Here is a 57,671-nt window from a genome sequence, read left to right as displayed (position 1 = left end):
GAAGTCGATACCTTCGTCGCCGCCTATATCAAGAATCCAGCATCCAGCATCGAGCAACTGGTGGACCGCCTGCTCGCCTCGCCGCACTATGGCGAGCGCTGGGGCCGTCACTGGCTCGACGCGGCTGGCTATGCCGACAGCGAGGGCTTTGGCGAGAAGGATCTGGAGCGCAAGTGGGCGTGGAAGTATCGCGATTACGTCATCGCCTCGCTGAACAAGGACAAGCCCTTTGACCAGTTCGTGCGCGAGCAGCTCGCGGGCGATGAGATGATCCCGAAGCCCTTCAACAAGGAGTCGGCGGACGCGATCGAAAAGCTCACGGCCACCGGCTTTCTGCGCATGTCGCCCAATGGCACCGGCGAATTGGGCGACGACGCCACGAAGAACGCCAATATCGCCGACACGATCAAGATGGTCGGCACCTCGCTTTACGGCCTCACCATTGGCTGCGCCCAGTGCCACGACCATCGCTACGATCCCATCTCGCAGGCCGACTACTACCGCTTGCGTGCCGTGTTTGAGCCCGGATTTGATCCCAAGGCCTGGCGCAACCCCGCGCGCAGCCTCGTCTCACTGCTCACCGATTCGCAGGCCAAGGAAGCCGCGAAGATCGAGGTCGAGGCGAAGAAGATCGACGATGCGCGTCTGAAGAAAACCGAGGAATTCATCACCGAGGTGCTGGAGAAGGAACTCCTGAAGGCTCCCGAGAAGGATCGTGAAGCGCTGCGTGCCGCCTACCGCACGGAATTGAAAAAGCGCAGCAAGGACCAGATCGCTCTGCTGAAAGCCTGGCCGCGCATCAACCAGCTCAGCGCCGGCTCGCTCTACCTCTACGACACCACCTACAAGACCAAGCATGCGGCCGAGCTGAAGGAAATGAGCGACGCGGCGGCCAAGGTGCGCGACACGAAGCCGAAGGAGGAGTTTCTGCACGCCTTTGTCGAAGAACCGAAAGCGAAGCCCGAGCTCGTGCCTGCGACCTTCGTCTTCAACCGTGGCAACCATGACCAGCCGAAGGAAAAAGTCGGCCCCAGCGAGCTCACCGTGCTCGCCGGCCAGCGGAAGGTCGAATTGCCGGAGAAAGACCCGAAAATGGCCACCACCGGCCGCCGCCTTGCTCTCGCGAACGCTTTGACCGACGGCAGGCACCCGCTGCTCGCTCGCGTGATGGTGAACCGCGTGTGGATGCAGCATTTCGGCAAGGGCATCGTCGCCACGCCAGGCGATTTCGGCCAGCTTGGCAGCAAACCCACGCATCCCGAGTTGCTCGACTGGCTGGCGGCCGAGTTCATGCGCGAAGGCTGGAGCTTGAAGCATCTGCATCGTGTCATCATGACCTCGCGCACCTACCGGCAGGCCTCCACGCGTGATGCGACACGCGATCGCATCGATCCGGACAATCTCTACCTCAGCCGCATGAACGTGCGCCGCCTGGAGGCCGAGACGCTGCGCGATTCGCTGCTCGCCATCAGCGGCAAGCTCAATCCGAGGATCGGCGGCGCGCCCGTGCCCGTCATGTTCAATGAGGAAGGCCAGGTCGTGATCGGCATCGACACCACGGACACCGCAGGCCGTCCCACCGGCAAAATCATTCCGCTCAATGGCGACGAGTTCCGCCGCAGCATCTACGTGCAGGCTCGGCGCTCACGACCGCTGGAGATGTTCGCCACCTTCGACGCCCCAGTCATGGAGCCGAGCTGCGACATCCGCTCCGTCACCACCGTCAGCCCGCAGAGCCTGCTGCTCATGAACAGCGCCACCATGCGCGTGCACGCCCAGCAGTTCGCCCAGCGCGTGCAAAACGAAGGCGGCAAGGAGCTGCCCGATCAAATCCGCCTCGCGTGGAAGCTTGTGAACGGCAAAGCGCCCTCCGAGGCCGACGTGCAGGGCAGCATTGAGTTCGTGCAGGCCCAGACCGACTTCTACAAGGCCAACCCCACGCCGCTGGAAGTCCAGCTCGGCGCTCCCGCCAAAACACCCGGTGATCCCGCCTTCCTCGGCCTCACCGCCCTCTGCCACGCGCTCATGAGCAGCAATGCGCTGCTCTATGTGGATTGAGCAAGGATCGTCCTTGCTCTTGAACACCTTGGCGGGCTAACCTGCCCGCATGGCCCAGGCAATCATGAATCCCGAGGAGGTCCGCCGTTTCGCGGCGGAACTGAAGCGCTTCAACACCGACATGCAGCAGCGAGCCTCGTCGCTGCAAAGCCGCTTCTCCGCCCTCGGCGAGACCTGGCAGGACGCGGAGCATGAGAAATTCGCCGCCGAGTTCCTCACCACCATGAAAGCCATCAAGAAATTCATGGAGATGAGCGAGCAGCACACTCCATTCCTGCTGAGGAAGGCGCAGCGCATCGAGGACTACCTCAATCAACGATAAACGCATCGAGATGAACTTGAAACCTTGAACCTGAAACTAAAAAAACTCCCGCATGGCCGACCAAGCCCGCATCTCGAACCTCGACGCCATCGAGGCATTTCGTTCCGCGCTGATCGTCTTCATCAGCAAGACGAGGCAGTCGCTCGAAATGGCGCAGGATGCGGTCAAAAAGACCCGCGCATGGCTGCAGACCGAGCAGCCCGCCTTCTGGTCCGCGCAGATCAAGCAGCGGCAGAAACGCCTCGATCAGGCGAACGCGGAGCTCATGTCCGCGCGCATGTCCGAATTTGTCGAGACACCGAGCGTGCAGCAGATGGCCGTGCGCAAGGCCAAGGCCGCGCTGGAAGAAGCGCAGGCCAAGCTGGAACGCACCAAGGCATGGGCGCGCGACTACGACCGCGCGGTCGCCCCTTTGTCCCGAAAACTCGACGCGCTGCGCGATTACATCGAGAACGATCTCACCCTTGCCACAGCTCACCTTGTCGAAATCCAAAAAATCCTCGATGCTTACAACGAAACTCGCATTGCTGAGGTGAGTCCTGATACAGCGAGCTGAAAAAACAAAAATCAGAACATGAATTTGATCCAGACGGCCCGCGAACTCTCCGAACACTGGCACGCCACGAAAACTTCGTGGCGGGACGCCAAGGCGCTGGAGTTTGAAAAGCGTTACCTGGAGCCGCTGCCCGGACTCGTCACCAAAACAGGCGCGGTGATGAACGAACTCGAAGTCCTCCTCAAAAAGATCCGCAAAGATTGTGAGCAATCCCACTGACCTGCGCGCCTCGCGCATTCTCTCACTTTACACCTCGCTCCGCGACAGCATCGCCGTTTTTGCACAGCGCGGCGAGCAGATCGCCCGGGAAATACGTTCCCGGCGCTACACAGCCGAGCAAAACCACCTCCAGCAACTCGAAGCTTTCGACACTCAGCACAGCGAGTCACTCGCCGAGACTGCTGCGCAGTGGGATCAATACGCGGAGGCCATCCGCGCACGCCATGCCGCCCGCGACGCCGCATTCAAGCGCTACGAAGACCGCATCAAGCGCGACCTTCCGGCCATGACGCAGAAGGAGCGTGAACGCTGGCTCGGCAAACAGCAGATACGCCGTGTGCAGGCCGACGCGGCCCGCAAACGCGGTTTGCAGCAGGCCGACGACGTGGCCACCGCCCTGCTCGACCGGCTTACCACGGCCAAGGACCGTCTGCTGGCCGTTTTGAAGGCGACAGGAGAACGCCTGACCCGCAAAAGCACGCCGCAGGCCGAGGGACTGCTCTCGCTCGCCGAGCTTCCGGCACGTGTGGAGATCGTCGAGGCGCAGGCATTGAGTCTGGAAGAGCAGCTCGCCTCCGGCAAAAGCTCCGGCCTGCTCAAGATGTTCTCCAAACCCAGCGTTGACCTGAAGCAGTTGTCCCAGGCGGTGGCAGATTACGAATGCTGCATCGAAGAGTTGAACCTCGCGCGTGAAAAAGAGGCGGCCCGTCTGCAGGCCGAGTTCGAGGCCACCGACGCGGAGGTCAGCGCCGATTGGGGGAAGGTGGAGGAAGTGGCCGAGAAGTTCCGCGCCGCGATGCTCAAACGGCTCGCCACTCAGATTCCTGCTTGCCTGGCCCGCAACGAACGCCTGCTGGCCCGCAACTTGCAGCGCTTCGACGCGCAGAAAGCCGCAAGCCTGGCCGAATACAGCAGTCCGGTCGCACTGCAGCGCCAGCTACTGATCGAGCAGCATGTCGCCGCGCTGAGCGCGATGCAGTCGGCCGCTGACAAACGCTGGGCCGACCTCGAAACCGAGTGGCAGGCCAAAATCCCCGATTTGCTCGCTCAAATCGACGAAGCAGCCCAAATCACCGCCTCGCCGTGGAGCGCGGATTACACCGCGCCGACGACTTTTCCGCCGCACAGCCGTTTCGCGGAGCTAAAGCTCGATTTGAGCAAGGAGGCCGCCATTTTCGACAAAGACACGCCGCTGAGCCTCGCGGGTCACGAGCACGTTTCGCTGCCGCTGGCACTGACCTTCCCTCAAGAAGCCTCGCTGCTCATCGAAACGGATGACGACGGCGGCAAGTGGGTGCCGGAAGTGATGAACAGCCTCATCTTCCGCATCCTGAAAACCGCACCGCCCGGAAAGGCGCACTTCACCATCATCGACGCCGTCGGTTTGGGGCAAAATTTTGCCGGCTTGATGCATCTGGCCGATTACGAGCCTGCGCTCATCAATCGCCGCATCTGGACGCAGCGCGATCACATCGAAGAACGCCTCCAGGAGCTCAACGAGCACGTTGAGAAGGTCATCCAGATGTACCTTCGCAACGAATACGCGACGATCACCGAGTACAACGAGCAGGCCGGCAGTGTGGCGGAGAAGTATCACTTCCTCGTCATCGCGGGACTGCCCGCAGGCTTCAGCGAAAGCGCCATGTCGCGGCTGAAAAGCATCCTCGCCAGCGGACCGCGCTGCGGTGTCTTCACGCTCGTGCATTGGGATCGCCGTCAGGCGTTGCCGGAAGGCCTCAGCGCCGAAGATTTGCGCAAATTCACCGTCCGTCTCGTCCGCGAAAAAGGCGTGGTGAGCTTTGGCGGCATTTCCACGCTTCAACTCGATCCTTTTGTCAGCGACGAAATCGCGGCGGACCTTGCGCATCAGATCGGACAGGCCAGCATCGATTCGAATCGCGTGCAGGTGCCGTTCTCCGTCGTCGCGCCGAAGGAAATGTGGAGCGAAAGCACCACCAACGAGCTGCGCATCGCCATCGGCCGCACCGGAGCCACAAAGCTGCAAATGCTCGCCATCGGCAAAGGCACGAAACAGCACGCGTTGCTCGCCGGGAAGACTGGCTCCGGCAAATCGACGCTGCTGCACATCATCATCACGAATCTCGCGCTCACGTGCAGCCCGGACGAGATCGAGTTCTACCTCATCGACTTCAAAAAAGGTGTCGAGTTCAAGTGCTATGCCGATGCGAAACTGCCGCACGCCAAAGTCATCGCCATCGAGAGCGATCGCGAATTCGCGCTGAGCGTGCTGCAACGCATCGACGAGGAATTGAAACGCCGAGGCGAGCTTTATCGCAAACTCGGAGCGCAGGATTTGGCCGGATACAAAAAAGCAGGCGGCACGGAGCCGATGCCGCGCAGCATGCTCATCATCGACGAGTTCCAGGAGTTCTTCGTCGAGGACGATTCGGTGGCTCAAGGAGCCGCGCTGCTGCTCGACCGCATCGTGCGTCAGGGTCGTGCGTTCGGCATTCACGTCTTCCTCGGCTCACAAACGCTCGGTGGAGCCTACACGCTCGCCCGCACCACTTTGGGCCAGATGGTCATCCGCATCGCGTTGCAATGCAACGAGACCGATGCCGCGCTCATCATGGATGAAGGCAACGTCGCCGCACGGATGCTCTCGCGGCCCGGTGAAGGCATCTACAACGACGCTGCGGGCGCTTTGGAGGGCAATTCGCCTTTCCAAGTCGTCTGGCTCACGGATGAAGAACGCGACGAAAATCTCGCCAAAGTGGCCGCGCTCGCTCAAACACGCGGATTCGGCAAAAAACGTCCCATCGTCTTCGAAGGCAACATGCCGGCCGATGTTCGCGACAATTTACTGCTGGCCGCCGCGCTCGAAAATCCGCCTGCGAAGGCTCCTGCTGATCCCCGCGTCTGGCTGGGCCTCCCGAACGCCATCAAAGGCCCCACCGATGCGATGTTCCCGCGACAGAGCGGCCGTCACTTGCTGCTCGTGGGCCAGAACGACGAAGCCATCGCCGCTATCATGGGCCTAGCGATGATCGGACTCACCGCGCAGCATCCTCGCGACAAAGCGCCTGCGTTTTATCTGATCCACGGAGCTTTGGCGGAAACGCGAGAGTTCGACTTCCTCGAAGCCGCCGCCAAGAAGGCGCATGCGAAGGTTACGCAAGGTCATGAAGCTCCCGACTTCATCGCCGAGGTCCACGCCGAGATGAAACGCCGGAGCGATGAAGGCAGTGCGGGCGATCCGCCGATCTTCCTGCTCGTCCACGGCCTGCAAAAGTTCCGCAAGCTGCGCTACGAGGAGGATTTCTCCTTCGGTGGCGACGACTCGCCGAAACCCGGCAATCAGCTCAACGAAATCATCAACGAAGGCCCGCCGCTCGGCATCCACCTCATCACCAGCCTCGACACGCTGAACAACATCCAGCGCTGCCTCAGCCGCAAGGCGCTGAGCGAGCTCGGCATGCGCGTCCTCTTCCAAATGAGCGCCAACGACAGCGCCAGCTTGATCGACTCCCCCAAAGCCGGTTCGCTGGGCCTGAATCGCGCGCTGTTTTACTCCGAGCACGAGTCACGGATGGAGACTTTCCGGCCGTTTGCGCTGCCGGGGGGGGATTGGGTGGCGCAGCAAGCACGACCAACGTCAGGATGAACCTGGTTACCGTTCTTGAGCTGATTAGCGCGATTAGAAAATGATGAACAAACCGGGTGTCAGCGCCGGGTGTCGGACGCCTGCGACCCAACGACCATTTCCTTCCCAGAAGAGGTGTTTTCGGTGGCTTTGTTCACTTGGACGACAAACGGAGGGGATTCGCCACCCATCTTGCCGCCCTGGTCGAGGAAGCGGTTGAGGTCGGCCATGGCGGCCTTAAAGCGTGGATCGCCGGCTCGCATGAAGGCGGCGACGCGAAGTGTAAGGGCACGACCATTCCACGGATAAGGCTGGCCGAGGCTTTCGACGGCGGCGAGCTGCTGCGGGACATTCAGGACCATGGCCATCTCGCAGCGTATGCCGAGGCGGACACTGCGCGCGACCTGGACGGGGTAAGGACGGTCAAGCTTCTCGAAGATCCTCATGAAGCGGGGATCCTGCACCACGGCTTGGTTCGTTCTGACGTATTCGCTGAGAAGGTAGAGGGCCCCCTTGACGAGGACGAGGCGGCACCAAGGCACCTTTATGAGATGGTCGAGGCCGTGTTCGATGTGCATGAGCGCCTCGGAGGGCTTGTTCTGCACATGGCAGGTGATGGCGCGGAGGAAATGCGCGTCCACGGCGGAAACCGGCACGATGGCGTCGATGGCCGCGAAGGCGTCGGGATCTCCCGTGCGCGCTTTTGCATGAGCAAGGAGTACGCGGTCGGCCAACACAGGAGAGGCGGGCGCAGGAGCGGCGAGGTGGTCGGAATAGCGCTGCCTCCAGAAGGAGCGCAGATGCTCCACTCGTGCACGAACATCCGCAGGGGCATTCGCAGGCAAAACTTCATCGGAAGCGCTCTCCCACAAGCGGCCTGGCATGTGAAGCCGCTCGGCGAGGTAGCGCTCCGTGTCGATTGGCGCGTCCACTTTCGGCAGATGGCAACCGGCACGAGTGGCCGCACGGGCGAGGTCGAGCGAGCAGTTGGATTGTTTCGCCACACTGCGGGCGAAGCTGAACTCCAGGCGGTTCATGTCGTCGGTGTTCACCGTTCTCGTGTCGGCGGCGATGGCGGCGCAGTAGTCACTGTTCGCCACGCAGCCGGCGAGGAAACCTTCTGCCGTGTCGGTTTTCCAGAAGCGACGCAGCGCCTCGGCCATGGGCTCGATTTTGACGCGCTGGCGGATGGAGTCGAGCGACCAAGGCGTGTCCTCGTTCGAACAGACGAGAAGCATGTCCACGGTCTGTGTGGCCCAGACCTCGACTTTCGGAAAAACTTGGCGCAATGTGGTGATGACGGTGCTGATGGTGGCCGGCTCGACCTCGTAACCTTGCAGCCACTGGCAAAAAATGCCGCCCTTGTTCATGCGCTGGCTGGCATTGGTATAAAATTCACGCGTGTAGAGGTTCGCCACTCCGGCGCGGCAGGGATTCGAGGGCTCGGAGACAATGAGATCGTAGTTTTCGCCCTTGGTGAGCAGGAATTCGCGCGCATCGCCGGTGATGTTGTTCACGCGTGGATGCTTCATCGCGTTGCGGCTCACGGGATCGAAGAACACGGCCACCTTGCGAATTTCCTCCTCAAGTTCGAGCACATCCACACGCTGCATGCCTGGCACGTCGGCCAGCCATCCTGCCGTGGTGCCGGTGCCCAGCCCGACGACGCAGGCGTTCCGCGGATTCGGATGCAAAACGGCCCCAGTGATGCCGAGCATGACCTGCGTGCCAGCGTCGTCCACCGCGGAGCCGTCACTCTTGCCATTCGTCAGAAACGCATACTGCGATCCTTCGACGACGGCGACACTGGTCTCGCGCCCGTCATAAGCCTGCACGAGCGAACGCCGCGCATCGCGCAGCCAGCTTTCCAGCCCCATGGCGGTGCGGTAGTTGTCCTTCACGCGGCCATAGCCGATGGGCGTGTGCATCCATGCGGCTGTCGGCCCCGTGACACCGAACGCAAAGAAGCCGCACACGACCAGCGAAGCGAGCGCGCAGCGTCCACTCCACGAGAATGCGAAGGCATCCCCTGCCCTGCGGCGGATTTGCAGCCACAGCGACGCGGCCGACATCGTGGCGATCAAAACCGCTGCGAGTACCCAGCAGCCGCGCAATCCGAGCAGCGGCACGAGCAGGAAGCCGCCAAGCAGCGACCCGGAAATGGAGCCAAAGGTGTTCCAAAGATAAGCGCGGCCGAGTTGCTGCCCCACGCCGGCATTTCCCCGCCCCAGCAATGACACGAGCAGCGGAAACTGGATGCCGCTGAGAAGCGAAGGGAAGAACGCGAGCGATCCCATCACCACCGCCCAGCCCAGCGCCATTTGAGCGAGGCCCACGCCGCGCAGGCTGTCGTTCAAGATGAGCGCAAGATGCGCAATGCGGTCCCCCAATGCAAACGGCAGCAACACCGCCAGTGCTTGCAGAGCGGAGACGAGCGTGAAACCAGCGATGCTGGGTTCCGCTTTTTTCAAGATGAGCGAGTAAAGCAACCCGCCGATGCCCATGCCTGCAAGCACGACACACAGCACGAGGCCAAAACCATAAACCGAGCCGCCGAGCAGCGGCGTGGAGACGCGATACCAGACGAGCTCCGCGACGAAGAAGGTGAAACCGCTCATGAAGGCCGCCGCCAGCACGAAGGAGGCCGGTGCCTTCGCGGCGACACGCTCTTCGTCGGCTGTCTCGCTCTCAGCAGACGGTTGGCGCGGATCTTTCTCCTGGAACATCGAGATCGCTCCCGCCGCGAGCGCGATTGCCAGATTCGCCAGCACCGCGATGGTCAGCGCTCCCCGGTTTCCCAGCGTCGGCAGCAGCCAGAATGTGCTCAAAACCGCCCCCGTCACCGCCCCGGCGATGTTGATGCCATAAAAGAACGCGGTGATCGAGCGGCGCGGATCGTCATCACGCTGCGCGAACTTCATGGCCGCCGGCAGCGTGCCGCCCATCAGGAAACAAGGCAGTCCGAGCACCAGCACCGTCATGAGCAGTTGCAGGCAGGTCGCCCAACCGAGCCCCATGCCCGCCGTGCCGCCTGTTTTCAGATAAAGCGAACGAGCCAGCCCCAGCATCATCGGCGAAACCGCCGCCGCGAGGGCGATCCCCACCTCCAGCCGCGCATAAAATCGAAACGGCCGCCCCACACGCTCGACCCAGCCGCCAAACAGCTTCCCGCCGAACCCGAGTCCCGCCATGAACACCGCCACCACCGCCGCCGCCGCCGGAGCCGCCCCGCCAAACACGAGCCGAAACTCCCGCAGCCAGACCGTCTGGTAAATCAGCGAGCAGAAGCCCGACAAAAACAGGATCAAAGCCAACGTTAACTGGGTGAGCTGAACACGTGCTGGGGAGGCAACAGGAGTGGTCGAGGTCATAAATAAAGGTTAATTAACGGGTAATTTATATAATAACCATAACTTTACAAATAAATTATGACTCTTGGCCGACTTTCTGACTTCCGCCTATGTCTTGCCGCAGCGCCGGCTATAGGTTCGGATCATGAAGACCCCATTCCTGCTCGCCTGCCTGTTATTGCCAAGTTTGAGCGGCTGCACGCACGACTCTTGGAGGCAAGCCTTCTCGGCCAGGGTGCTCACGGTCTCCTACGACGACCTCGGCACTGAGGCGATGGTCAGCCCCGTTTTGGGACCTCGCGGGACCGACCCGCAAATCGTGGTTCGGCAGGGGGCTACGAACCCGCAAAGCACCCCGCGTTGCCTGAACGCGCACGAGGGCTTGCTCATGCTCCGCCGAAACTCCCGCAACCTTCCACGCACTGCGGAAAACGAACCGCTGCAGCGGCGGATGAAATCCGCCTACGACCGGCTATACCATTACTACAATCAGAGGCGGGACGCGTTTCTCGCAGTGCCTGCCTTCGGTGGACGTGGCTCCATGACCATGATGCCACCCGTGCCGCCATCACTTTAAAAAGCGATCAATTCAGCGCCTCACGTGCCGACTGGAACAGGTAATGCCCCCAGCCGTGCTGCGTGTCGCCGCTCCAGTCCGGGTCGTAATGCTGGCTTTTGAAGATGAAGCGCTCCGGATGCGGCATGAGGCCGAACACACGGCCGGTATCGTCCTGCAAACCCGCGATGGAAGCGGTGGAGCCGTTCACGTTGTTCGTGTAAAGCAGTGCCGCATGGCCGGATTTCACGTATTTCGCGGCGTCTTCTCCTTCCGTGACAAGGCGGCCTTCCGCATGCGCAATAGGCAGCTCAAAGGTTTCCGGCAGCTTCGTGAGGTAGGGGCTCTTTTTGGCCGTGGTCTTCTTCAAACCAACCCACTGGCACATGAAACGGCCGCTGGTGTTGTGGATCAGGCTACCCTTTGGCAGAAGATCGAGCTGCGTGAGGATCTGGAAACCGTTGCAGATGCCGAGAGCATAGCCGCCCTTGTCCACGAAGGACTTCAAGCGGTCGCCCAGCCTTGATTTCGTGATGAGCTGCGCGATGCGGCCGGACATCACATAGTCCCCGTAGCTGAAGCCGCCGGAGAACACGATCATCTGCGCCTTGTCGAGCGCTGAAGGCTCCAGTAGCGCCACCGGCAGCACCTCCGTGCTAAATCCCGCCGCCTCCAGCGCACGGGCGGTTTCAGCGTCACAATTCGTTCCGGGAAATTTCAAAAGCAGGGCGTGGGGCATGGCGGATTCGTCCCCGCATCTAGGCCAAGCCGGTGCCGCATGCAACCGCTTTGCCCGGTTGCGGATGCTGTCTGATGCACTAGCTTTCGCGCATCATGTTCAAAGACCTCTTTTCTCCCACGAACACCTTTATCTACGGCTTCGTGCTGTGCGGCATCTTCCTGGCGCAGTCGTGGTGGGCTCATTTCAAGACCAAGCGCGAGCTGAAGCGCTACAAAGGCATGCTCAGCGACAAGCTAGAACTCGAGTCCAAGCAAAGCCAGGACGTGAAGAAGGAGCAGGCTTCTTTGAAACAGGAAAATGAAAACCTCCGCATGCAGGTCGCCCGCCTCAACGAGCGCCCCGACAACAAGCTCCAGCGTGAGCTCGAAATCCTCGCCCGCGCCGAGAAGCAGATGGTCATCAGCGCGCCCGGCTTCGCCCCGGCTTGGGAAATGGCCAAGTCCGCCGCGCTGAGCCAGCTTGAGGAGGAGGAAAAGGGGAAATCCTTCCCGCAGAAAGTCTTCCGCAAGCTCATCGGCTCCGGCTCCACCCAGAGCAATGTCGCACTGCCGGAGTCTGCCGCCGCCGCGGCGAAAAACGGGACGCCCGCCGCCTCTGCCGCCTAATCCGCCGCGCGAATGACCCGCACGGAGGCATACCTCGCCTTGAACCTGCTCCCGCAGGTCGGCCCTGTGCGGGTGCGCAAGCTGCTGCGGCACTTTGGCAGCCCGGAGCGAATCCTCAGCGCAAAAAGCAGCGAGATCGTGCAGGTCGAAGGCTTTGGCAGCGCCCAGGCCGAGGCCATCGCCGGCTGGGAAAGTCAGATCGATCTCGCTGGCGAGCTGAAAAAGATCCGCGAACGCGAGCTCAGCCTCCTCACGCAGGAGGACGAGCTCTATCCGCCCCTTCTGCGTGAGATCCACGATCCTCCGGTCATCCTCTACCTCTGGGGCCGGCTCACCAAGCGCGACCACAACGCCCTCGGCATCGTCGGCAGCCGTCACGCCACGCATTACGGCCTCAGCGCCACGAAAAAACTGGGCTTCCAGGTCGCCTATGCCGGTTACACCGTCGTCAGCGGGCTCGCTCGCGGCATCGACACCACCGCGCATGAGGCCGCGCTCGCCGCGAAAGGCCGCACCGTCGCCGTCATCGGCTCCGGCATCGGCAAGCTTTATCCGCCCGAAAACATGGCCCTCGCCGAGCGCATCGCGCAAAACGGCGCCGTCATCAGTGAATATCCCGTCGATCGCATCGCCGACAAACAGACCTTTCCCTACCGCAACCGCATCGTCTCCGGCTGGAGCTGCGGCTTGATCGTCGTCGAGGCACCGCTGCGCAGCGGATCGCTCATCACCGCGCAGCAGGCCGCCGACCAGGGCCGCACTGTCTATGCAGTGCCAGGCCCCATCGACAAACCCACCTCCGCGGGCTGCAACCGCCTCATTCAACAAGGAGCCAAGCTCATCATGGACGGCGCGGACGTGCTAGATGATCTCATGACCCTCTTCCCCACCGCGCCCAGCGCCCCGAAAATCGAGGAGTCAAAGCCCGCCGCGCCGCTCAGCCTCGACGAAGAAATCCTCTACAACGCCATCGGCACTGACGAGGCCCACATCAATGACATCGTCACCTCCTCCGGCCTCACCACCGGCACCGTAAACGCAACGTTGATGCGCCTCGAAATGAAACGCCTCATCCGCGCCCTGCCGGGCAGAAGATATGTGCGGTTGGTGTGATTGGGTGATGCTTCTTGAAATGGTAAGAGGCCACTCCGGCCAGCGTTCATGAAAACACATGCGCCTCCTGCCCGTCTTACTTCTCACCTCCCACCTCTCACTCTCCCACGCCGTCGATTTCTCGCACGAGATCGTGCCGATCCTTCGCGAGCATTGCGCGGAGTGTCATGCAGGGGACAAGAAGAAGGGCGGGTTCAGCTTCAATGACCGGAAGGCGCTTCTCGAAGGCAGCGAGAATGGCGAGGTGATCAAAAGCGGGCGCTTCATCGAGGTGATGCTTTCCACGGACAGCGATGAGCAGATGCCGCCGAAGGGAAAACGCGTGCCCCCGGAGAAGATCGCGCTGCTGAAGCAGTGGATCGCGGAGGGGATGAAGTGGGAGGACGGGTTTGCGTTCAAGAAACCGGCCTATGAGCCGCCGTTTTTGCCGCGGAAGGTCGTGCTGCCGCAATCAGGGGCCGCGCATCCGATTGATCGTTTGCTGAAGAAAGACCTGCCCAAGGCCTCTGATGCGGCGTTTCTGCGTCGGGCGCATCTCGATTTGATCGGCCTGCTGCCGACGGCGGAGGAGATGGCGGCGTTTGAGAAGAATCCGGATCGCACCAAACTCGTCGAGGCGCTGCTGAAGCGTGACATGGACTACACGGAGCATTGGCTCACGTTTTGGAATGACCTGCTGCGCAATGACTACGGCGGCACGGGTTTTATCACCGGCGGTCGCAAGCAGATCAGCAACTGGCTCTACCGCGCATTGATCGAGAACAAACCCTTCGACCAGTTCGTGCGGGAGCTGATCGCGCCGCCGAATGATGAGAGTCGGGGCTTCATCGATGGCATCAAGTGGCGTGGCGATGTCAGCGCGGGGCAGACGGTGGAGATTCAGTTCGCGCAGAGCGTTTCGCAGTCGTTCCTGGGCATCAACATGAAGTGCGCATCCTGCCACGACAGCTTCATTGATCGCTGGAAACTCGGCGAGGCCTACGGACTGGCCGCGATCTATGCACAGAAGCCGCTGGAGATTCACCGCTGTGACAAACCCATCGGCCAGACCGCCACGGCGGCGTGGTTGTTCCCGGAGATCGGTCAAATCGACGCGAAGGCACCGCCTGCGGACCGCCTGAAGCAACTCGCCGCGCTGATGACGCATGAAAAGAACGGCCGCGTGCCGCGCACCATCGTGAACCGCCTGTGGGCACGCCTGATGGGTCGCGGGATTGTGCATCCGGTGGATGCGATGGGCACGGAGCCGTGGAATGCGGACCTGCTCGATTACCTCGCCGTGTATCTCGTGGAAAGCGGCTGGGATTTGAAGAAGACCCTCGCCCACATCGCCACCTCGCAGGCTTACTCATCGCAGGCGCAGGTCGTGCAGAAAGGCGCGGACGATCACGGCTACGTCTATGCCGGTCCGCGTGCCAAACGGCTCACGGCAGAGCAATTCGTGGACGCCGTATGGCAACTCACCGGTGCCGCGCCGACGAAGATGGACGCCAATGTGCTGCGCGGAAAAGTCGATCCCGCTTTGGCGAAGAAGATCACCGTCAAAGGCCAGTGGATCTGGAGCGACAACCTCAAACCCGCTGCAGGCGAGACCATCACGCTGCGCAAAACCATCCAGCTCGACTCCGATCCCGCCAGCTCCAGCGCCGTGATGACCTGCGACAACGAATACATCCTCTACGTCAACAACCGCAAGATCAGCGAGAGCACCGACTGGACGAAATTCGCCGCTGTGCCGCTGCAAACAGCGCTGAAGAAAGGTCAGAACGTCATCCTCGCCGTCGCCAAGAATGCGGGCAAAGGCCCGAACCTCGCCGCTTTCTTCTTCGATGCCCGCGTGCGTGATGACAAAGGCCAGGAAACCATCATCGCCAGCGATGACACTTGGGAATGGACCTCCGCCGTCCCCGGCGGCAAGGAAGGCCGCCTCGGCCAGTTCCAGCCGAAGGACTGGAAAAAAGCCCGCATCGTCCAGCCCATCGCCGCGTGGACGACTGCGCTCAATCAACAAGCCCCGATGCTCCTCGCCCAAGGCGCCACAGCGAACGGCATGATGGTCCGCGCTTCATTGATGAAGTCGGATTTCCTCATGCGCACGCTTGGAAGGCCGAATCGCGATCAAATCGTCACCGAGAGGCCGAATGAGCTCTCCACGCTCGAAGCGATTGATTTGGCGAATGGCAGCCTGTTGGCCCAGAACCTCGAAAAAGGCGCGAAACGCCTGCTGGAGCTTCAAAAGCCCGATTTGGTCGCCGAACTCTACCGCCACGCCCTGAGCCGAAATCCATCCGAAGCCGAAAAAGCCCTCGCCAAGGAAATCCTCGGCGAAAAACCGACGCAGCAAGGCATCGAGGACCTGCTGTGGTCCGTGTGCATGCTGCCGGAGTTTCAGGTCGTCAGGTGATGCATCCCAAGAAAGCGGCTTTTGGGGCGTGAGGTCGGTATCATGCACCGCAAAGCCGTTCGCCTCCTCGGACTCACTCTTCTGCTACTCTCGGCGGCAGGCATCTTCTTCAAGCTGGAGTTCCCACCTTCCTCGCACTCAACCTATTCGACCGAGACGGCTTCAACTATTCGAAAATGGATGAATCCCAGAGTCTTGGAAACAATGAAGCGGAGAATGCATCAGCACCACCACCGGGTGATGACAAAGCTGCCAGCCAAAAGAAGGGTATGCAGTTATGGGTCAGACGATGGTTGCTGCCGTCCAGACTTGGCGGATCATTTGCCATTGCCAGCGCCAATCGGCAGATCCACGGAGCCACTGATGAAAATGCTGCCGGAGTTTCAGGTGGTGCGGTGAGAGACATGGAGACATCAGCCACACTGCAAGATGCCGGGCGCGGGTGCCGTTGAGCGTGTCCCCCGTTGCCGTACGTGCCGCCTCCCTTGCGAAAGGTATGAAAATCGCATTGAAGCGCGGCCCGTGCTCACGATGTTTCTTTGATCTATTTCCAACCCCATGCACCCTCGCCTCGTCCTCTCCGCCCTCGGCTTTCTGCTTTCTGCACCGGCTCTTTTTGCCAATGACTGGACCAACTGGCGCGGACCGTTGCAAAACGGCGTGTCGCTGGAGCATTACACGAAGCCCGGCAAGCTGGCGGACGCCCCCGCGTGGACCTACGATGCCCGCAGCCGCGGCACGCCGGTGATTTGCGACGGCAAAGTGATCCTCTGGGGCTACAAAGGCGAGACAACCGACCTCATCGAGCTGCTGACCTGCCTGGATGCGAAGACGGGGAAAAAACTCTGGGAGCATGAGCTACCCGACTACCTGAGCGACTCGATCTACAACCGCTACTCCATCGGCGCGCCTACGATAGACCCGGTGACGAAGCGCATCTACCTCGTCAGCAACGCAGGGACTTTCTACTGCTTCGAATTTGACGGGAAGAAGGTCTTCGAACTGCCGCTCATGGAAGACCTTGGTCGCATGACCTTCCCGAACAGCCGCGTGGGCAGTCCTGTGATCGAGGGCGACCTGGTGCTGGTGCATTTCATCTTCTCCAACTGGGGCGCTGACGGCCCTGCGGCAGACCGCATCTACGGCTTCGACAAGAAGACCGGCGAACTCGTCTGGTGGACGCTGCCCGGCGTCTCGCCGCCTGTGGACAGCTCATTCTCCACGCCGGTGCTCGAAACCCGCGACGGCAAACGCGTCGCCTACTTCACCACCGGCTGCGGCCACATCGTCTGTGTGAATGCGCGCAACGGAAAGCCCTACTGGAAGTTTCCCATCTGCAAAAACGGCGTGAACCCCAGCGTCGTGCTGCACAAGGGCAACCTCATCGCCATCCACAACGACGAGAACGTCGATTCCTCCGAGAAGGGCCGCATGCTCTGCATCAAGCTGCCGGAGAAGCTCACCCCGCCCGTGCCTCCCGCCACCGAATCGGCCACACTCGAGCCCGGTGTCGAAGTCTGGCGCAATCCGATCGGTGCGACGAGCAGCTCGCCCGTGGTTGTCGGCGACGTGATCTACCAACTCACCGACGGCGCGGAGCTTTATGCGATCAATGCGAACACCGGTGCTGACATCTGGAAGTTGAAGCTCAGCAACGCCAACCTGCACTCCTCGCCGCTCTACGTTGATGGCTTGATCTACTGCCCGATGATGGAAGGCAAGCTCGTGATAGTGAAGCCTGGCGAAAAGGCCGGCGAGGTCGTCCAGGAGATCAAACTCGAAGGCGAGTGTCTCGGAGCACCAAGCTTGTGCGATGGCGTGCTTTACGTCACCACCACCCAGAAGCTGTATTCTTTCCCCATTCCGAACAGTGGCATCAAGACCGATGCCTCGCCCGTCGTCGAGATTCCGAAGGCTGGCAAAGCCGTCGCCTTGCAGATCATCCCTGCTGAAACTGTGATCATGGCCGGTGAAAAACAATCCTTCCGCATCCGCAGCGTTGATGCGAACGGCTTCGTCGTCAGCGAGGACGTGAAGGGTGTGAAGTGGGAATCCTTCATCCCGCCCACCGCGAAGGTGAAGGCCACGATGGACGCGAAGTTCAACGACGCAGGCGAGCTCGTCGTCGCACCCGATGCGAAGATCAGCGCCGGCGCGTTCAAAGGCACCGCGCCAGATGGACTCTTCGGCACCATCCGTGGTCGCGCACTGAAAAACCTGCCCATCACCGAGGACTTCGAAGGCTACACGCTCACCGAGGAGTTCCCGGTCGATCCGCAGAACAATCCCGCCTATAAATTCGCCTACCCGCCGCTGCCGTGGATCGGAGCCCGCTTCAAATTCCAGGTCATGGAAAAGGACGGCAACAAGGTCTTCGGCAAGAGCTTTGACCGCCTGCTCTTCCAGCGTGCCAGTGTCTTCATCGCCCCCTCGCATCTGAAGAACTATACCATGCAGGCCGACGTGCTCACCGAGGGGAACGCCCGCTCGAAGTCCGACATCGGCTTCATCCACCAGCGCTACCTCATCTGCCTGCGCGGCAACGCCGGAAAACTCGAAGTGTCCTCGAATTTGGAGCGCTTGAAGCAGGAAGTGCCCTTCAAGCTCACCGCCAACAAATGGTACACCTTCAAAACGAGCGTGAATGCCAGTGCCGTTGGCTCCGGCGTCGTGCAGGCCAAAGTCTGGGAAAAAGGTGCCGCCGAACCCGCCGCCTGGACCATCGAGGTGAAGCTGCCCCGCGTTCACCAGAGCGGCTCCCCCGGCCTCTTCGGCTTTACCCCGCTCAACCAGCGCCGCATGTACATCGACAACCTGAGTGTCGTGCCGAACAAGTGACTCACGCTCGCTTCGCGCCCCTATTCCCTCACCCCTGCTTTTCCAACAACATGACCACCAAACTCACCCCCATCCTTGCCCTGGCACTCGCAGCCGCGGCTTCGCTCAAGGCTGCTGACTACTCCCAGTGGGGTGGCGGCAACACGCGCAACATGGTGTCCGATGAAAAAGGACTGCCCATCGACTTCGATCCCGGCAAAAAATACGGCCCCAAGGCCGCGCCGAAGATTGCCGGCCGTCTTCGTCCAGACGCGCAGGAGGCTAACAAAGGTCCTGGTGCCGAGGACATCGACATGAGCACCACCAAAAACTGCCTGTGGGTCGCCAAGCTCGGTTCCCAGACCTATGGCACGCCCATGATCGCCAATGGCAAGGTCTATGTCGGCACCAACAATGAGTCGCCGCGCAATGAGAAGCACATCGGTGACCGCGGAGTCGTGATGGTCTTCGATGAGTACACTGGCAAATTCCAGTGGCAGCTCGTCTCCCCTAAGATGGGCACCGGCAAGGTGAATGACTGGGAATACCTCGGCATCTGCGCCAGCCCCACCATCATCGGCGACAAAGGTTATGTGCCCGGCAACCGCTGCCAGATCATTTGCTTTGACGTCAATGGACTCGCCAACGGCAATCAGGGCATGCAGGACGAAGCCGCGTTCATGGCTCCGCTCGACAAAGATGGCAAGCCCACCGCCCCCATTCCGCCGGGAGACACCGACGCGGACATCCTGTGGGTTTACGACATGTACAAGGAGCTCGGCGTCTTCCAGCACAACGCCACCGCCGGCTATCCCCTCGTCGTGGACGGCAAGGTTTTCGTCCCTACCTGCAACGGCGTGGATTGGACACACACCAACATCCCCGCCCCGAACTCGCCGAGTTTCATCATGCTGAACGCCGAGGACGGCACCCTGCTCGGCGAGCAGGATCATGTGGCCTCCGAACGTGTGCTGCACTGCTCCTGGTCCTCCCCGAACTATTTGGAGATCGGCGGCAAAAAGCAGGTCATCTTCGCCGCAGGTGACGGCTGGGTCTATTCCATGGCCCCCGAGACCAAGAAGAACGCTGACGATCTCGACATCCTCGTCGAACACTGGCGCTACGACGCCAATCCGCCCGAGTACCGCAAAAACTCCGCCGGGGAACCGATCAAGTACGTCGAATACGACGGCCCCAGCGAGATCATCGCCACTCCCACCATCGCCGATGGCCTGATCTATGTGCCCATCGGCCAGGACCCCGAGCACGGCGAAGGCGTCGGCTGCCTCAGCTGCATCGACCCGAAAATGAGCGGTGACATCTCAGGGAAGGCCGTTTGGACCTTCAAAGGCATCGAGCGCACCATCTCCACTCCCGCGGTGAAGGACGGCCTTGTCTATGCCGCCGACTACACCGGCCGCGTGTTCTGCCTCGACGCCAAGACTGGCAAAGAATACTGGAAGTTCGACACCAAGGGCCACATATGGGCCAGTCCCGTCGTCGCTGACGGCAAGGTCTGGATCGGCAACGAGGAAGGCGAGCTCTTCATCCTGGCCGAAGGCAAGGAGCTCAAGGAGATCAAGACGATCGAATTCCCCTCCCCGCTTCTCAGCAGCGTTGTCGCCGCCAACGGCGCCCTCTATGTGACGACCCACACGCACCTCTACTGCTTCAAAGAAGGTGCCAAGACACCGGAGGCCAAGTAATTCAGGTTCTCACAGCATCTGATTCGAGAAAGGCGGGCCGCAAACACGGTCCGCCTTTTTTCATGCCGCCACCATCTCCTCGCGCTGCCTCCAGCGTTGCTCGTGCTGGAGCAACTGGCGGAAAAAGTCCTCTTCCCTCCTGATTTCGACGACGGGATGCAGAGGCATGGTGAGCTTGAGCTCCAGGCCACGAGGCTCCAGGTGGCGTGCCTCGGCGGTGCCGCCGTGTAGGTGCATCGTCACATAACAGGCCATCATGTTCACGCCAAAGTCATCCGGCTTGCGGCTGCGTGTGTAGAAGGGGTCGAAGAGATTGGCGGGCTTGTCCTTGTCCTCCCACGCGCCGGTGTCGCGCACATACATGACGAGATGCTCGCGACCTGTGGCGTCGCGTTTCACCTTGGCGCTGATTTGAATGCTGTCACCGGAGCTCAGGTGCGTGACCTCCTCCATGAAGATGAGACGCCACATCTGGCGGAAACGGCTGCCGTCCACCTTGAAGGCCGGGATGTCAGGAGCCAGTTCGACATCGACGTTGAGGTTTTTCGCCTGCAAGGAGGTGGCGAACATGGTGATCATCTCATCAAGCACACCGTTGAGCGTGCATTCCTCGTTGCGCTCGAGCTGCTTGGCATGGGATCCCTCGGCCAGCCGTGCCAGCAGGAGCTGGATGCGCTCAAGCTGCGCCTGGGCTTGATTTTGCACATCGATCCAGAACGAGGGATCGCGCGGATGCGCGCCGCCGGTCTCCTCCATGAGTTTCATGGGCGCCAGGTCGATGAACGCACGCACGACGGTCAGCGCGTTGCGCAGGTGATGATTCAAACCTTCCGCCAGGATGCCAAGGCCGGAGATTTTGTCCGCGGAGAGCATGTGCCGCACCGTGTCCGCCTTCTCGACCAACAGGCGCTCGCGCTCGACCAGCGCGTGATAGTAATCCAGCGCGTGCTTGATGACGGCTTCCAGCTCCTCGGGATTCCACGGCTTGTGCAAATAGCGGAAGCAGCGGCCGGAGTTCACCGCGTCCACCGCCGCCTGATAATCGGTGTAAGCGGTCACGAGGATGCGCACGAGGTTCGGGTTGAGCTTTCGCGCATGCTCCATCAGCTCCACGCCGCTCGCGCCGGGCATGCGCTGGTCGGTGAGCAGCAGGCCGATCTGCGGTCCGTGCTGCTGCAGGATGCGGTAGCCGTCCATCGCGTTGTTTGCGAGGTGGATCGTGTATTCGTCGCCAAAGATCTCCTTGAAGTAATGCAGCGCCTTCTCCTCGTCATCGACGTAGAGAATGTGATATGGCGATAGCGGCGTACCGGGCATGAGTTTCAGGCGTTTTCAGGTTTTTTGAGGCTGATCGTGAACTGGGTATGGCTGCCCTCCTCCGTGTCGATCCTCACCTCTCCGCCCATCTGCTGGATCAGGCGAAAACAAATGCTCAGGCCGAGGCCCATGCCCTGCCCGACTTGTTTCGTGGTGAAAAAGGGATCAAAGATCTTTGATAGGTTCTCCTTCGGAATGCCGGTGCCGTTGTCCCGCACGATCAAATCCACGCCCGTCGCAGTTTCGACGGCCTTCACGAGGATCGTCGCCTGCTGACAGCCTGCCAGCGCGTCCATGCTGTTTTGCACAAGGTTGAGCAGGATCTGAATCAGATGATTTTCGTCGCCCTGAACGATGGTTCCTGCGGGAATCTCGTCCACCAAAGCCACGCCACGGTCGCTGATCTCCTTCACCAGCAGCCGAAGTGCCTTACGGGAGGTTTCATGCAGGTCGATGGGCCGCAAGCCGCGATTCTCAGGATGCGCGAAGGTGCGCAGGTCGGACACGATGGCCGCCACACGGTCGATCCCCTCACCGATGTCGGCGGCGATGCTGTTGAACGACTCCGCGATCTCAGGAGGCAGTGTTTTGCCCTTCTTCTTGAGCAGATAGACCGCGGACTTCACGTAGTTCAGCGGGTTGTTGATCTCATGCACAATGCCCGCGCCGAGACGGCCGATGGAGGCGAGCTTCTCGCTCTGCGCGAGCTGGGCCTCGGTTTCGCGCAGTCGGTTCAGCGTCTCGGTCAGTTCGTCGTTCCGCGCCGCCAGTTCCTCGCGCTGGTCCTCCACCTTGCAGCGGCTGGCGAACTCACGCAGCCGGATCGCATGATGCTGACGGCTGCCGAAGTAGAGAACCACGCAGTTCAGCAGGATGAAGCCCGTGTTGTTCACGAAGATGCCCAGCGCGCGCGGGTCGTCGCTGGTGCGCAGATTCGGCAGCGTGGCCGCCAGATATGCCAGCAGCACCAGCCCGAGCGTGAGTCCGATCTCCCGAAACGTCCAGTGGAACACAAACGCCGTGGCCACGATGCACAGCGTCAGCCCCGCGTAATATCCCGAGCCTGGATCACCGCTGAGATAGATCATGAAACAGATCATCACCGCCGGCAGCAGCGGCAGCACCACGGGATAAGCCCGGCAGTACTTCCGGCCCAGCGAACCGTTCAAAGCCAGCAGCAGCGGCACGCAGCTCGCCGCGCAGGCAAGACGCAGCACCAGGAACTGCCAGAAGCGCTCAGGGTAGGCCATCCAGTCTAGGAAGCAGCACAGCGGCACGAGGATCATCACGAACCACGCCCCCATCCGAGCATTGCGCAGGTTCAGCTCCTGCTGCTCCAGCTCAAAACGGTTTGAATTCGGCACAGCAGCAGCAGGACCGCTGCTCGCACAACGGTCCTGACTGGGAACAGTCAGGGGCGTCCCGACCTCTGCCAAACTGGCTACAGACATAACTATTATAAATTTAATAATAAGGACCTCCTCAAAGCAAGGCTTATCCGGGCTTTTTTACATCTCCCTGACACCTCCGTGCCCACGCTTGGCGATTCAAAACGCACCCCGGCTTGGCAGTGAGCCAGCACTCGCCATCATGCGACGCGCATGCGCATACTCATCGCCATCGACAAGTTCAAAGGCTCCATCCCGGCCACCGTGGCTGCCAAAGCCATCGAATCCGCCCTCCAGCAGGCCATCCCTGGCATCGATTGCGATTCCTGCCCCATCGCTGACGGCGGCGAAGGCACCGCCGAAGCAGTCATCGCCGCCATGAACGGGAAATGGTGTGAAACCGCCACCTTCGACGCCCAAAACCGCCCTGTCACGGCTCGTTACGGCCTCGCCCGGGATGCTGGCAACCTCGAAGCCATCATGGAAATGAGCGCCGCGTCCGGCCTGGCCATGGTCAGCGATCTTCCGCTCGATCCTGCCACCGCAAGCACCTCCGGCACTGGTTTGATGCTCCTGGAAGCCATCGAGCGCGGCGTGAGCCGCATCGTCATCGGCATCGGTGGCAGTGCCACGAATGATGCCGGCGTCGGCATGGCTGCGGCGCTCGGTTTCCGCTTTCTGGATGCGAAAGGTGCGCCGCTGACGCCGGTCATTCAAAACATGGACCGGTTGGCAAAAATCGAATGCCCCGACCTGTGGATGCCGCCTGAAATCCTCGTCGCCTGCGATGTGAACAATCCCCTGCTCGGCCCGCACGGCTGCACCCGCGTCTATGGCCCTCAGAAAGGCGTCAAAGACTTCGAGTTCTTCGAATCACGCCTCCAACAACTCGCCGATATCGTGCGGCGTGATCTCAGCGTCGATCACCGCGACGTTCCCGGCGCTGGAGCCGCCGGGGGGCTCGGATTCGGCCTCATGAGCTTCTGCGGGGCCAAACTCACCAGCGGGTTCGATCTCATCGCCGATCTCGTTCATCTGCGTGACCGCATCGCCGCCGCCGACCTCGTCATCACCGGTGAAGGCCGTCTCGATGCCCAAACCCTCCACGGCAAAGGCCCCATGGGCGTCGCCGACATGGCCCGCGAGCTCGGCAAACCCGTCGCAGCCTTCGCCGGAGCCATTGAGGCCGAAGACCAGCTTCGCACCCGCTTTGATCTCCTCTGCGCCATCAAACCCGCAGACATGCCCCTCGCCGAAGCCATGCGACGCGGCCCCGAGCTTCTTGAAACCGCCGTCCTCCAGCAAGCCCACGCCTTGCAAGCACTTGCACAGCCACACTGACCGTGCTCAATCCCATCCAGTCATCCAGCAACCACCATCCAGCAACCACCATCCAGCAACCACCATCTAGCATCCAGCATGAAAGCAGTTCTCCTCTTCGCCGGTCAAGGCGCGCAAAAAGTCGGCATGGGCAAAGACATCGCCGAAGCCTATCCCGCAGCCCGCGCCCTCTTTGACCAGGCGGATGCCGCCCTCGGCTACTCGCTCACGAACGTCATGTTCGAAGGCCCGATGGAGGAGCTCACCAAAACCAGCCGCTGCCAGCCCGCGCTTTACGCCCAGGGACTCGCCCTGCTCGAAGTGCTCAAATCCAAGGTCCCCTCGCTCGAAATCGCCGCCACCGCCGGTCTTTCCCTCGGTGAATTCACCGCGCATGCCGCCGCAGGCACCTTCGACTTCGCCACCGGCCTCAATCTCGTCTTCCAACGCGGCAGCTTCATGGAGGAAGCCTGCGAAAACACCAAAGGGGCCATGCTCGCTCTCCTCGGGGGTGAAGAATCCGCCATCCGCGAACTCGCCGCAGAATGCGATGTCGATGTCGCCAACCTGAACGCTCCCGGACAGATCGTCCTCAGCGGCAGCGCCGAAGGCATCGCCGCCGCCGCGGCCAAATCGAAGGACAAAGGCATCAAGCGCGCCATTCCCCTGCCCGTCGCCGGTGCTTATCACAGCCGCTTGATGAAGTCCGCGCAGGACAAACTCGCCGCCGTGCTCGCCAGCGCGCCGATCCAGAGCCCCAAGGCGCCTGTCGTCTGCAACTTCGAAGCCCGCCCCGTCTCCACACCCGAGGAAATTCGCGCCACGCTCACCAGCCAGGTCACCGGCAGCGTTCGCTGGGTCGAAAGCATGCAGCATCTCATCGCCGCCGGTCACACGCTCTTTATCGAACTCGGCCCCGACGCCACCCTCGCCGGTCTCATGGGCAAGATCGACAAGGCCGTGAAGGTCATCACGATCAAAGACACCGCCTCGCTCGACGCGGCCGTCGCCCAACTGCAATAAGGCCATGAAGCACCTGCTTTGCGTCCTGCTGCTGCTCACCCGCATCGCCTCCGCGCTCGAGCTGCCCGCCACCGACGGCAAGACCTACGATCCTGCCGGCGCAGGCGACAAGAAGGCCGTCGTGCTGTTCTTCGTGTCGCCGTTTTGCTCCACCACGCGGCCGTTCATGAAGGAGATCAACCAGATCGCTGCCGACTACGGTGACCGCGTCGTCGTTTATCTCGTGCATTCCGATTCCGAGATCACCAAGGAGGTCGCGCTGGAGCATGCCATCCTCAACGATGTCAACGCCACCGTGCTGATCGACAAGCAGCAGACTCTCGCGAAGCAGGTGCAGGCCAAAATCACGCCCGAGGCCGTCGTGCTCTCACCGAAAGCCGAAACCCTCTACAAAGGCCGCATCAACGACCTCTACCTCGGCCCCACCAAGCGCCAGCGTGCCGCGACCACCAAGGATCTGCGCGATGCCCTTGACGCCATCCTTGCTGGCAAACCAGTTCCCTCGCCGCAGCACGAAGCTCAGGGCTGCAAGATCGGCGGCATCAAGTGATTCGGCTCAATCGTCCGCCTTCGCCTTGCTCTTCCCTTTCTTCTTGGCGTTTCCAGCAGGCTTCGGCCCCGCTTGCGCGACAAACTCCGCCTCCAGCTTCTCCCAGCGTGCCGCCATCGCCTTCAGGAGCTCGGGTTCCTTCGCGGCGAGGTTGTTCGACTCGGCCCGGTCGTTGCTAAGGTTGTAGAGTTCCCACGCATCGCCGTTGTCGGCGGCGCTGACGATCTTCCAGTCGCCTTCACGCAAGGCACGGTTGCCAGAGTGATGCCAGAACAGGAAATCACGGCTGATCGTCTCATCCTTCGCAAACGCCGGCACCAAGCTACGCCCAGGAAACGGCGGCGCATTCTCCGGCATCGCCGGCTTCGCATCACCCGCTAGCGCGAGCAGTGTCGGCACCACATCAATCACATGCGCAGGTGAGTGACGCAGTTCCCCCTTCGCGGTGATGCCCTGCGGCCAATGTGCGATGAACGGCGTGCTGATGCCGCCTTCGTGCACCCAGATCTTGTGACGACGAAACGGCGTGTTCGACACCGTCGATCCGCCTGGACCAAGACAGAGATAACTCTCCGCCGCGCCCATCGGCGCGGCTTTGTTATGCCCCAGGCCGCGCACCATCACCTCCGCGCTCGCGCCATTGTCGGAGAGAAACAGGATCAGCGTGTCCTCGAAGGCATTCATCGTCTTCAACTGCTCCAGCACGCGACCGATCTCACGATCCATGCGGTCGATCATCGCCGCATGAATCGCCTGCTTCATCGCCTGAAACTGCTTCTGCTCCTCGCTGAGGCTCTCCCACGGCACCGCATGCCGCGTTTCACCCGGCCCGAGGATTGCCAGATCACTCTCCTTGCCACTTGGGGCTGTGATTTGTGGCTCAGGATCGGAAAGTGTCGTCGAGACGAGCCCCAGCTGCTTCTGCCGCTCAAATCTCGCCGCCCGCGTCGTCGGCCAGCCTTTGAGATACGTGTCTTTGTATTTCGCGATGTCCTCCGGCAGCGCCTGGATCGGGAAATGCGGCGCGGTGAAGGCGATGTAACTGAAGAACGGCTTCTCCGCATGCTGCTGTGCATGCTCATTCAAAAAGTCGATCGCATGATCCGCGATCGCGATGCTCGAATACCACGGCCCCTTCGGTTCCGGCTGTGGCACATCATCCAGCTCGTGCCTCTTCGGATGAAAGTGATTGTCCTGCTGCGCCACATGGTAGGAATGCGTGAAGCCCGCGTCCTTCACCACCTTCGGCGTATTGCCCACATGCCACTTGCCCGAGTGATAGCTGCGGTAGCCCAGTGCCGAGAGCCGCTGTGGCAACGTGCGCACCCAGGCCGGAAATCTGCCGTATTGCGGATCCATCCCGATCTGCTGCGCATAATGCCCCGTCATCAGCACGCTTCGTGTCGGCCAGCACCGCGCCGTATTGTAAAACTGCGTGAACCGCAGCCCGCCCGCCGCCAGCTTGTCCAGATTCGGCGTCGCGATCTCGCTGCCATAGCAACCGAGATCGGAATAGCCGAGATCATCGGCGAGAAAGATGACAAAGTTCGGCTTCGACGACGCGACTTGCGCCGAAAGGCAAAACGCAATCAACAATAGGAATGATCGGATCATGGCGGACATCGAAACGCCACCACAAACCACTTCATACCTCAAATCATGCTTCACCTTCCGGTGGAGTCGCTTCAGGTGTCGTTCCCGGCGCAGCATCAGCCGCGGCATTCTCAGCGGCCTCGACCTCCGGCTCCGCATCCTCGGCGACCACCGTGGCGACGTCCTGAATGCTTTCGCCTTCGTTGAGGCCCATGAGCTTGACGCCCTGGGCGTTGCGGCCGGTCTCGCGGATGTCACAGACGCGGATGCGCACGCTCTGGCCTTTGGTGGTCATGAGCATGAGCTCGTCCTTGTCATGCACCGCCTTGGCGGCGACGACTTTGCCAGTTTTCTCGGTGACGTTCATCGTGGTGACACCTTTGCCGCCGCGATTGGTGAGGAGACGGTATTCGTCGAAGGCGGTGCGCTTGCCGAGGCCGTTCTCGCTCACGACGAGGAGCATGGCTCCAGGTTCATTCGTGAGACAGCTCACGAGGAAGTCACCATCATCCAGGGTGATGCCGCGAACACCGGCGGTGGCGCGGCCGATCGGACGAAGGTTCGGGGACTCGGGATCATCCCCCGTCTCATGGAAGCGGGCGCACATGCCCTCATGCGTGACGAGGCAGATTTCCTTGTTGCCGTCGGTGAGCACGCAATCAACGAGGTCATTGCCTTCGTCGAGCTTGATGGCGATGATGCCGTCCTTGCGGTAGTTTTTGAACTCTTCGAGCGCGGTCTTCTTCACCGTGCCGTCCTTCGTGGCGAACAGCACATACTTGTCGGCGGCCCACATGGCTTCGTCTTCCGCGCCCTGTGCCTTGAGGATGAGAACGCTGGCGATTTTCTCCTCCGAGCGCAGGTTGAGCAGGTTTTTGATGCTGCGACCTTTCCCGGTGCGCGGTGCCTCGGGAATCTGATATACACGCTCCACATACATGCGGCCTGTATTCGTGAAGAAGAGCAGGAAGTCGTGCAGGTGCGCGCTGAAAAGGTGCTCGACGAAGTCGGCGGCCTCCTCCTCGCTCTGCGCTTCGCGAGTCTCCATGCCTTTGAGGCCTTTGCCGCCACGGCCCTGCACGCGGTATTCGGCGGTGGGCGTGCGTTTGATGCTGCCGAGATGTGTCATGGTGACGACCGTCGGCTCGTTCGGGATAAGGTCGATGCTCTGAATCTCGCCCTCCGCCGCCTCGATGCGGGTGAAGCGCGGCGTGGCGTGCTTGGCCTTGATGGCCTGCAGCTCGTCCTTGATGATCTGCAACACGCGGATCTCGCGGGCGAGGATGTCCATCAAATCGCGGATGCTGGTGAGGATCTCGTCGTAGTCGGCCTTGATCTTGTCACGCTCGAGTCCGACGAGCTGGTAGAGGCGCAGTTCGAGGATGTCATCGACCTGCTTGTCGGTGAAGACATAGCGATCGCCCTGAATGCTGGCCTGGCCGCGAATAAGGATGCCAAGCTGCTCGGCGGTGCTGACGCTGAAGTTGTAGGCCTTCAACTGGGCCCGTGCGTCGTCACGCGTGCGGCTGTCACGGATGATCCTGATGAAGTCGTCGAGATGACCGAGCGCCAGGAGCTGCGCCTCCATCTTCTCCGCCTTCTGCTCTGCTTGTTTGAGCAAATAACGCGTGCGGCGGATGATGACCTCGCGGCGATGCTCGATGTAGCACGCGATCGCGTCCTTCATGCTGAGCACGCGCGGCTTCCCGCCGTCGATGGCCAGCATGTGGATGGAAAAGCTCGTCTCCAGCGCGGTGTGCTTGTAGAGATTGTTCAGCACGACCTGTGAGCGCGCGTCGCGCTTCAGGTCGATGACAACGCGGGTGTTTTCGTCGGATTCATCACGAACGCTGCTGATCTCGGTGATGATCTTCTCATTGGCGAGCTCGGCGATGCGCTTCACCAGCTCCGCACGGTTCACGTTGAACGGAATCTCGGTGATGATGATCTGCTCGCGGTTGCCGTTCTCGACGACCTCCGCCTGGCCGCGGATTCGGACGGCCCCATGACCGGTTTCCATGTATTCGCGGATGCCACTGGTGCCCTGAATCACGCAGCCGGTCGGGAAATCCGGCCCCTGGATGAACTGCATCAGTTCGCCGCAGGTGATCGCGGGATTGTCCACCTGCGCGCACACCGCATCGACGACCTCGCCCAGATTGTGCGGCGGCATGTTTGTGGCCATGCCCACGGCAATGCCGGTGCCGCCATTGACGATGAGATTCGGGAACGCCGCCGGGAAGACAGTCGGCTCGGTGAGACGCTCGTCGTAGTTCGGGACGAAATCGACGGTCTCCTTGTCCATGTCGGACATCAAAGTGCCGCCGAGGTGCGTCATGCGCGCCTCCGTGTAACGCATGGCAGCCGGAGGATCGCCTTCCACAGACCCGAAGTTCCCCTGCGGATCAATCAACGGCTCGCGCATGGCCCACGGCTGCCCCATGTGCACCAGCGTCGGATAAATCACCGCCTCACCGTGCGGATGGTAGTTACCGGAGGTGTCACCCGCGATCTTCGCGCACTTCATGTGCTTCTTCGGGGGATACAGCGACAGCTCATGCATCGCATAGAGGATGCGGCGCTGGGAGGGCTTCAGTCCATCACGCACGTCCGGCAAGGCACGTGAGATGATGACGGACATGGAGTAGTCGAGGAACGAGTTTTTGACCTCATCAGCGACTGAAATCGGACGTGTGTTGGGCTCTTGCATCGAAGGAAACGGTAAAGCGTTGAATGAACGGGTTCGGATGTGAGCGGACTAGACATCCAGGTTGCGCACATTGAGCGCATTCTCTTCGATGAAGTGCTTGCGGGGCTCGACCACGTCTCCCATGAGGATCGTGAAGATGCGTTCTGCCTCGTGGGCATTGCTCTCGTCGAGCTTGATCTGGAGCAGGGTGCGCTTGTTCGGGTCCATGGTTGTCTCGAACAACTGCTTGGCGTTCATTTCACCCAGACCTTTGAATCGCTTGATCTCCATGCCGCGTTTACCGATCTCCATGACTTTGTCGAGGATGCCCGGGATGCTGAACACAGGATGCACCTTGGCGTTGTCACCATCACCTTCGACGATCTCGAACAGCGGCTTGTCCTGGCTGCTGAAGTGATCAACATGCAAACCAAGTTCGTCGAGTTGCTGGAAGCGGCGTTTCATGCCATGAGCCTCGTGAATCTCGATCAGGCGGGCACGGCGTGTCGTCTTCGGCGTGGTGCCGTTGCCGTTCGCATCCGTCGGCGCGTCGGGCTTGGCAAAAAGATGCAGATCGTTGTTTTCGCGGGCAAAAGCAGCGAGCTGTTCGTTGCCGAGGAAGTAGAGCACCTGCTCTTCATTGCCTTCACGGATCATGACCAGGTAATGCGGCAGATTGCCCGTCGCTTCATCACGTGCCTGGAGATAACTCTCAAAATCACCGCCGTGACGACGGATGATGTCGGCAAACTTGGCCAGAGGCACGAGCAGATCGAGAATCGCCTTGAGGCGGTCGGCTTCGATCTTGCTGCCGTCACTCATGTTCCGGAGGCTGATTTCGCCGGAGCCGAGTTCGAGCAGGATGGCGTCCATCTCGGCGTCGCTCTGCACATATTCCTCGCGCTTTTTGCGCGTCACCTGATACAGCGGCGGCTGGGCGACATAGATGTGGCCGCGCTTCACGAGCTCCGGCATCTGGCGGAAGAAGAACGTGAGCAGCAGCGTGCGGATGTGGCTGCCGTCCACGTCGGCGTCGGTCATGATGACGATTTTGTGGTAGCGGAGCTTCTCGATGTTGAAGGAGCCTTCCACTTCGCTGTCGCCACCGATGCCGGTGCCTATCGCGGTGATCATCGTCTGGATTTCCTTGTTCTGGAGCACCTTTTCGAGACGCGCTTTCTCCGTGTTGATCAATTTACCACGGAGCGGCAGGATCGCCTGATTGTGACGGTTGCGGCCCATCTTCGCAGAGCCACCGGCGGAGTCACCCTCGACAATGAACAACTCGGTCTTCGCCGGATCACGCTCGGAACAGTCGGCCAGCTTGCCCGGCAGGCCACCGCTGCTCATCGCGTCCTTGCGGATCGCTTCACGGGCCTTGCGGGCCGCTTCGCGTGACTTCGCGGCTATGATGATGTTTTTGATGACCTCGACTGCGGTGTCGGGATTCTCGTCAAAGTAACGCAGCAGGCCCTCATAGACGACGGAGTTCACCACACCTTCAACCTCGCCGTTCACGAGCTTCACCTTCGTCTGCGAGTTGAAGCGCGGATTCGGCAGTTTGACACTCAAAACGCAGATCAGACCTTCGCGGCAGTCATCACCCTCAATGTCCGGCAGCTTTTCTTTAAACGCCTTCGGATTCGCATTGATGTACTGCTTCACCGCCTTGGTGAGAGCGGTCTTGAGGCCGCTGTAATGGGTGCCGCCGTCGGGATTCGGGATCGCATTGGCAAAGCACAGTGTCTGCTCGCTGAGCCCCTTGTTGTATTGAAGCACGCAGTCCACCAGGATGAACTTCGGCTTGTCGTCGATCATGATCTCACGGCGACCGGCCAGCGCGATCGGCTCAGGATGCACCTTGTCCTTGTCAGCACCCATCTCGCGCACGAACTGCTTCACACCCTCGGTGTAGAGCAGCGTCTCCGTGCGAGCCGGCGTCACGCGCTCATCGGTGACAGTGATGTTGATGCCGGGATTGAGGAAGGCCAGCTCACGCAGGCGCACAAGCAGACGGTCAAAGTTGAACGTCGTGGTGATCGTGAAGATCGTCGCGTCCGGGAAAAAGGTGATCTTCGTGCCGGTGCGCTTCGGATCCTCAAGGTCGCCGAGCACCGTGAGCGGCTCGGTGGTGATGCCGCGCTCGAAGCCGATGGCGTGGATTTTGCCATCGCGATAAACCTCGCACTTGAACCAGTCGGAGAGCGCGTTCACGCACTTCGCGCCGACGCCGTGCAGACCGCCGGAGAATTCATACGCGCCATCGCCGAACTTGCCGCCCGCGTGCAGGTTCGTCAGCACCAGCTCGACCGTGGGGATGCCCTTCGCATGCATCTCGACCGGAATGCCGCGGCCGTCGTCCTCGACGCTGAGCGAGCCGTCGCTGTGGATCGTGACGCTGACGTTTTTGCAATTGCCCGCGAGATGCTCGTCGATGGAGTTGTCCACCACCTCAAACACACAGTGATGCAGGCCGCGCTCATCGGGATCGCCGATGTACATGCCCGGGCGGAGGCGGACGGCCTTGAGGCCTTCGAGATGCTGGATTTGTTCGGCACCGTAAGCCTGGTTGGCGGCTACATGAGTGGTGCTGTGGAGGTCGTTGTTGTCGTCTGACATGAGTCTGTTCTGGCGGGATGTTCCATCGACTGAATCCGTCCAAAAACCGCTACCGGAAACGTGCTCGATGAAGGCGTTTTCAGACTAGCAAGATGGGGGGGCGAGCAAAGGAAATTTTGCCCCGAAACGCAGTCTTTTTCAGCCCTCGGGCGACTCAAGCCAGGTCCTGCAAACCCAGCCGCTCATGATCCCGGCCAGAACGCTGAAACAACGAGAGCCGACGCTCAGAATTCGCCGCGGAAGATGCAGCGGGCGTTTGGCGTCTCGTGCAGCACGATCTCGCAGAGGCCGGGAAGCTGGGGCGCGAGCTTTTTCCACAGCCAGGCGCACATGTTCTCGATGGTGGGGTTTTCGAGGCCCTCGATCTCATTGAGGTAGGAATGATCGAGCTGCTCCATGATCGGTTTCATGGCCTTCGAGATTTCGGCGTGGTCATAGACCCAGCCAATGTGCGGATTGACCTCGCCCTCGATGGCGATCTCCAGCTTGAAGGAGTGGCCGTGCATCTTGGTGCACTTGTGCTCACAGGGCAGGTTTGGCAGCGTCTGGGCGGCCTCGAAGCGGAAGTCTTTGATGATGCGGGCGCGCATTATGGTTTCGCGGTTGGAGTGGGGATGTGAGGGGAGAGCACGGTGAGATTCAAACGATGAACCTGGCCGTCAAACGGCGTGCTGTTGGGATAGTTCGCAGCCTTCAAGATGCCGAAACTCTGACCGACGGCGATGCCGGATTTCGGCTCGTGCGGAAAACCTGCTTCAAAAGGAGCCACGCCGATGACCTCGCTGTGACCAGGCACGGCAATGGAGAGGGCGCCGCCGCCATCAACCAGCGCCCGGATGTTCACACGTCCCTTTTCGAGCGCAGCACCGGTGACCTCGGCCGCTTTTCCATCCACGAAAACAGTCAGGGTTGGCTTTGCGGCAACGAGATGCAGCGCGTAGCCGGATTGCGCGTCCCCCTGGGCCAGCAAGGTGCTGTCCTGGTCCACCAGCGGATCGAAGTCGAACACAGCGTCGATGAAAACACCCCTGCCCTGTAGTTTGGGAGCCTCCCCGGCGCTGATTTCGTCGCCGATGCTCAACATGAGGTCCACCGAGCCGGACGGACTGGCGGGTTTCACCATTTCCGAGACCGGACGCACAGCGCTTTTGAACTCCGCCGGGAAAAAGGCGGCCAGGCGTACCTTTTCCGGCACAAGATCAGGTTTGGCGGCAAGATTGGTCCATTCGTTGGGATCACTTTGATGATCGTAAAGCTCCTCGCCGCCGTCAGCATAACGAATGTAGCGCCAGCGCTCGTCACGGGCCGCGTAGCCGGCGTTTTTGCCGCCGCTCATACAGATGATGGCGGGCTTCTCGCGTTTCGCCGTCGGATCGAGCAACAAGGGCTTCAAGCTCGCGCCGTCGAGGTGTTCCGGCTTCGGCAACTTCACAAGATCGCAAAGCGTGGGATACAAATCAATCAAGGCCACGGGCTGCGCCGACGCGGTATCCGGTTTGGTGGCTCCGGGAGCGTAAATCGTGAGCGGAACACGCGTGGTCGGCTCCCAGAGCTTGCCTTTGTGCCACATCTGCTTCTCGCCGAGATACCAGCCATGATCGGACGTGAAGACGATGATGGTGTTCTTCGCGTTCGGGCCTTTCTCCACGGCCTCGAGGATTCGGCCTAGCATCGCATCGCAAAAGGCCACGTTCGCGAGATAGGCGCGCACGGCGGCCTTCCAGAGGTTCTTTTCGACGATCTTCTGATGATGGCCATCCTTGAGGTGCGACTTCGCGATGGCGGGTACATCGTCGAGATCATCTGCCTTCACCTCCGGCAGTTTGATCGAGTCCAATGGCAGCGCGTCGAAGTATTTCTGCGGCACATACCATGGGGAATGCGGCCGGTAGAGGCCGAGGGCGAGGAAGAACGGCTTCTTTTGCTTTTGAGAAAGGAATTCAGCCGCGAAGGCGGCAATCTGGCCGTCATCAGTCTTCTCATCCTCGACTTGAATGCCACCCCAGTCCCAATGCCAAATGTTGAGGCCGTTGAAGTTCTGCCCGGTGTGGATGGGGAGGTCCGGGATCTGCACGCCGACGCTCGGAAAGCGCTGATCCCAGGCTGCGTCCTGCTCAAATCCACGCCTGCCACCGTGCCAGCCCGTGAGACGACCTTCCGGACCGCCATGGTTCGCGTGGAAAATCTTCCCCGCCGCCACTGTGAGATAACCTTGCGCTTTGAAATGCTCAGGCAGCGTCGGCTTGCCCGCGATCTGCACGCTGCGCCGCCAGTCCTGTTCGTTGCCAAAGACACCACTCGACGATGGCAGCATTCCGGTGAGCAGGCTGGTGCGGGATGGATTGCACAGGGCGTAATTGCAATGCGCGTTCGTGAAGCGCATGCCCTTCTTTGACAGGCGGTCCATGTTGGGCGTCACCGACTGCGGATGGCCGCCCATCCAGCCAACGTAGTCACGCAGATCGTCCGCGATGATAAACAGCACGTTCGGCTTGCCGTAGGCGGAAGCTGCACGCGACTTCGACTTCGTCGCCGCTGGCAGTAAGCCAGGAACGAGGGCGAGCAGGAGCGTCCATGTGCGGATGATTTTCAGCATTCGCGCAAGCCTTGCATGGGCTGCTGGCTCTGTCGAGCAAGCGTCACATCCGCGGTGAAGGGAGGTGCATTTTTAAGCGCCCCAAACCCCTTTGAATGACCTTGTGAAATTTTTCACAAATAGGGCTTGCGACCCTCCGTGCCGTTGGCTAAAAACACGTCCCGCTTATTCCTGCCGGGCTCTAGTCTTTACCTCCCGGGCAGACGCTACCAATCATGTCGTTCAACCTTTCTCAACCAGCCTCTTTCTCGCCGTTGCTCGCCAACGTGCACAGTTATGCCTCGGAGCTGTTCGAGAAGAACGGAAAGCTTGGCTTCGTGACGAACTCGGTTTTGGTGGCGCTGGTCGTGCTCACCTTGGTTCTCTGGTTTTCCCGCAAGGCCACCAAGAACATGACGCTGGTCCCACACAAGGCGCAGAACTTGTTCGAGTTCATCGTTGAGTTCCTTTATGACCGCGTGGTGGGCATCGTGGGTGAAAAGCAGGCCAAGCTGGCCTTTCCGCTTCTCGGCACTCTTTTTATCTACATCCTCGTGTCCAACTGGTTTGGCCTGCTTCCGGGTGTCGGCACCATTGGCTGGGGTGAGAGTACCGGTCTTCTATCTGTGAAGGCTGCTGACGATCCGCTCCTCCGCCCACCGACAGCCGACTTGAACGCCACCATTGGCATCTCCGTGTCAGCCTTCCTCGTGTGGCTGTTCCTGACAATTAAAGAAGTAGGCGTGTGGGGTTTCTTGGTTCACACCTTCGGCCCGAAGGGCGGCCTTAAGGGCGTCATGGGTGTCGCGGTGGCAGCGGTCTTCCTTTTCGTCGGCGTGATTGAAATTGTCTCGATCATGATCCGACCAGTGACGCTCTCCATACGTCTCTTCGGTAACATTTTCGCCGGAGAGAATGTGCTGCACACGATGAGCGACCTGCTGGCAGGTCAGGGCCCCGTGCTGAGCTTCTTGGGCAGCATCGCTCTCCCCCTGCCCTTTTACTTCATGGAGTTGTTGGTTGGCCTGCTCCAGGCCATCGTTTTCACCCTGCTCTGCACGGTTTACATCCAGCTTTCGACCACTCACGATGACCACGGTCATGAGGAGGATGGTCATCATTAATCTCTGAATTTGCCTGCGGGACCATGCGCAAAGTGTGGACGCTGGCGAAATGACACACACCAATAGACACAACACTATGACAATGGAACTCATCTCGATGGCCGCTGAAGGCGCTGCCGCTGCCACTGGCGGCGTTACTGGAAACCTCACCATGGCAATCGGCGGCGCCGGTGCTGCTCTTGGCGTGGGTATGGTTGGCTCCAAGGCTGTGGAAGCCGTTGGCCGCAATCCCGGCGCTTTCGGCAACATCCTGACCCTTGGCATTATCGCCATGGCCCTCGCTGAAGGTCTTGGCATCATCGCCTACCTCGGCGGTTTCTAATCGACCGTTTCGCGGCGGGTTGCCCACGGCAGCCCGCCGCTTCTCCTCCTTTCCCCTCACTTCTCCCACTCCTTTAGTTCTCCTTATTCCGCTTATGATCTCTGCCACGCCTATCATCATCGCAGCAGGCAAGGTTGACGCCATTGTTGAAAAGTTCGGACTCGCGTGGGGCAAGTTCATCGCCCAGGTCATCATCTTCTGGGTCGTTTTCACCATTTTAAAGAAATACGCCTTCGGCCCTATTCTTGGCATGCTGGAGCAGCGTCGTCAGCGCATCGCCGATGGTGAAGCGAAGCTGGAAAAGATCGCCAAGGATGCTGCTGAGGCAGCAAAGAACTCCCAAGCCATCATTGATAAGGCGGAGGCTGATGCAGCCCGTCGCATTAAGGAGGCTGACGAAGCCTCGAAGGCTCTCCAGGAGCGCCGTCAGCAGGAAGCCGTGGCTTCAGCCAACACCATCATTTCCAAGGCCCGTGAGGCTGCTGAGCTCGAAAAAGAGCAGCTCATGTCCCAGTTGAAGCGCGAGTTCGGCCGCATGGTTTCTGACGCCACCAGCCGCGTCACCGGCAAGGTCCTCAACAACGATGACCAGACCCGCATCAACCAGGAAACCGCCGCCCAGGTCTCGGCTTAATCCGGACACCGCGAACCGAGAACTGCGACACGCGCCATGAAAATCTCCAAAGAAGCCCGCCGCTCCTCCCGCCAGCTCTTCCGCGCCTGCATGGTGGACGGAAAGCTCGACGAGGCCCGCGTGCGCAAAGTGGTGAGCAGCGTCGCTCAGAGCAAGCCGCGTGGCTTCATGGGTATCCTTGATGCTTTTGCTCGTCTTGTTTCGAATGAGGTGAACCGCCAGCGTGCGCAGGTCGAAAGCGCCTCCGCTTTGGCCCCCGCCACACGAACCGAGCTCCAGGCCAGCCTTTCCAAGAAATACGGTCGCGAGCTCACCCTCGACTTCAGCGTGAACCCCGAGCTCCTCGGCGGCATCCGCGTCAAAGTCGGCTCCGACGTGTGGGACGGCAGCGTGAAGGCTCGATTGGAGAGCCTCGCCGCCTCCTTGGCCGCCTAAGATTCGTCACTCGCCATTCTAAATTCGTCATTTTCATCCGCCCTCGCTTTTACCCCGCAAAACCATGAGCAACATCCTTCAAGAGATCGAATCCCAAATTGCCGGCCTCAAGACCGCCGTCACGAAGTCCAATGTGGGCATCGTCCGTGAAATCGGCGACGGCGCCGCCAAGATTGAAGGCCTCAGCGATGTCATGCTCAATGAGATGATCGAGTTCCCCGGCGGCGTCTATGGCCTCGCCCTGAACCTCGAAGAAACCGAAGTGGGCTGCGTGCTTCTCGGCTCCGGTGAAAACGTCAAGGCAGGCGATGAAGTCAAGACCACCGGCCGCCTCCTCTCCGTGCCCGTCGGCAAGAGCCTCCTCGGCCGCGTCGTGAACGCTCTCGGTCAGGCCATCGACGGCAAAGGCGAGATCAAAGGTGAAACCCAGTATCCCGTCGAAAAGCTCGCTCCTGGCATCATCGCCCGTAAATCCGTCTCCGTCCCCGTGCAGACCGGCATCATGGCCATCGACGCCATGATCCCGATTGGCCGTGGTCAGCGTGAGTTGATCATCGGTGACCGCTCCACCGGCAAGACCACCATCGCCGTGGACACCATCATTTCCCAGGCGCAGCAAAACAAAGCCGCCGAGCAGGGCAAGCTCCAGGGCCACAAGCCCCTCTACTGCATCTACGTCGCCATCGGCCAGAAGCAGTCCAACATTGCCCGCGTCGTGAAGACCCTCGAAGACGCCGGTGCGATGGAATACACCACCATCGTCTCCGCCTCCGCCTCCGACTCCGCGGTGAATCAATACCTCGCTCCGTATGCCGGTTGCGCCATCGGTGAGTGGTTCATGGATCAGGGCCAGGACGTGCTCATCGTCTTTGATGACCTTTCCAAGCAGGCCGTCGCCTACCGCCAGGTGTCCCTCATCCTGAAGCGCCCCTCCGGTCGTGAAGCCTATCCGGGTGACGTGTTCTATCTCCACTCCCGTCTCCTCGAGCGCTCCTGCCGCGTCAGCGAAAACTACGGCGGCGGTTCCATGACCGCTCTGCCGATCATCGAGACGCAGGCCGGCGACGTGTCCGCCTACATCCCGACGAACGTGATCTCCATCACCGACGGCCAGATCTTCCTCGAAACCGACCTTTTCTACCAAGGCATCCGCCCCGCCATCTCCGTCGGTCTTTCCGTCTCCCGCGTGGGTTCCGCCGCGCAGACGAAGGCCATCAAGAAGGTCTCCGGCACCACGAAGCTCGACCTCGCCCAGTTCCGCGAGCTCGCCGCCTTCGCCCAGTTCGGTTCTGACCTCGACGCCGGCACGAAAGCCAAGCTCGACCGCGGTGCCCGCATCGTGGAACTCTTCAAGCAGCAGCAGTATCAGCCGAAGAGCCTGCCCATCATGGTCAGCACGCTTTACGCGATGCAGAAGGGCTACTTCGACAGCGTCGCCGTCGATCGCGTGAAGGAATTCCAGGCCAAGCTCGAAGACTACCTCACCACCCGCAAAGCCGAGCTCATGGGCCAGCTCGCCAATGAGAAGGCCCTCGACAAGGTCGAAGAAGGTCTCAAGTCCGCCCTCGACGACTTCAAAGCGTCCTGGAAGTAATTTGATTCAGGAATCAGGAATCTAAAATCAGGAATCTCAAATGCCTTCCACACGCGACATCCGACGCCGAATCAAATCGGTCAAAAACACGGCCCAGATCACCAAGGCCATGCAGCTCGTCGCGGCCGCGAAGATGAAAAAAGCGCAGGACCAAGCCGCCAACGGCCGTCACTACGCCGAGATGCTGAACAAGATTCTCGTCAATCTGAAGGAGAAAGCCGAAGAAGGTCTCCACCCCTTCTTCAGCGAAGGAAAAGGCGGCAAAGTGCTCGTTTTGCTCGTTTCCAGTGACAAAGGCCTCTGCGGAGCCCTGAACACGAATCTCTTCAAAAAGCTCATCACGACCGATTTCGGCACTGAAGACGTCGATTACGTCACCGTCGGCAAAAAAGGCGTCCAGGCCATCAACCGCCTGCGCCGCCACCTGCTAGCCGATTTCCCCATCAAGGACCCCGCCAAGTTCGCCGAGGTCCGCGGCGTCGGCCGCTTCCTCCAGGAAAAATTCCTCACGGGTGAGTACAAGAAGGTGCTCGTCGTCTTCAACAACTTCATCAACACCGTCACCGTCGTCCCCACCGTCGAGCAGATCCTGCCCGTCAATCCGGTGACCCTCGGCGGCAAGCGTGACTTTGCCCCGGAGATCGCCACCGCGACCGCCACGACCGAGTACACCTTTGAGCCCAGCGCCGCTGTGGTCTTCGAGACCGTCCTTCCGCAGTATGTGAACGACACCGTGTATCAGATGGTGCTCGAATCCCGCGCCAGCGAGCACTCCAGCCGCATGGTGGCCATGAAGAACGCCACCGACAACGCCAAGCAGATGATCAAGGACCTCAGCCTCGAGTACAACAAGCTCCGCCAGGCCGCAATCACCAACGAACTCCTCGAAATCACGACGGCCAAGATGGCTCTGGAGTAATCCCAAGTTTCACATTCAAATTTCAAATCACCCAACATGAGCAACATCGGCAAAATCGTCCAAGTCATCGGTCCCGTCGTGGACGTGGATTTCTCCGCCTCCGGCAAGCTTCCGGCCATCTACAACGCCCTCGAGATCAAGTTCGAGCAGGGTGGCAAGGCCGCACGCCTCATCTGCGAAGTGCAGCAGCACCTCGGTGACGGCTGGGTTCGCTCCATCGCCATGATTTCCACCGAAGGCCTCAAGCGCGGCATGGACGTCCTCGACACTGGCGGCCCCATCACCGTCCCCGTCGGCGAAGAAGTGCTCGGCCGTATCTTCAACGTCACTGGCGACGCTTGCGATGACCAAGAAGCTCCGAAGACCGAAAAGCGCTACGCCATTCACCGCGCCGCTCCTGCTCTCGTTGACCAGAATCCATCCGCTCAGATCCTCGAAACCGGCATCAAGGTCATCGACCTCATCTGCCCCTTCACCAAGGGTGGTAAAGTCGGCGCCTTCGGTGGTGCTGGCGTCGGCAAGACCGTCGTCATCATGGAACTCATCAACAACATCGCCAAAGGCCACGGTGGTTACTCCGTGTTCGCCGGCGTGGGCGAGCGTACTCGTGAAGGGAACGACCTTTACCACGAAATGATCGAGTCCGACGTTATCAAGGTGAAGAAGAACGGCCACGACATCGTGAAGAACGACCAAGGCGGTTACATCAGCGAGCCCGGCTCCAAAGTGGCCCTCGTGTACGGCCAGATGAACGAGCCTCCCGGTGCCCGTCTCCGCGTCGCCCTCTCCGCCCTCTCCATGGCCGAGTACTTCCGCGATGAAAAGAACCAGGACGTGCTCTTCTTCGTCGATAACGTCTTCCGTTTCTCCCAGGCCGGTTCCGAAGTGTCCGCTCTCCTTGGACGCACACCTTCCGCCGTGGGTTACCAGCCTACTCTCGCCGCGGAAATGGGTCAGATGCAGGAGCGAATCACCTCCACCAAGACCGGTTCCATCACGTCCTTCCAGGCCGTTTACGTACCTGCCGATGACTTGACCGACCCCGCCCCGGCCAACACCTTCGCCCACCTTGACTCCACCGTCGTGCTTGAGCGTTCCCTCGCCGAGCTCGGCATCTACCCGGCCGTCGATCCTCTCGCCTCCGTGTCCAAGGCCCTCGCGCCTGAAATCGTCGGTGAAGAGCACTACCGCGTCGCTCGTGGCGTCCAGCGCGTCCTTCAGCGCTACAAAGACCTTCAGGACATCATCGCCATTCTCGGCATGGACGAACTCAGCGAAGAAGACAAGCTCACCGTCTTCCGCGCTCGTAAGCTCCAGCGCTTCCTCTCCCAGCCCTTCCACGTTGCCGAAATCTTCACCGGCACCAAAGGCGAATACGTCTCCGTCAAAGACACCGTCAAAGGCTTCGCCGAAATCCTCGACGGCAAGCACGACGACGTCCCCGAAGCCAACTTCTACATGAAGGGCGGCATTGATTCTGTGAAGAAGTCTTGAGACCTTTTCGCTACCCGAAAATGACGAAATCCGAATGACGAATGACGAAAGAATGACCAAGCCCGAATTCTCCCCGCCTTCGTCATTTGCCCTTCGTTATTAGTCATTCCTTCGTCATTCTGATTTAGTCATTCGTCATTCTTCCCCGCCATGCCCCTTAAACTCGAAATCGTGACCCCAGAGGCCCGCATCTTTTCCGATGAGGTCGATACCGTCGTGCTTCCGGGTTACGAAGGCGAAATGGGCGTCCTTGCCGCACACGCCAACCTCGTGACCACGCTGCTCCCTGGTGAGCTGCGCATCACCAAGGGCGGTAAAACGACCGAAATGGCCGTCGGCGAAGGTTTGGTCGAAGTCACCGGCACCGTCACCCGCATCCTGACCGACATGGCCATCGACGCGGACAAGATCGACGAAAAAGCCGTCGAAGAAGCCCTCGCCCGCGCCCAAAAGTCCCTCGCCGACCTCAAACCCGGCGAGCAGCAGGAAGAAGTCGCCGCCGTCATGGCCATGATCCAGCGCAGCACCGCCCAGCTGCATGTGAAGCGCAAGCGCAGGACGGTCTGATCTGTTTTTTCTTCCCTTTTCAGAACAGGCAATGCTTCGGCATTGCCTTTTTTGTTTTCCCAGATGGAACAAACCAAGAGCAGGTCATCCACAAGACATTTCCAACAACGTTCCGTTGCTTGCATTCCGTGAGTGCCTGCTAGACTCGCGGCCCAGACAAGTTTCATATTCATCCTCCTGATTTCGTCATTTCATCATGTCTCATCGAGTACTTATCATCGGAGCCGGCGGCGTCGGCCGCGTCGTCACCCACAAATGCGCCCAGCTTCCCGAGGTCTTCGGTGAGATCATGCTCGCCAGCCGCACGAAGTCGAAGTGCGATGGCATCGCCGCCGAGTTGAAGCGCCCCATTCAGACCGCTGGCGTGGATGCGGACAATGTGCCGGAGCTGGTGAAGCTGCTGAAGAGCTTCAAGCCGGAGGTCGTCATCAATGTGGCGCTGCCTTATCAGGACCTCACCATCATGGACGCCTGCCTGGAGGCCGGCGTGCATTACATCGACACCGCGAACTACGAGCCGCGTGACGTGGCGAAGTTCGAATACCACTGGCAGTGGGCTTATCATGAGAAATTCAAGGCCGCTGGCCTCACCGCGCTGCTCGGCTGCGGCTTTGATCCCGGCGTGACGAATGTGTACACCGCCTACGCCTTGAAGCATCACTTCAGCAAGATCGACACGCTCGACATCCTCGACTGCAACGCAGGCGACCACGGCAAGGCCTTCGCCACCAACTTTAATCCCGAGATCAACCTGCGCGAGGTCACCGCGAACGGTCGCTACTGGGAAAATGGTGCGTGGGTGGAGACGAAGCCCCTCGAGATCAAGCGCAGCTTTCCCTTCCCGGACGGCATCGGCCCGAAGAACATCTACTGCCTCTACCACGAGGAGCTGGAGAGCCTCACCAAGCACATCCCGATGCGCCGCGCTCGTTTCTGGATGACCTTTGGCGATGCTTACATCAAGCACATGGAAGTGCTGGTGAATGTCGGCATGACTGGCATCCATCCGGTGAAGCACAAGGGCGTGGACATCATCCCGATCGAGTTTTTGAAGACGCTGCTGCCGGAACCCGGCACACTCGGTCCGGACACGAAGGGCAAGACCTGCATCGGCAACTGGATCGAAGGCACCGGCAAAGACGGCCAGCCGAAGCGCTACTACGTTTACAACATCTGCGACCACCAGGAGTGCTACAAGGAGACGAATTCACAGGGCGTGAGCTACACCACCGGCGTCCCGGCGATGATCGCCGCCCGCCAGCTTCTCACCAATCCCTCCGAATACCGCCAGCCCGGCGTCTGGAATGTCGAGCAGCTCAATCCCGATCCCTTCATGGCCGACTTGAATGCCTACGGCCTGCCGTGGGTGGAAACGTGGCCGACAGAGAAGATGCCGGGAGAGTGATTTGAGGCCCACAGCCTCCTCTGCCTCGCGCATCCAGCAAAAGGATGCGGGTTCACTTTCAGATGCTCACGAAGACGCGAGTTGAAGAAAAAAATGGTAGTGGCTGTCCTCGCCACCCAGGCGCAGAGAATTCATGCCCGGCCGCAGGGCCGCCTCCTGCATCAGGCATTCGCGACCGATCTGCACACCGTTCACATTTGTGCCGCGCATGGATCCCGCGTCGCGCACCGCCAGCCCCTGCGGCGTGCGCACGATCTCGCAGTGTTCCACGCACAGTTGAAACGGCTCTTTATCCGGAATCGACAACCTCCGCGCCGGCACCGTATCGACCGGCAGTGGAAACGTCAAACGCCCGATGCTGAAGGGCACCTGAGGAATGATCACGTCGATCATCGGAGGCGGCGTGTCAGGGCCGGATATCAGGCGCAGATCCAGCCATTCACTGCGCCCGCTGACCGTGGCCGGCACTGCCTCCAGATAAGCCGCGCGAGTGGCCTGAACTGACGCCCGACTGCCCTGCGCGTCCTGCTTGTGCCACTCAAGCCGAAGCAGGCTGTCGGTGATCCGGATGCGCTGCATCAGCAGTGAAAAGTAGGCGGCGCACCGTTCCGGCTGCGCGAGCAGACGCTCTTCAAAGCTCCGGTCATCGATCCACTCCGCAGTCACCGCACTCAGCGCGCGCGCCGTCGCCGCCCGCGGCTGGTTGCTGATCAAAGCCATGTCCCCCAGGAAATCCCCGGCACCGAAGCGCGCCAGCGGTCTCCTACCCTCCGTCGTCTCCACGCTGACCTCAACCGTGCCGGACAAGATCAACAGCATCCCTTTTCCCGCATCGCCCTGTGAATAAATTACCTCACCTGCTTCAAACAACGTTTCATTGGCATCATTCATAAACTCAGGAAAAAAACCCACAGGCAGTCAAAATGCACTCTGATATCGCTGCAGGGATGCTCCTTCATTCTTCCAGCTTCAATAAAGTGACCAAAGAGCCTCCATCGCAGGCATAGCCTGGGGATCAAGGCTCAAGTTGGTCAAAAGCGACAGCCAGGGCCTGAAGTCAGTCAAACGGCGACTTGCGGCAGCTTCCAGACGTGTTTGGCGTATTCGAGAATGGTGCGGTCGCTGCTGAACTTGCCAACGCGAGCGGTATTGTGGACGGCCATTTTCTGCCATCGCGCTTGATCTCGATAGGCTGTGTCCACCTCAGCCTGGGCAGCGGCGTATTTGTCGTAGTCAGCCATGACGAGGAAAGGATCGCCATGGGCAAGGAGGCTGTCGCGCAAGGGTTTGAACTCGTCCTGGTTGCCGGTGAAGTAATCGGAAGCAAGCCAGTCGAGACTGAGGCGCAGATCTTCGCTGGCCCAATAGTAATCCCATGGGTTGTAGCCTTTGGCATGCAGTTCGGTAACTTCTTCCACCGTGAGACCGAAGATGAAGATGTTTTCAGGGCCGACTTCTTCGAGGATTTCAACGTTCGCACCGTCAAGCGTACCAATGGTGAGCGCTCCGTTCAGGGCGAGCTTCATATTGCCCGTGCCCGAGGCCTCCTTGCCGGCCGTGGAGATCTGCTCCGACAAATCAGCGGCAGGAATGATGCGCTCGGCAAGGGAGACGCCGTAGTTCGGCAGGTAGATGACCTTTAGTTTTCCATCCACACGCGGATCGTGGTTCACCTTGGCGGCAAGAGCATTGATCGCGTGAATGATATTTTTGGCCAGGTAGTAACCTGGCGCCGCCTTGGCGCCGAAGATAAAGACACGCGGCGCCATGTCGATGTTTGGATTCGCGATGATTTTGCGATAGAGGCTGACGATGTGCAGCAGATTGAGGTGCTGGCGCTTGTACTCATGCAAACGCTTGATCTGCACGTCAAAGAGCGCGTCAGGACTGACGCAGACTCCGCAGGTGTCCTGGATGATCTTGGCGAGGTGGACTTTGTGACCGCGTTTGATGACGTGGAATTTCTCACGGAACGACGCGTCATCAGCGAATCGGTCGAGTTCGCGCAGTTTGGAGGAGTCTTTGAGCCAGCCGCTGCCGATGGACTCCGTGATGAGAGCTGAGAGCTGTGGATTGCAGACGTCGAGCCAGCGGCGGAAGGTGACGCCGTTGGTGAGGTTGAGGAAGCGGTCGGGATACAGCTCGAAAAACTCAGGGAAAAGGCGCTCGCATAGAAGGCGTGTGTGCAGAGCGGCGACACCATTGGTGGCATGACCGCCGAGCACGGAGAGATGAGCCATGCGCACGCGTTTGCCGCCACCTTCCTCGATGATGGAAAGCGCGCGCTTCTTCTCCGAATCACCGGGCCAGCGGGCATCGACATCACCCGTGAGGAAGCGGTGGTTGATCTCGTAGATGATCTGCAGATGACGCGGCAGAACGCGTTCAAACAATGCTGTGCTCCACGTCTCCAAGGCTTCAGGAAGCAGCGTGTGGTTGGTATAGGAGAAGGTTTTCTGGCAGATTTCCCATGCCTGGCTCCACTCGATCTTTTCCTCATCGACAAGGATGCGCATGAGTTCGGGAATGGCGACGGCGGGATGCGTGTCGTTGAGCTGGATGGCGGCCTTCGAAGGAAACTCGCTCCACGGCAGGCTGTAGCCGCCCTTGAAGCGACGCACGATGTCGGCGAGCGAGCATGCAACGAAGAAGTACTGCTGCACGAGACGCAGTTCCTTGCCTGACTCAGTGGCGTCGTTCGGGTAGAGCACTTTCGAGACCGTTTCGGCAATGGCTTTCTCACGCAGCGCATCGACATAGCTGCCCTCGTTGAAGACCTGGAAGTTGAAGTCCTCATCCGCCTGAGCTTGCCATAGGCGAAGCACATTTACGGTGCTGCTGTCATAACCAACGATGGGAATGTCCCACGGCAGTCCAAGGAGGCACTTGGTCTCGATCCATTCATGATGCGGCTGGCCGAACTCGTCGAATTTCTGAATGACCTTGCCGTAGAGATGCACAGTCTGGCGATAGGACGGCCGGGCGATCTTCCACGGACTACCGTCGCGCATCCATGCATCAGGGTGCTCAACCTGCTTGCCGTTCACGAACTCCTGACGAAAAAGACCAAACTCGTAGTGGATGCCGTAACCGATGGCGGGAAGGTCCAGCGTGCTTAGCGAGTCCATGAAGCACGCCGCCAGACGACCAAGGCCGCCGTTACCGAGACCCATGTCGGGTTCCTTCTGCAGCAGCACGTCGAGGTCCTTGCCCATTTCGGACAGCGCCTGCTTCGTGGCGTCATAGATCCCGGAATTGCGGAGATTGTTTTCCAGCAGGCGGCCCATGAGGTATTCGAGCGAGAGGTAATGAACGCGGCGCACGCCCTGCGCACGATGCTTCGCACGAGACTGCGTGGCGCGCTCCATCACCCGGTCGCGGACGGCAAGGGAGGTGGCGACAAACCAGTCATTTTCGCTCGCGGTTTCGACATAGGCCCCCAGCGTGAACCGCAGGTGATTGGTGATCGAAAGCTTGAGGCTGTCAGGAGTGTTGAGAACGGCGCAGTTGGCAGGGGTTTCCATGGAGGTAAGTTTAGAGCAGCAGATCACCACACCAGCCATTTAGGCGGATCAGAGGGTGAGATGAGAAGGGTGATTTCACCTTTCGGAGCTTTGGTTTGAAAGTGAGATAGCAGGATGCTTGCCGTGCCGCGGCGGAATTCCTCAAACTTTTTGGTGAGTTCACGCGCGACGACAACACGGCGTTCCGGCGCGGCACCCGCCAGGATGGCCAGCGTGTCCACCAAACGGTAGGGACTCTCGAAAAAGACACTGGTGCAGTCGCGCTGAAGCGCGGCGTCCAGTTCGGTGGTGCGCGCGCCTTTTTTGTGCGGCAGGAAGCCACCAAAGTAAAATGGCGTGGTGGGCAGGCCGGATGCCGCGAGCGCGGTGAGCACGGCACTGGCTCCGGGAATGCCCTCCACATGCAAACCTGCCGCGACCGTGGCACCTACGAGCCGCTGCCCCGGATCAGAGACTGTGGGCATGCCAGCGTCTGAGATTAGCGCCACGCTGCCGCCCTGACGCATATGGTCGAGCAACTGCGGGATGCGGACAGCCTCGTTGTGCTCGTTCAGGCTTATCAGGCGCGAGTGAATGCCATGATGTTTCAGCAGCATGCCAGAATGCCTTGTATCCTCGCAGGCAACGAGGTCGGCGGTCTTCAACGTGTCGATAGCCCTCAGCGTGATGTCACGCATGTTTCCGATGGGCGTGGCAACGAGATGCAAACCAGCTTGCAATCTGCCTGGCACAAATGCCACATCATGCGTCACATCTCCGTCATGAAGTGCTTCCGCTTGTAAATCCTGCTCCGGCGTCATTGGAAAGGACGCGAGAATCACCAACCTTCACAAATCTGGTCTGCAAGATTGTGACCAAGACGCTGGGCGGCATCCTCAAACATCTGCGTTTCTGAAAGCTGCAGGTTGGCATCGAGAATGATTTGTGAATCGGCAACCGCGACACCGTTGTGCAAAACAACTCCAGAAGAAGCATCTTTGATCAGGAAAGCGCTGCTGAGAACTGCCTGAATCTGCGAGGATCTTAGAATGTTATTCCGTTCAGAGCGAAACTGCGTGCGCTGAATGTTTTGGATTTTGCCTTCCAACACGGCCTCAGCCTCGCTTTTGGAGACAATTTGGTAGCCACCATGGTTTTGGAGTTGCTTGATGACTGCATTCGTCACAAGCACTCCGAGACGAGGCTCCAAAGTCAGGTTTTCAAAGGTCGGCACCGCGATCTTGGTGATGTGACGCAGATGCACGGGTTTCTGGCCGCCAAGTGTGTAACCAGTACAGCCGGAAATTAGAAGGCAGAAGGGTGCCAGCAAATGCAGAATCTGTTTCATCCAGAGAAGGGAGCTTGGGAAGTAAGCCGACCAGAATGGCGCGTTGCCATGTCCGCGCAAGAACTATGAGGCAGGCTTCACAGCCGGTGGTGGTGGCACCGGCGGTTTTGCATTTGGTGCGGCGGGGGCCGGAGGTACCATGGGCGCGTTTGGCGCGGGCGGCACAGGAAGCAGGGCTGGCTTCTCGGTTTCGGGCACGGGAGGCAGCAACGAACCCGCACCCGGCATCGCAGCCCCAGGACGAAGTGGCAGCGTGGGTTCCTGAAGCGGAATCGGCATGAATCCGTCGTCCCCCGTACGCATTTTAGGCTTCTGGCTCAGACGAGCAAGTTCGGGAGCCAATGGCCCCACATAATCATCACGGGATTTTAGATTCTGAGCTGTGAGCGCGGTATAGTCCTGACCAGGTCCCTTCCGTGCCTCCGCCACCCCCTCGGGATCTGTGGCCGCGAGTTCGGCGAGAAGTTCACGCGCCTCGGCCGAAACCTCCGGTGATCCGAATTTAAGAGCCTCGTTGAGGTAAATCGCCGCAGCCGAAGTCTTGCCGGTCCTTTTGTAGAACTTTGCCACCGTGAGCGATTGGTTCGCCTCCGCGGTGTTCACCTGACGCAGAATCATCTCCGTTTCCTGCTTGCGCTCACCGTTCGGGTTGGCGGCGATGTAGGTGCGAAGGGCGTCACGCGCCATGTGGATGTTGGAGGAGTCCTCGCTGCGTTGTGCCGCAATGTTGCTGATGGAGCCGATTCGGAACTGCGCTTCCGCAGCCTGTGACGTGCCGGGATAATTTTCCACCACCTTTTGGTATGCCAGGATGGCCTTGTCCTTCTCCTTCATATCCTGCTGGATTTCCGCGATGCTAAACTGGGCAAGAGGAGCAAATTTTCCAAAAGGCGCGTTTTTGATGATCTGCTCGTAAAATTCGATGATGTCCGATGAATTCATCTTCATGGGCAAAAGCAGCAGGCTTGACTGTTTTTTGCCACCCTTCGCTTCTTCCGCGATCTCGTACTGCTGCTCCACAGCCTCATTGAAGCGGGGGCTGTCCTGATAGCCTTTGATAAACTGCTGAAAGGCCTCGAACGCCTCGTCCATCTTGCCTGTGTGGCGAATGATGAGCGCATTCTGAAAAGCCGCCTCTCCTCCGCTCTGAGTGAAGGGATACCGCTTCATGATGGCTTGATAAAGCCCCTGAGCCTTACCGGTTTTGCCTGCATTATGAGCCAGGCGCGCCTCTGAGAGCATCGCTGACGCGGCGCTCTCCTGCTGGGCGCGTTCGTCGGCCATCGGAGCTACTTTCTGCTTCTTGCCGAAAATGAAGTCCAGCAGCGCAAACGAAGGTGTGCTGAGGGAAAAGAAAGACACGGCACATGCCAGGGCAAAAGGCAGGCGGGCTGGGATGGGGGATTTCATCAGTCCGATAGTATGTTCTTGTTAACCATGCGTCAAGGTTGCAACACGCCAGTCTCTTCGATGCCTTGCAGCCCCTTGTTTTGACCATTCTCCCGGTTTATGACGCGAAGGTGCGCCTGTTTCTACTTTTCCTCATCATCTGCCCTGCCCTGGCCTGCTGCCAAGGAGCCCCTCCCGGCTTCAAGATCGTGCGCGAGCTTGATTATGTCGGCACCGGCAACAAGCGCCAGATGCTCGACCTCTACCTGCCCGAGAGCAAAACCAGCAAACCACGACCGCTGGTCGTTTACATCCATGGCGGTGGCTGGGAAAATGGCAGCAAGAACCAGGCGGGCGTGCTCTTAAGTCTAATCAAAGACCGCGATTTCGCCGGTGCCAGCATCAATTACCGCCTCACCGATGAAGCTGTCTGGCCCGCGCAGATTCACGACTGCAAAGCCGCCATTCGTGCTCTCCGCGCCCATGCGGCCGAAAACCAGATCAACCCGGACAAAATTGCCGTCTTCGGCATCTCGGCGGGCGGACATCTCGCCAGCATGCTCGGAGTCACAGGAGGTGTGAAGGAATTGGAGGGTGAGCTCGGCCCCCATCTTTCCCAAAGCAGCCGTGTCACCTGCGTGCTCGACTTCTGCGGCCCATCAAACTTCCTTACCTTTGCCGGCGAGGGCACGATCATCAACGTGGACGATCCCAAGACGGGCCTGTCCAAGCTCATTGGCGGCACGGTCAAACAAAGGCCCGACGTCGCGCGTAACGCCTCGCCCGTAAGCCACATTACCAGCGATGACGCGCCTTTCCTTATCATTCATGGTGATAAGGACAATATCGTTCGCTATGCCCAGGCAACCGAGTTTGAAGCCGCGCTCGAAAAAGCCAAAATCCCCGCCACGCTGATCACCGGAACCGATGGCGGTCACGTTTTCTTCGGCGCCCCGCTTTTCGAGCGCATGAGCGCCTTTCTGGATCGCCATCTCCTCGATAAAGACGTTCAACTCCAAGAAGGAGCCGTTCCCTCCAAGTAATTCCGCATTCATGACCGATTCCGAAATCCAATCCGCCATCCTCGACATGGGCCGCCGCGCCCGCGCAGCCTCCTACGCGCTCGTCAAGCTCACCACCGAGCAGAAAAACGCCATCCTGCATGCGATGGCGGATGAACTCGTCGCCTGTCAGGACGGCATCCTCGCTGCCAACGCGCTCGACTTGTCCCGCGCTCAGCAAAACGGCCTCAGCAAGGCCATGATCGACCGCCTGACGCTCGATCCTAAACGTTTGAAGGCTATCGCCGACGCTGTGCGCGAAGTCGCCGCCCTGCCGGATCCCGTCGGCGAACTGCTGAGCGAATGGACACGCCCCAACGGCCTCCACATCCGCAAAGTCCGTGTCCCCATCGGCGTCATCGGCATCATTTTCGAGTCACGCCCGAACGTCACCACCGACGCCGCCTCCCTCTGCTTCAAAACCGGCAACGCCACCATCCTCCGCGGCGGCTCCGAGGCCATCGACAGCAACCGAGCCCTCGCCGCCGCCTTACAAGCCGGCGGTGAACGCGCCGGACTGCCCGCAGACAGCATCCAGCTCATCCCCTTCACCGACCGCGCCAGCGTCGAGCACATGGCGAAGATGGATCAATACCTCGACCTCATCATTCCCCGCGGCGGCAAAGGCTTGATCGAAAAAGTCGTCGCCACCGCCCGCATGCCCGTCATCAAACACTACGATGGCGTCTGCCACGTCTATGTCCACGCCGACGCCGACCTCGACATGGCCGCGAACATCATCATCAACGCCAAGTGCCAGAAGCCCGGTGTCTGCAATGCCCTCGAAACCATCCTCGTCCACCGCGACGTCGCCGCGTCATTCTACCCGCTCATTGGCAAACGCCTCGCCGAAGCCAAGGTTGAAGTGCGTGGCGATGACACCGCGCTTCACCACCTCGGCGTCCCCGCCAAGGCCGCCACCGAGGAAGATTGGAGTACCGAATACCTCGACCTGATCCTCTCCGCCAAAACGGTGAGCGGGTTGGACGAGGCCATCGCCCACATCAACCGCTACGGCTCCCACCACACTGATAGCATCATCACACGGGACCGTGCCGCCGCCGAGCGCTTCCAGCACGAGATCGACAGTGCCGTTGTCCTCCACAATGCCAGCACGCGCTTCAACGACGGCGGTGAATTCGGCTTTGGCGCCGAGATCGGCATCTCCACCGACAAACTCCACGCCCGCGGCCCCATGGGCCTTGCCGAGTTGTGCAGCTACAAGTATCTTGTTGATGGAAGCGGCCAGGTGCGCGGCTGAGTTCGCAAAATCCCGCCGATCCGACCGTGGTCAAAAGCAAAGTAACCCGCTGCGACTTCGTGCTTGCCGCGTAGGCCGTTCTGCTTTCTTCTGCTGCTGAACATGGCCTTCAAACTTGTCATCATCTCCGGCGCGCAGACGGGCGTCGAACGCGCCGCCTTGGACTGGACGCTCAAACATGAAATCCCGCACGGCGGCTGGTGTGTCCAGGGCCTGCTTGCTTCCACCGAGGCGCCGGACGCGCGCTACAAGCTCAAGGAAGGTACTTCGGAGGATGTGCTGGAGGCCATCAGTTCGAATGTCCGCGACGCGGAGGCGACCTTGGTCTTCACCCAGGCAGCCAAGGCCGTCGGCACGGCGCAAAAAGCCGTCGCTCAGGCCAAAAAACAGAAAAAGCCCGTTCTGCACGTCCATCGCGGCATCCTTGGCGTCTCGGAGAAGATCGTCGCTTTTCTCGACAAGCACTACATCCGCCGCCTGCACGTCACCGGCTCATGCGAGGCCGACGAGGCAGGATTGGGGGCGTGGGCGGCATCCGAGTTGGAAAAGGCCAAGTCCATCCTGGACCGGCGTCCCGATTAAGGCGTTCGAGCACGGAATCATCACGGAGCAAAGCGCAAATTGACAAGCGAAGCGCGCGCCGCCCTTTGTCAGCCTGCATGCTGATCCTCGCCTCCGCCACCTCCCATGCCGCGCTTCCGCCTGCCGGAATGATCGCGCCGTTCGTCCTCCTGCTGCTGTGCATCGCGCTCATGCCGCTTTTCGCGGCGCATTTTTGGGAGCACCATTATCCGAAGGTCGCCGTCGGCCTCGGCCTGGTCACGGCCGCCTATTATGCCTTCGTGCAGAAGGACTGGCACCCGCTGCATCATGCCGCGCATGAATATATCAGCTTCATGGCCCTGGTCGGCTCGCTTTTCGTCATCTCCGGCGGCATCAACATCCGTGTGAAGGGCGAGGCCACGCCGCTGGTGAACACGCTCTTCCTTCTCATCGGCGCGGTGCTGGCGAACCTCGTCGGCACCACCGGCGCGTCGATGCTGATGATCCGCCCGTGGATCAAGATGAACAAATACCGCATCACCGGCCTCCACATTGTCTTCTTCATCTTCATCATCAGCAATGTCGGCGGCGCGTTGACCCCGGTCGGAGATCCTCCGCTCTTCCTCGGCTTTCTGCGCGGCGTGCCCTTCTGGTGGGTGCTGCAGCACTGCTGGCAGGCCTGGGCGCTCGCCGTGGCGCTGCTACTGGCCGTTTTTTATGTGATGGACAGCATGAATTTTCGCCGGGCGCCGAAGGAAATTCGCGAACTCGAAACCGCGCACGAAACCTGGTTCTTCCGCGGCCTCCTGAACCTCGTCTGGCTCGGTGTCGTTCTCGGCTCCGTTTTCCTGCCGAAAAGCGTGCAGGAAACCACCCTTCTCGGCATCTTCTCCGTGCCCGCGCTCATCATGTTTGGAGCCGCTGCGGCCTCGTATTTCACCACGCGGCCGGAAGTCCATGAGTCGAACGATTTCAATTTCGGCCCGGTGAAGGAGGTCGGTTTTCTCTTCGTCGGCATCTTCCTCACCATGATCCCCGCGTTGCAGATCCTGCAAAGCGGCGAGGCCGTGAAGATCGACACGCCGCTGCAATACTACTTCAGCACTGGCGCTCTCTCCGCCTTCCTCGACAACGCGCCCACCTACCTTTCCTTCCTCGCCGCCGCGATGGGCCGTGAGCATTTGTCCGTCGATTCCAGCGCCGACGTGCTCTCTTTCGCAGGCGCGCACGCGCCGCATCTCATCGCCATCTCGCTCGGCGCGGTGTTCTTCGGCGCTGGCAGCTACATCGGCAACGGGCCGAATTTCATGGTCAAAGCCATCGCCGACAAGGCCAGGGTCCACGCGCCGTCCTTCCTCGCCTACATGTATCTTTTCTCCATCCCGATCCTGCTGCCGGTGCTTGTCATCGTCGGCTGGATCATGGTGAAGTGATGAAAAATGACGAAACCAGAAGCCAGAATGACGAACGAAGTCCGCAACCCGAAATCCGCAGCACCGACGCGTTTCGTCATTCGATCTTCGTCATTGCTTCGCGATTCGTCATTCTGGTTTCGTCATTTTTCGGCCGCCACGCTCTGCCTCACCGCCGCGAACTGCGCCTTCTTCCCGCCGCTGGGGACCAAACGTCTCAAAAATGACCTCGCCGAGCTCCATGGCAAGGCACCGTCGAAATGGGCCGCGCTTCCGGGCATTTCCCCCACCGCCGCCACCGGCTGGCTGGATGATTTTGGCAGCGCCAAGCTCAAGGCGCTCGTCCAGCAGGCCATCAGCGGCAATCCAAGCCTCAAAGCCGCGGCAGCACGAGTGGATCAAGCGCGGGCGCAGACCATGCAGGCAGGCTCCAGTCTCTTTCCCACGCTGACTTCGACCGGCTCCGGCAACCGCACCCAAAGTCCCGGTGACCAGCGTTTTCCGGGAAACGAGGCTATCGCCAACCGCTTCACGGGCAACTGGCTCAACATGAGCTGGGAAATCGACTTCTGGGGCCGTGTGGCCGATTCACGTCGTGCCGCCAAAGCGGGTTCTGAAGCCGCCGAGGAAGACTGGCACGCGGCTCGTCTCTCCCTCGCCGCCAGCACCGTCCAAACCGCCGTCACCTTGGCCGAGGCGGAAACCTTGCTCGCGCTCGCGGAAAGCAACGTCGCTACGCGCAAAGTCCAGCTCGGTATTCTCGAGCGGCAGCTCGACCGGGGCATTGACCCAGACCGCGCCGCGCTCGATGTCAGCCTCAGCCGCGCCGACCTTGCCCGCGCCGAGGCCACCGTGCAGCAACGCCGTGCCACGGCGGACGAGACGCGGCGCACGCTGGAGACCTTGCTCGGTGGCTATCCAGCCGGTTCCGAATCAGGATTGGGCTCGTTGCCCTCGCTCCGGCGCGGGATTCCGGCGGGACTTCCCTCGGAAATGCTGCTGCGCCGGCCCGATCTCCGCGCTGCGGAACGCAGGCTCGCCGCCGCGCTCGCCAGCGAGAGCGCGGCGAAAAAGGCCATGCTCCCGAGCCTACGTCTCACAGGTTCCGCAGGCCGCACAACGCAGCAGATCGAACAACTCATCCGTCCCGAGTCCGCCATTTGGGTTATTGGAACCCAGGTGGGACAGACCTTGTTTCAAGGCGGCCAGTTGAAGGCCGGGGTGGACCTCCAACGCGGCCGCTACAAGGAAATCCTGCAAACCTACGCCAGCAGCACGCTGACCGCCTTTCGCGAGGTCGAAACAGCGCTCGCAGCCGAGCAGTTTCTCCTCCGGCAGCAGTCCGCGCTCGAACGCGCCGCCGAGGAGGCCGAGCGTGCTGAAAAGCTCGCCCTCGGCCAGTATGAGAAAGGTCTGAGCGAGGTGCTGACGCTGCTCGACGCGCGCCAGCGCGCTTTCGATGCCCGCAGCACGCTGACCAACGTCAAAGCCCAGCGCCTGCGCAACCGCGCCGCGCTCCATCTCGCGCTCGGCGGTGAATTTTAAGCCCTCTCACTGGAGGTAATATGTTTCGCCAGCCTTCGGCTTGCTGAACCAGCTCCTGCGGGGCAGACGGGCGCGCACGGTCCCGTTCTCATCCCGCTCAAACTCCACGATGGCGCGTCTGACCTCCTCTTTGGGCGACTTCTTTTTCTCCGCCACCTTGGAGTTGTCCGCGATCTCGATGGGGCCGGTCGGCACAGCCTCGGGATCGTCGTGACTGAGCGGGATGGCCTCCTCGTTGTCCGCTAGCGAACCGTGCCCGATGACCTCCACCGGCGTGCCATGCGGCGTCTCGCGGAAAAAGATGGCCGCCATCTTCGTCGGCAGGCGGATGCAGCCGTGCGAGGCGGGATAGCCCGGCAGGTAGCCCTCATGCATGCCGATGCCGCCGACGATGCGCATGAAGTAGCGCATGTTCGCGCCGATAAATTTCGCGCCCGGCGGCCGCGGGTCGGTGCGCGTGTCCACGTCCGACACCACCGTCTCGCCCGCTTCGTTCACATAGGCGCCAAACAACGATGAGCGATGGTCGATGTCCTTCTCGATCACGCTGAATTTGCCATTCAGCGTCCCGTTGCCCTCGCGTCCCGAGGAGATCGGCGAAACACCGACCAACTCGCGGCCCTTGAAATACTTCAGCCGCTGCTCGCTGAGGTCGATCACGATGCGTGGCTTGCCCTGCACGCCGTCCCCCTTCCACCAGGACCGATTGTCCGGCGGGGCGGCCTGCGCTGTTTTCTTGCTCGAAGCGCAACTGCTGGCCAGGACCGCGAGGAGCGCGGCCAGGCATGCGACGATGACCCGTGGTGAAAACATGCTGCGCTTAGGCTGCAACGTCCGTGCAAGAATTCCAGAGGGAAATTCGCGGGGAAACCTCACGCATACGGCACCGGGGTGCCTGTGCTGTTGGCGAGCTTTTTGAAGCGCTGGATCAGGTCGTTCGTGATCTTGCCCGGTTTCCCGTCGCCGATGGGGCGGCGGTCATACTGCACGGCGGCGATGACCTCGGCGGCGGTGCCGGTCAGGAAGCATTCGTCGGCGGTGTAGATGTCGAAGCGTGTCATGACGGACTCGGTGCATGGGATGCCCATTTCACCGAGCAGTTCGATCACCGCGCGGCGCGTGATGCCGTCGAGCGCGCCGGAGGAGATCGGCGGCGTGGTGACCTTGCCGTTCTTCACGATGAAGACGTTGTCGCCGGTGCACTCGGAGACATAGCCTTGGTCGTTGAGCATGATGCCTTCGTCACAGCCGGCCTGCAGGCACTCGATCTTCGCCATGATGTTGTTCAGGTAGTTCAGGCTCTTCACCTGCGGGCTGAGCGCGGCGGAGTTCGGACGACGCGTGCCGCAGGTGATGAGGTTCAGCCCCTTCTCATAACGTTCCGCCGGATACAGGGCGATTGTGCTGGCGATAATGATGACGCTGGCCTTCGGGCACTGGTAAGGATTCAGGCCGAGCGAGCCGACGCCACGGGTGATGACGAGGCGGATGTAGCCGTCGCGCAGCTTGTTCGCGGCCACGGTTTCCAGTGTGGCCTTCTCCATTTCCTCAAACGTGATCGGAATGGTAAGGCAGATCGCCTTCGCGCAGTCGTAGAGCCGGTTCAGATGCTCCGTCAGGCGGAACACGCGGCCGTTGTAGATGCGGATGCCCTCAAACACCCCGTCGCCATAAAGCAGGCCGTGGTCGAAGACAGAGATCTTCGCCTCGGATTCAGGAACGAGCTTGCCGTCGAGGTAGATGAGGAGGTTTGCGGACATGGGCCGCGTAGAAACCACAGCCGGGAGGCTTTTGCAAGCGCTGGCAATGTGCTTGCGCCCTGGAGTTTCGCGCCCACTGTGGCGGCCCTCAATCCGAACCCACACGACCATGGCCGACATCACCACCAGCGCAGCAGACAAGAAGGAAAAGGAATACTTCACCGACATCCCGCAGGCCGCCCCCGGCTTCTTCCTCAAAGGCAGCCACCAGTATGACTGGGGCCTCAAG

General features: G+C 60.4%; 45 protein-coding genes (1 of these 45 running past the window's edge). 29 read left to right on the top strand and 16 right to left on the bottom strand.

Features of this window, described 5'->3' with window-relative positions:
- The 5 genes in view from ACILSE_RS17650 to ACILSE_RS17630 are tightly spaced (at most 52 nt apart) and all read left to right on the top strand, a layout consistent with a single transcriptional unit that may run on beyond the window.
- On the top strand, window positions 1-2,058 hold the 3' portion of the coding sequence (locus ACILSE_RS17650; protein ID WP_395718743.1) for a DUF1553 domain-containing protein. 645 nt of this gene lie to the left of the window's left edge; only the last 2,058 of its 2,703 coding nucleotides appear in the window; its start codon lies off the left edge, out of view; it ends in the stop codon at window positions 2,056-2,058.
- A 49-nt stretch (window positions 2,059-2,107) separates the two neighbouring features.
- Complete coding sequence (locus ACILSE_RS17645) at window positions 2,108-2,380, top strand: WXG100 family type VII secretion target (protein WP_294226419.1); 273 nt, start codon at window positions 2,108-2,110, stop codon at window positions 2,378-2,380.
- Between the two features lie 52 nt (window positions 2,381-2,432).
- Window positions 2,433-2,936 (top strand): hypothetical protein, encoded by a 504-nt coding sequence (locus ACILSE_RS17640; RefSeq protein ID WP_395718742.1) that lies wholly within the window; start codon window positions 2,433-2,435, stop codon window positions 2,934-2,936.
- An 18-nt stretch (window positions 2,937-2,954) separates the two neighbouring features.
- Window positions 2,955-3,155, top strand: a complete 201-nt coding sequence (locus tag ACILSE_RS17635) for a hypothetical protein (RefSeq protein ID WP_395718741.1) — start codon at window positions 2,955-2,957, stop codon at window positions 3,153-3,155.
- Complete coding sequence (locus ACILSE_RS17630) at window positions 3,139-6,780, top strand: FtsK/SpoIIIE domain-containing protein (RefSeq protein WP_395718740.1); 3,642 nt, start codon at window positions 3,139-3,141, stop codon at window positions 6,778-6,780. The genes ACILSE_RS17635 and ACILSE_RS17630 overlap by 17 nt, the downstream gene beginning before the upstream one ends.
- Before the next feature lie 59 nt (window positions 6,781-6,839).
- On the opposite strand, the gene ACILSE_RS17625 is transcribed toward ACILSE_RS17630, so the two are convergent.
- The gene (locus ACILSE_RS17625) at window positions 6,840-10,130 is read right to left on the bottom strand and encodes a spermidine synthase (protein ID WP_395718739.1); all 3,291 of its coding nucleotides are present in this window, start codon (window positions 10,128-10,130) and stop codon (window positions 6,840-6,842) included.
- Window positions 10,131-10,254: 124 nt separating this feature from the next.
- On the opposite strand from ACILSE_RS17625, the gene ACILSE_RS17620 reads away from it, so the two are divergent.
- On the top strand, window positions 10,255-10,686 hold the full coding sequence (locus tag ACILSE_RS17620) for a hypothetical protein (RefSeq protein WP_395718738.1): 432 nt from the start codon (window positions 10,255-10,257) through the stop codon (window positions 10,684-10,686).
- 7 nt (window positions 10,687-10,693) lie between these two features.
- Here ACILSE_RS17620 and purQ read toward each other — a convergent pair whose 3' ends face one another.
- Window positions 10,694-11,404 carry a phosphoribosylformylglycinamidine synthase I gene (gene purQ, locus ACILSE_RS17615; RefSeq protein ID WP_395718737.1) on the bottom strand — a complete coding sequence of 237 codons (711 nt, stop codon included), beginning with the start codon at window positions 11,402-11,404 and terminating at the stop codon, window positions 10,694-10,696.
- 95 nt (window positions 11,405-11,499) lie between these two features.
- Here purQ and ACILSE_RS17610 point away from each other — a divergent pair, with 95 nt between their 5' ends.
- The 6 genes from ACILSE_RS17610 (at window position 11,500) to ACILSE_RS17585 (ending at window position 20,052) form a co-directional block, all read left to right on the top strand.
- Window positions 11,500-12,012, top strand: a complete 513-nt coding sequence (locus tag ACILSE_RS17610) for a hypothetical protein (protein ID WP_395718736.1) — start codon at window positions 11,500-11,502, stop codon at window positions 12,010-12,012.
- Window positions 12,013-12,024: 12 nt separating this feature from the next.
- Complete coding sequence (gene dprA / locus ACILSE_RS17605; RefSeq protein WP_395718735.1) at window positions 12,025-13,125, top strand: DNA-processing protein DprA; 1,101 nt, start codon at window positions 12,025-12,027, stop codon at window positions 13,123-13,125.
- Window positions 13,126-13,183: 58 nt separating this feature from the next.
- The gene (locus ACILSE_RS17600; RefSeq protein WP_395718734.1) at window positions 13,184-15,529 is read left to right on the top strand and encodes a DUF1549 domain-containing protein; all 2,346 of its coding nucleotides are present in this window, start codon (window positions 13,184-13,186) and stop codon (window positions 15,527-15,529) included.
- A 176-nt stretch (window positions 15,530-15,705) separates the two neighbouring features.
- Entirely contained in the window at window positions 15,706-15,981 is a 276-nt protein-coding gene (locus ACILSE_RS17595) for a hypothetical protein (protein WP_395718733.1), read from the top strand.
- 106 nt (window positions 15,982-16,087) lie between these two features.
- Window positions 16,088-18,367: a PQQ-binding-like beta-propeller repeat protein gene (locus tag ACILSE_RS17590; protein WP_395718732.1), complete on the top strand. Its 2,280-nt coding sequence runs from the start codon at window positions 16,088-16,090 to the stop codon at window positions 18,365-18,367.
- Window positions 18,368-18,417: 50 nt separating this feature from the next.
- Window positions 18,418-20,052: a PQQ-binding-like beta-propeller repeat protein gene (locus tag ACILSE_RS17585; protein ID WP_395718731.1), complete on the top strand. Its 1,635-nt coding sequence runs from the start codon at window positions 18,418-18,420 to the stop codon at window positions 20,050-20,052.
- A gap of 60 nt (window positions 20,053-20,112) precedes the next feature.
- Here ACILSE_RS17585 and ACILSE_RS17580 read toward each other — a convergent pair whose 3' ends face one another.
- Together ACILSE_RS17580 and ACILSE_RS17575 are read right to left on the bottom strand one after the other, a co-directional pair.
- A complete protein-coding gene (locus tag ACILSE_RS17580; RefSeq protein WP_395718730.1) occupies window positions 20,113-21,369 on the bottom strand; it encodes a response regulator in 1,257 nt (418 codons plus the stop codon).
- Window positions 21,370-21,374: 5 nt separating this feature from the next.
- Window positions 21,375-22,733, bottom strand: a complete 1,359-nt coding sequence (locus ACILSE_RS17575) for a sensor histidine kinase (protein WP_395718729.1) — start codon at window positions 22,731-22,733, stop codon at window positions 21,375-21,377.
- A 237-nt stretch (window positions 22,734-22,970) separates the two neighbouring features.
- On the opposite strand from ACILSE_RS17575, the gene ACILSE_RS17570 reads away from it, so the two are divergent.
- The 3 genes from ACILSE_RS17570 to ACILSE_RS17560 all read left to right on the top strand — a co-directional run bounded on the left by ACILSE_RS17570 (window position 22,971) and on the right by ACILSE_RS17560 (window position 25,650).
- Entirely contained in the window at window positions 22,971-24,098 is a 1,128-nt protein-coding gene (locus ACILSE_RS17570) for a glycerate kinase (RefSeq protein WP_395718728.1), read from the top strand.
- Window positions 24,099-24,176: 78 nt separating this feature from the next.
- Entirely contained in the window at window positions 24,177-25,100 is a 924-nt protein-coding gene (fabD, locus tag ACILSE_RS17565) for an ACP S-malonyltransferase (RefSeq protein ID WP_395718727.1), read from the top strand.
- Between the two features lie 4 nt (window positions 25,101-25,104).
- Window positions 25,105-25,650 (top strand): redoxin family protein, encoded by a 546-nt coding sequence (locus tag ACILSE_RS17560; RefSeq protein ID WP_395718726.1) that lies wholly within the window; start codon window positions 25,105-25,107, stop codon window positions 25,648-25,650.
- 6 nt (window positions 25,651-25,656) lie between these two features.
- On the opposite strand, the gene ACILSE_RS17555 is transcribed toward ACILSE_RS17560, so the two are convergent.
- The 5 genes from ACILSE_RS17555 to ACILSE_RS17535 form a co-directional block, all read right to left on the bottom strand.
- Complete coding sequence (locus ACILSE_RS17555; protein ID WP_395718725.1) at window positions 25,657-27,264, bottom strand: arylsulfatase; 1,608 nt, start codon at window positions 27,262-27,264, stop codon at window positions 25,657-25,659.
- 43 nt (window positions 27,265-27,307) lie between these two features.
- Window positions 27,308-29,953: a DNA gyrase subunit A gene (gyrA, locus tag ACILSE_RS17550; RefSeq protein WP_395718724.1), complete on the bottom strand. Its 2,646-nt coding sequence runs from the start codon at window positions 29,951-29,953 to the stop codon at window positions 27,308-27,310.
- Between the two features lie 48 nt (window positions 29,954-30,001).
- On the bottom strand, window positions 30,002-32,551 hold the full coding sequence (locus tag ACILSE_RS17545) for a DNA gyrase subunit B (RefSeq protein ID WP_395718723.1): 2,550 nt from the start codon (window positions 32,549-32,551) through the stop codon (window positions 30,002-30,004).
- 224 nt (window positions 32,552-32,775) lie between these two features.
- A complete protein-coding gene (queD, locus tag ACILSE_RS17540) occupies window positions 32,776-33,141 on the bottom strand; it encodes a 6-carboxytetrahydropterin synthase QueD (RefSeq protein ID WP_395718722.1) in 366 nt (121 codons plus the stop codon).
- On the bottom strand, window positions 33,141-35,147 hold the full coding sequence (locus ACILSE_RS17535; RefSeq protein WP_395718721.1) for a sulfatase: 2,007 nt from the start codon (window positions 35,145-35,147) through the stop codon (window positions 33,141-33,143). The genes queD and ACILSE_RS17535 overlap by 1 nt, the downstream gene beginning before the upstream one ends.
- Before the next feature lie 215 nt (window positions 35,148-35,362).
- Here ACILSE_RS17535 and atpB point away from each other — a divergent pair, with 215 nt between their 5' ends.
- The 9 genes from atpB to ACILSE_RS17490 all read left to right on the top strand — a co-directional run bounded on the left by atpB (window position 35,363) and on the right by ACILSE_RS17490 (window position 43,620).
- On the top strand, window positions 35,363-36,250 hold the full coding sequence (gene atpB / locus ACILSE_RS17530) for a F0F1 ATP synthase subunit A (protein WP_395718720.1): 888 nt from the start codon (window positions 35,363-35,365) through the stop codon (window positions 36,248-36,250).
- 76 nt (window positions 36,251-36,326) lie between these two features.
- Complete coding sequence (locus ACILSE_RS17525) at window positions 36,327-36,572, top strand: ATPase (protein ID WP_395718719.1); 246 nt, start codon at window positions 36,327-36,329, stop codon at window positions 36,570-36,572.
- Window positions 36,573-36,666: 94 nt separating this feature from the next.
- The gene (locus ACILSE_RS17520; protein WP_395718718.1) at window positions 36,667-37,206 is read left to right on the top strand and encodes an ATP synthase F0 subunit B; all 540 of its coding nucleotides are present in this window, start codon (window positions 36,667-36,669) and stop codon (window positions 37,204-37,206) included.
- 36 nt (window positions 37,207-37,242) lie between these two features.
- Window positions 37,243-37,641, top strand: coding sequence for an ATP synthase F1 subunit delta (gene atpH / locus ACILSE_RS17515; RefSeq protein WP_395718717.1), 399 nt, complete (start codon window positions 37,243-37,245; stop codon window positions 37,639-37,641).
- Between the two features lie 64 nt (window positions 37,642-37,705).
- The gene (atpA, locus tag ACILSE_RS17510; protein WP_395718716.1) at window positions 37,706-39,235 is read left to right on the top strand and encodes a F0F1 ATP synthase subunit alpha; all 1,530 of its coding nucleotides are present in this window, start codon (window positions 37,706-37,708) and stop codon (window positions 39,233-39,235) included.
- Between the two features lie 40 nt (window positions 39,236-39,275).
- The gene (gene atpG, locus ACILSE_RS17505; protein WP_395718715.1) at window positions 39,276-40,154 is read left to right on the top strand and encodes an ATP synthase F1 subunit gamma; all 879 of its coding nucleotides are present in this window, start codon (window positions 39,276-39,278) and stop codon (window positions 40,152-40,154) included.
- 36 nt (window positions 40,155-40,190) lie between these two features.
- Entirely contained in the window at window positions 40,191-41,648 is a 1,458-nt protein-coding gene (gene atpD, locus ACILSE_RS17500; RefSeq protein ID WP_395718714.1) for a F0F1 ATP synthase subunit beta, read from the top strand.
- Between the two features lie 150 nt (window positions 41,649-41,798).
- Window positions 41,799-42,215: an ATP synthase F1 subunit epsilon gene (gene atpC, locus ACILSE_RS17495; RefSeq protein ID WP_395718713.1), complete on the top strand. Its 417-nt coding sequence runs from the start codon at window positions 41,799-41,801 to the stop codon at window positions 42,213-42,215.
- Window positions 42,216-42,411: 196 nt separating this feature from the next.
- Window positions 42,412-43,620, top strand: a complete 1,209-nt coding sequence (locus ACILSE_RS17490) for a saccharopine dehydrogenase family protein (protein ID WP_395718712.1) — start codon at window positions 42,412-42,414, stop codon at window positions 43,618-43,620.
- Between the two features lie 66 nt (window positions 43,621-43,686).
- On the opposite strand, the gene ACILSE_RS17485 is transcribed toward ACILSE_RS17490, so the two are convergent.
- The 5 genes from ACILSE_RS17485 to ACILSE_RS17465 form a co-directional block, all read right to left on the bottom strand.
- The gene (locus ACILSE_RS17485) at window positions 43,687-44,511 is read right to left on the bottom strand and encodes a cyclic nucleotide-binding domain-containing protein (protein WP_395718711.1); all 825 of its coding nucleotides are present in this window, start codon (window positions 44,509-44,511) and stop codon (window positions 43,687-43,689) included.
- A 170-nt stretch (window positions 44,512-44,681) separates the two neighbouring features.
- The gene (locus ACILSE_RS17480) at window positions 44,682-47,144 is read right to left on the bottom strand and encodes a glycogen/starch/alpha-glucan phosphorylase (protein WP_395718710.1); all 2,463 of its coding nucleotides are present in this window, start codon (window positions 47,142-47,144) and stop codon (window positions 44,682-44,684) included.
- 23 nt (window positions 47,145-47,167) lie between these two features.
- Complete coding sequence (gene rsmI / locus ACILSE_RS17475) at window positions 47,168-47,875, bottom strand: 16S rRNA (cytidine(1402)-2'-O)-methyltransferase (RefSeq protein WP_395718768.1); 708 nt, start codon at window positions 47,873-47,875, stop codon at window positions 47,168-47,170.
- Window positions 47,876-47,961: 86 nt separating this feature from the next.
- Window positions 47,962-48,471, bottom strand: coding sequence for an LPS assembly lipoprotein LptE (gene lptE / locus ACILSE_RS17470; protein WP_395718709.1), 510 nt, complete (start codon window positions 48,469-48,471; stop codon window positions 47,962-47,964).
- Between the two features lie 63 nt (window positions 48,472-48,534).
- Complete coding sequence (locus ACILSE_RS17465) at window positions 48,535-49,881, bottom strand: tetratricopeptide repeat protein (protein ID WP_395718708.1); 1,347 nt, start codon at window positions 49,879-49,881, stop codon at window positions 48,535-48,537.
- Between the two features lie 38 nt (window positions 49,882-49,919).
- Here ACILSE_RS17465 and ACILSE_RS17460 point away from each other — a divergent pair, with 38 nt between their 5' ends.
- From ACILSE_RS17460 to ACILSE_RS17440, 5 genes are all read left to right on the top strand, one after another.
- A complete protein-coding gene (locus ACILSE_RS17460; RefSeq protein WP_395718707.1) occupies window positions 49,920-50,903 on the top strand; it encodes an alpha/beta hydrolase fold domain-containing protein in 984 nt (327 codons plus the stop codon).
- Between the two features lie 10 nt (window positions 50,904-50,913).
- The gene (locus ACILSE_RS17455; RefSeq protein ID WP_395718706.1) at window positions 50,914-52,182 is read left to right on the top strand and encodes a glutamate-5-semialdehyde dehydrogenase; all 1,269 of its coding nucleotides are present in this window, start codon (window positions 50,914-50,916) and stop codon (window positions 52,180-52,182) included.
- Window positions 52,183-52,284: 102 nt separating this feature from the next.
- The gene (locus ACILSE_RS17450; protein ID WP_395718705.1) at window positions 52,285-52,764 is read left to right on the top strand and encodes a YpsA SLOG family protein; all 480 of its coding nucleotides are present in this window, start codon (window positions 52,285-52,287) and stop codon (window positions 52,762-52,764) included.
- A 77-nt stretch (window positions 52,765-52,841) separates the two neighbouring features.
- Complete coding sequence (locus tag ACILSE_RS17445) at window positions 52,842-54,158, top strand: sodium:proton antiporter (RefSeq protein WP_395718704.1); 1,317 nt, start codon at window positions 52,842-52,844, stop codon at window positions 54,156-54,158.
- Between the two features lie 27 nt (window positions 54,159-54,185).
- Entirely contained in the window at window positions 54,186-55,682 is a 1,497-nt protein-coding gene (locus ACILSE_RS17440) for an efflux transporter outer membrane subunit (protein ID WP_395718703.1), read from the top strand.
- 6 nt (window positions 55,683-55,688) lie between these two features.
- Here the strand turns inward: ACILSE_RS17440 and ACILSE_RS17435 are convergent, their stop codons facing one another.
- Window positions 55,689-56,495, bottom strand: coding sequence for a L,D-transpeptidase family protein (locus tag ACILSE_RS17435; protein WP_395718702.1), 807 nt, complete (start codon window positions 56,493-56,495; stop codon window positions 55,689-55,691).
- Between the two features lie 59 nt (window positions 56,496-56,554).
- Complete coding sequence (ilvE, locus tag ACILSE_RS17430; protein WP_395718701.1) at window positions 56,555-57,442, bottom strand: branched-chain-amino-acid transaminase; 888 nt, start codon at window positions 57,440-57,442, stop codon at window positions 56,555-56,557.
- Window positions 57,443-57,671 lie beyond the last annotated feature (229 nt).

The sequence above is a fragment of the Prosthecobacter sp. genome (assembly GCF_044236155.1).
GTDB lineage: Bacteria > Verrucomicrobiota > Verrucomicrobiia > Verrucomicrobiales > Verrucomicrobiaceae > Prosthecobacter.
The sequence above is the reverse complement of the archived record's forward strand: the minus strand, read 5'-3'. Positions and strand labels throughout refer to the sequence as shown.

Bases quoted from the DNA above. Each gene is read 5' to 3' on its own strand.
- ACILSE_RS17645 (WP_294226419.1), top strand. From the start codon at position 2,108: ATGGCCCAGGCAATCATGAATCCCGAGGAGGTCCGCCGTTTCGCGGCG.
- ACILSE_RS17640 (WP_395718742.1), top strand. From the start codon at position 2,433: ATGGCCGACCAAGCCCGCATCTCGAACCTCGACGCCATCGAGGCATTT.
- ACILSE_RS17635 (WP_395718741.1), top strand. From the start codon at position 2,955: ATGAATTTGATCCAGACGGCCCGCGAACTCTCCGAACACTGGCACGCC.
- ACILSE_RS17625 (WP_395718739.1), bottom strand. From the start codon at position 10,130: ATGACCTCGACCACTCCTGTTGCCTCCCCAGCACGTGTTCAGCTCACC.
- ACILSE_RS17620 (WP_395718738.1), top strand. From the start codon at position 10,255: ATGAAGACCCCATTCCTGCTCGCCTGCCTGTTATTGCCAAGTTTGAGC.
- purQ (WP_395718737.1), bottom strand. From the start codon at position 11,404: ATGCCCCACGCCCTGCTTTTGAAATTTCCCGGAACGAATTGTGACGCT.
- ACILSE_RS17610 (WP_395718736.1), top strand. From the start codon at position 11,500: ATGTTCAAAGACCTCTTTTCTCCCACGAACACCTTTATCTACGGCTTC.
- dprA (WP_395718735.1), top strand. From the start codon at position 12,025: ATGACCCGCACGGAGGCATACCTCGCCTTGAACCTGCTCCCGCAGGTC.
- ACILSE_RS17600 (WP_395718734.1), top strand. From the start codon at position 13,184: ATGCGCCTCCTGCCCGTCTTACTTCTCACCTCCCACCTCTCACTCTCC.
- ACILSE_RS17595 (WP_395718733.1), top strand. From the start codon at position 15,706: ATGGATGAATCCCAGAGTCTTGGAAACAATGAAGCGGAGAATGCATCA.
- ACILSE_RS17590 (WP_395718732.1), top strand. From the start codon at position 16,088: ATGCACCCTCGCCTCGTCCTCTCCGCCCTCGGCTTTCTGCTTTCTGCA.
- ACILSE_RS17585 (WP_395718731.1), top strand. From the start codon at position 18,418: ATGACCACCAAACTCACCCCCATCCTTGCCCTGGCACTCGCAGCCGCG.
- ACILSE_RS17580 (WP_395718730.1), bottom strand. From the start codon at position 21,369: ATGCCCGGTACGCCGCTATCGCCATATCACATTCTCTACGTCGATGAC.
- ACILSE_RS17570 (WP_395718728.1), top strand. From the start codon at position 22,971: ATGCGCATACTCATCGCCATCGACAAGTTCAAAGGCTCCATCCCGGCC.
- fabD (WP_395718727.1), top strand. From the start codon at position 24,177: ATGAAAGCAGTTCTCCTCTTCGCCGGTCAAGGCGCGCAAAAAGTCGGC.
- ACILSE_RS17560 (WP_395718726.1), top strand. From the start codon at position 25,105: ATGAAGCACCTGCTTTGCGTCCTGCTGCTGCTCACCCGCATCGCCTCC.
- ACILSE_RS17555 (WP_395718725.1), bottom strand. From the start codon at position 27,264: ATGATCCGATCATTCCTATTGTTGATTGCGTTTTGCCTTTCGGCGCAA.
- gyrA (WP_395718724.1), bottom strand. From the start codon at position 29,953: ATGCAAGAGCCCAACACACGTCCGATTTCAGTCGCTGATGAGGTCAAA.
- ACILSE_RS17545 (WP_395718723.1), bottom strand. From the start codon at position 32,551: ATGTCAGACGACAACAACGACCTCCACAGCACCACTCATGTAGCCGCC.
- queD (WP_395718722.1), bottom strand. From the start codon at position 33,141: ATGCGCGCCCGCATCATCAAAGACTTCCGCTTCGAGGCCGCCCAGACG.
- ACILSE_RS17535 (WP_395718721.1), bottom strand. From the start codon at position 35,147: ATGCTGAAAATCATCCGCACATGGACGCTCCTGCTCGCCCTCGTTCCT.
- atpB (WP_395718720.1), top strand. From the start codon at position 35,363: ATGTCGTTCAACCTTTCTCAACCAGCCTCTTTCTCGCCGTTGCTCGCC.
- ACILSE_RS17525 (WP_395718719.1), top strand. From the start codon at position 36,327: ATGACAATGGAACTCATCTCGATGGCCGCTGAAGGCGCTGCCGCTGCC.
- ACILSE_RS17520 (WP_395718718.1), top strand. From the start codon at position 36,667: ATGATCTCTGCCACGCCTATCATCATCGCAGCAGGCAAGGTTGACGCC.
- atpH (WP_395718717.1), top strand. From the start codon at position 37,243: ATGAAAATCTCCAAAGAAGCCCGCCGCTCCTCCCGCCAGCTCTTCCGC.
- atpA (WP_395718716.1), top strand. From the start codon at position 37,706: ATGAGCAACATCCTTCAAGAGATCGAATCCCAAATTGCCGGCCTCAAG.
- atpG (WP_395718715.1), top strand. From the start codon at position 39,276: ATGCCTTCCACACGCGACATCCGACGCCGAATCAAATCGGTCAAAAAC.
- atpD (WP_395718714.1), top strand. From the start codon at position 40,191: ATGAGCAACATCGGCAAAATCGTCCAAGTCATCGGTCCCGTCGTGGAC.
- atpC (WP_395718713.1), top strand. From the start codon at position 41,799: ATGCCCCTTAAACTCGAAATCGTGACCCCAGAGGCCCGCATCTTTTCC.
- ACILSE_RS17490 (WP_395718712.1), top strand. From the start codon at position 42,412: ATGTCTCATCGAGTACTTATCATCGGAGCCGGCGGCGTCGGCCGCGTC.
- ACILSE_RS17485 (WP_395718711.1), bottom strand. From the start codon at position 44,511: ATGAATGATGCCAATGAAACGTTGTTTGAAGCAGGTGAGGTAATTTAT.
- ACILSE_RS17480 (WP_395718710.1), bottom strand. From the start codon at position 47,144: ATGGAAACCCCTGCCAACTGCGCCGTTCTCAACACTCCTGACAGCCTC.
- lptE (WP_395718709.1), bottom strand. From the start codon at position 48,471: ATGAAACAGATTCTGCATTTGCTGGCACCCTTCTGCCTTCTAATTTCC.
- ACILSE_RS17465 (WP_395718708.1), bottom strand. From the start codon at position 49,881: ATGAAATCCCCCATCCCAGCCCGCCTGCCTTTTGCCCTGGCATGTGCC.
- ACILSE_RS17455 (WP_395718706.1), top strand. From the start codon at position 50,914: ATGACCGATTCCGAAATCCAATCCGCCATCCTCGACATGGGCCGCCGC.
- ACILSE_RS17450 (WP_395718705.1), top strand. From the start codon at position 52,285: ATGGCCTTCAAACTTGTCATCATCTCCGGCGCGCAGACGGGCGTCGAA.
- ACILSE_RS17445 (WP_395718704.1), top strand. From the start codon at position 52,842: ATGCTGATCCTCGCCTCCGCCACCTCCCATGCCGCGCTTCCGCCTGCC.
- ACILSE_RS17440 (WP_395718703.1), top strand. From the start codon at position 54,186: ATGACGAACGAAGTCCGCAACCCGAAATCCGCAGCACCGACGCGTTTC.
- ACILSE_RS17435 (WP_395718702.1), bottom strand. From the start codon at position 56,495: ATGTTTTCACCACGGGTCATCGTCGCATGCCTGGCCGCGCTCCTCGCG.
- ilvE (WP_395718701.1), bottom strand. From the start codon at position 57,442: ATGTCCGCAAACCTCCTCATCTACCTCGACGGCAAGCTCGTTCCTGAA.